Origin of the sequence: Methylobacterium sp. EM32 (assembly GCF_040593685.1) — a bacterium.
Lineage (GTDB): Bacteria > Pseudomonadota > Alphaproteobacteria > Rhizobiales > Beijerinckiaceae > Methylobacterium.
The window spans coordinates 1-56,686 of the sequence record NZ_JBEXZS010000005.1; the positions used below are offsets into that span (position 1 = coordinate 1).

Below are 56,686 nucleotides of genomic sequence, written 5' to 3' on the forward strand. Positions count from 1 at the left end.
CGACCCGCGGGCTCACCCCCGAGGAGTACCGCCGCAAGTGGGGCCTGCCGCACGACTACCCGATGGTCGCGGCCAACTACGCCGCCCAGCGCTCCGAACTCGCCAAGAATAGCGGCCTGGGGCGCCGTCGCAGCGCCTGATAGTCAGCCCGCCATCGTCTCGGGCGAAGGGGCTTCGGTCCGAACAAAGAAAAACCCCCGGATCTCTCGATCCGGGGGTTTTTCTCATGTCAGTAGTGCGTCAGGGCGTTCAGTGCGCCACCACCCCCGAGGCATCATCGTCCGACCGGGCGGGCGAGGCTTTCGGCAGCGGCTCGTCCCAGTCGATCGCCACCGGCATGCGCACCAGCGCCCGCTCCAGAACCTGGTCCATGCGCGAGACAGGGAAAATCTCGAGCCCGTTCTTCACGCTGTCGGGAATCTCCACCAAGTCCTTGGCGTTCTCCTCCGGGATCAGCACGATCTTGATGCCGCCCCGTAGAGCCGCCAGGAGCTTCTCCTTGAGGCCGCCGATCGGCAGCACCCGGCCGCGCAGCGTCACCTCGCCGGTCATGGCGATATCGCGGCGCACCGGGATGCCGGTGATGACCGAGACGATCGCCGTCGCCATGGCGATGCCAGCCGACGGCCCGTCCTTCGGGGTCGCCCCCTCCGGCACGTGGACGTGGATGTCCCGGCGCTCGAACAGCGGCGGCTCGACGCCGAAATCGACGGCCCGCGAGCGGACGTAGGACGCCGCCGCCGAGATCGACTCCTTCATCACGTCGCGCAGGTTGCCGGTGACCGTCATCTTGCCCTTGCCGGGCATCATGACGCCTTCGATCGTGAGCAGCTCGCCCCCGACCTCGGTCCAGGCCAGACCCGTGACCACGCCGACCTGATCGTCGCTCTCGACCTCGCCATAGCGGAACTTCGCCGGGCCGAGGAAGGTGTCGAGGTTCTCGGCCGAGACCGTCACGCTCTTCACTCCCGAGATCAGGATCTCCTTCACCGCCTTGCGGATCAGGTTCGAGATCTCACGCTCCAGGTTCCGCACGCCCGCCTCGCGGGTGTAGCGGCGGATCAGGAGCATCAGGCCGTCATCGGTGATCGACCACTCCTTCGGCTCGAGGCCGTGCTTCTTCAGCGCGCCGGGCATCAGGTGCTTGCGCGCGATCTCGACCTTCTCCTCCTCGGTGTAGCCGGCGATGCGGATCACCTCCATCCGGTCCAGGAGGGCCGGCGGGATGTTGAGGGTGTTGGCCGTCGTCACGAACATCACGTTCGACAGGTCGTAATCGACCTCAAGGTAATGGTCGTTGAAGGTCGCGTTCTGCTCCGGATCCAGCACCTCGAGGAGCGCCGCCGACGGGTCGCCGCGGAAGTCCATGCCCATCTTGTCGATCTCGTCGAGCAGGATGAGCGGGTTCGAGGTCTTGGCCTTGCGCATCGACTGCACGATCTTGCCGGGCATCGAGCCGATATAGGTCCGCCGGTGACCGCGGATCTCGGCCTCGTCGCGCACGCCGCCGAGCGACATGCGGACGAACTCGCGTCCCGTGGCCTTGGCGATCGACTTGCCCAGCGAGGTCTTGCCGACGCCGGGCGGTCCGACGAGGCAGAGGATCGGGCCGGTGAGCTTGTTGGCGCGCTGCTGCACCGCCAGGTACTCGACGATCCGCTCCTTGACCTTGTCGAGGCCGAAGTGGTCGGCATCGAGCATCGCCTGCGCGCCCGGCAGGTCCTTCTTGATCTTCGAGCGCTTGCCCCACGGAATGCCGAGCATCCAGTCGAGGTAGTTGCGCACGACCGTCGCCTCGGCCGACATCGGCGACATCTGGCGCAGCTTCTTCAGCTCGGCCAGCGCCTTGTCCCGCGCCTCCTTGGACAGCTTGGTCTTCTCGATCTTGTCCTCGAGCTCGGCCAGCTCGTCGCGGCCGTCCTCGTCGCCGAGTTCCTTCTGAATGGCCTTCATCTGCTCATTCAGGTAGTACTCGCGCTGGGTCTTCTCCATCTGCCGCTTGACGCGGGTGCGGATGCGCTTCTCGACCTGCAGCACCGAGATCTCGCTCTCCATCAGCGAGAGCACGCGCTCCAGCCTTTGGGCGACGGTCGGGATCTCGAGGATCGCCTGCTTGTCGGAGATCTTGACCGCGAGGTGCGACGCGACCGTGTCGGCGAGCTTCGAGGGCTCGTCGATCTGGATCACCGCCGAGACCACCTCGGGCGAGATCTTCTTGTTGAGCTTGACGTAGTTCTCGAACTCCGAGATCACCGAGCGGGCGAGCGCCTCGGCCTCGATCTTGTCGCCGAGATCGTTCGGCAGCACCTCGGCGTCGGCGGCGTAGTACTCGTCCGAGCGGACGAAATCCTGGATCTTGGCCCGGCCGCCGCCCTCCACCAGCACCTTCACGGTGCCGTCGGGGAGCTTGAGCAGCTGCAGGACGCTCGCCAGGGTGCCGATGGTGTAGATCGCGTCGGTGGCCGGGTCGTCGTCGGTGGCGTTGACCTGGGTTGCGAGCAGGATGTGACGGTCGGTGCGCACCGCCTCCTCGAGGGCCCGGATCGACTTCTCGCGGCCGACGAAGAGCGGCACGATCATGTGCGGGAAGACCACGATGTCGCGCAGCGGCAGGACCGCGTAGGTCCCGCTCGTGCCGGGGACGACGGGCTGGCGCGATTTCGGCTGGGTCATTGACTGACTTCCTTGTGTGGTGACGCCCAGATCCCTCCCCTCATGGAAGGGGAAAGCAGGAGGAACGCTGGGGGCCGACCGGGCCGCGGGGGTCGGAAACGAGAGAGCGGCCGGGTCGCGGCACCGCACCTCGATTCGGTGAGCATGCGGCCGCCGCGTTGACTCTCAGGTGGCTCCTTCGGGCGCCGCTTTCAAGCACCATGCCACCCGGCCGCATCCGGGCCACTCTCACAACAAAGGCCGCCGTTTTCGCGGCGGCCTCCAGGTCACAATCAGGCGCTGGCGCTCGCCGGCGCGTCCTTGCCGCGGTCGCCATGGATGTAGAGCGGCCGCGACTTGCCGTCGACGACCTCCGGCCCGATCACTACCTGTTCGACCGAGTCGAGGCCGGGCAGGTCGTACATCGTCTCGAGCAGGATGCTCTCAAGGATCGAGCGCAGGCCGCGGGCGCCGGTCTTGCGCTCGATCGCCTTGCGGGCGACGAGGCTCAGCGCCTCCTCCTGGAACGTCAGGTCGACGTTCTCCATCTCGAACAGGCGCTGGTACTGCTTGACCAGCGCGTTCTTCGGCTCTTGCAGAATCCGCTTCAGCGCGGTCTCGTCGAGGTCCTCAAGGGTCGCCAGGACCGGGAGACGGCCGACGAATTCGGGGATCAGGCCGAACTTCAGCAGGTCCTCGGGCTCGACGTTCCGGAAGATCTCGCCGGTGCGACGGTCGTCCGGGGCCTGGACGGTGGCGCCGAAGCCGATCGAGGTGCCCTTGCCGCGGGCCGAGATGATCCGCTCCAGCCCCGCGAAGGCGCCGCCGCAGATGAACAGGATGTTGGTCGTGTCGACCTGCAGGAATTCCTGCTGCGGATGCTTGCGCCCGCCCTGCGGCGGCACACTGGCGACCGTACCCTCCATGATCTTCAGGAGGGCCTGCTGCACGCCTTCGCCCGACACGTCGCGGGTGATCGACGGGTTGTCCGACTTGCGCGAGATCTTGTCGATCTCGTCGATGTAGACGATGCCGCGCTGCGCCCGCTCGACGTTGTAATCGGACGCCTGGAGCAGCTTGAGGATGATGTTCTCGACGTCCTCGCCGACGTAACCGGCCTCGGTCAGCGTCGTGGCGTCGGCCATCGTGAACGGCACGTCGAGGATGCGCGCCAGGGTCTGGGCCAGAAGCGTCTTGCCCGACCCGGTCGGGCCGATCAGCAGGATGTTGGACTTCGCCAGCTCGACGTCGTTGTGCTTGGTCGCGTGCGCCAGGCGCTTGTAGTGGTTGTGCACAGCCACCGACAGGACCTTCTTGGCAAAGTCCTGCCCGATGACGTAGTCATCCAGAACCCGCCGAATCTCCTTCGGGGTCGGTACGCCGTCCCGCGACTTCACCAGCGAGGACTTCGACTCCTCACGAATGATGTCCATGCACAGCTCGACGCACTCATCGCAGATGAAGACGGTCGGGCCCGCGATCAGCTTGCGAACCTCGTGCTGGCTCTTGCCGCAGAACGAGCAGTACAGCGTGCTCTTCGAGTCGTTGCCGCCAGCCTTGCTCATATGGGTCTCCAAGTCCCCGATCGGTCCCGCCCCGGGGGCACGACCGCATCGCTTTTAGATAGTGGCGCCCGGCTAAAGAAACAGTCACCGCCCCCCGCGCGCCGAGCGCCCGACGCAGAATCGCGATGCAACCACGCGGCCACCGCCGGATCAATCCCACGGATGCGACAGGCTTCCGCCAAATGGCCGCATCGGGGATCCGCCTTCCGGAGCGGTGACCTCCCGCCGGACGGTTCCGCATGCGGAACCGTCCGGCGGGAGACCCTGTCGTCAGGCCTGCGCCGGGGCCTCGGCCCGCTTCTGGAGCACCTCGTCGATCAGGCCCCACTCCTTGGCCGCGTCGGCGGTCATGAAGTTGTCGCGCTCCAGGCCCTGCTCGATCGCCTCGTACTCACGGCCGGTGTGCTTCACGTAGATCTCGTTGAGGCGACGCTTCAGGGCCTCGATCTCGCGGGCGTGGATGAGGATGTCGGTGGCCTGGCCCTGGAAGCCGCCGGAGGGCTGGTGCACCATGATCCGGGCGTTCGGCAGGGCGAAGCGGTGGCCGGCCTCGCCGGCGGCCAGCAGCAGCGAGCCCATCGAGGCGGCCTGGCCGACGCAGAGCGTGGCGACCGGGCAGCGGATGAACTGCATCGTGTCGTAGATCGACAGGCCGGAGGTGACCACGCCGCCCGGCGAGTTGATGTAGAAGGAGATTTCCTTCTTCGGATTCTCCGCCTCGAGGAACAGCAGCTGCGCCACGATCAGCGACGCGGAATAGTCCTCGACCGGGCCGGTCAGGAAGATGATGCGCTCGCGCAACAGGCGCGAATAAATGTCGAAGGCGCGTTCGCCGCGACTCGACTGCTCGACCACCATCGGGACGAGCGCGCTGTTGTAATAGTCGACCGGATCTCTCATCTCAGTGGCCCTCTGAACGGAACCCGGCCGCCTCGGGGCGGCCGGGGTAGCGGCGGAAACGAACGACCTCGCAGGCCCCGTCCCCGCCGCCCGTTCGGGGCCGGACGAGGATCAGGCCGGGTTGGACTCACCCGCGGGAGCAGCCTCGGCCGTCTCGGCCTTGGGCGATTCGCCCTTGCTGCCGTCCTCGGCGTCGTCCTCGTCGGCGAACAGCGCCTCCTTGGAGACGGGCTCCTCGACCAGTTTGACCTGACCGAGGACGTGGTCAACCACCTTCTCCTCGAACAGCGGGGCACGCAGCTCGGCGAGCGCCTGCGGGGTCTTGCGGTAGAAATCCCAGACCTGCTGCTCCTGGCCGGGGAACTGACGGACGCGGGCGATCAGGGCCTGATTCACCTCGTCGTCCGAGACCTTGATATCGGCGCTCTCGCCGGCCTGCGCAAGCACCAGACCGAGGCGCACGCGGCGCTCGGCGATCCGGCGGTACTCCTCGCGCGCCTTCTCCTCCGTGGTGTCCTCGTCCTCGAAGGTCTTGCCGCGGTTCTTCAGGTCCTGCTCGACCTGGGCCCATACGGCGGCGAATTCCTGGTGGACGAGGCTCGGGGGCAGCTCGAAGGAGTAGCGGCTGTCGAGGGCGTCGAGCAGGCCCTTCTTCAGCTTCTGGCGCGAGGCCGCCTCGTATTCGCGGCCCATGGTGGTGCGCACGGCGTCCTTGAGGGCGTCGAGCGAGTCCATGCCGAAATTCTTGGCGAGCTCGTCGTCGATCGTCAGCTCACCCGGGGACTGGATGGCCTTCACGGTCACGTCGAACTCGGCCTCCTTGCCGGCGAGGTGCGCGGCGCCGTAATTCTCCGGGAAGGTGACCTTGACCAGGCGCTCGTCGCCGACCTTGGCGCCGAGGAGTTGGTCCTCGAAGCCCGGGATGAAGGTGTTCGAGCCGAGGTCGAGGTTGATGTCCTCGCCGGTGCCGCCCTCGAACGGGGTGCCGTCGATCCGGCCGGTGAAGTTGATGGTCAAGCGGTCACCCGACTCGGCGTACTGCCCCTCGGGACGATCCGTGAACGGGCGGTTGGCCGAGGCCATCCGCTCGATCGTCTCGTTGACTTCCTCGTCGGAGGGGGTGACGACCTGCTTGGTCAGGCTCACATCCGAGAGGTCGACGAGGTCGAAGCTCGGCATCACCTCGAGGGCGACCTTGAACGAGAGATCGCCCTTGGCGTCGAGCGCCTTCTCGATCTCGTCCTTGTCCTCGGGCATCTGGACCTGGGGCTCGAGCGCGAGCTTGAGCTTGTTGTCCTCGACGATCTTCTGGTTGGCCTCGGTGACGGCGTTCTGGACGACGTCGGCCATCACGGAGCGGCCATAGACCTTGCGCAGGTGGGCGACCGGCACCTTGCCCGGGCGGAAGCCCTTGATCTGCACCTTGCCCTTGATCCCGTCGAGCTCGGTCGCCAGCCGGCTCTCCAGCTCGGCCGCGGGCAGGACCACCTGGAATTCGCGCTTGAGCCCCTCGGCCTTGGTCTCGGTCACCTGCATCGTCGTCATTCCGCCTTGCACCTTCGAATCCGGCTTGGCCGCGGGCCCGGACGGCGGCTGCCGTGCGACGGGACCGTCAGGACAAGGAGCCGGCCCTGCTGCTTGAACCCAATCCGTCGTGTCGCCTGGCGGAGGTGGTGCGGGCGGAGGGGCTCGAACCCCCACGACTCTCGTCACTGGAACCTAAATCCAGCGCGTCTACCAATTCCGCCACGCCCGCGACGCTCGCGCCCGAGGCCATACGCGCCCGGGCGCGGCTCTATAGCATGGTGTATCGGCCACGCAGCAAGAATTTTAGGCCACGCCTCGCCCCGCGCCGGCAGCCCGGCTACAAGGCGGGTCCGCCCGGGGACCGCTCGTGCCCGAAGCGAAAACGATCGCCGTTCAGCGAGGTGCCATGCCGTCGTCCCTGCCGCCCTCGCGCCGCGCGCTGCTCGCCGGCGCCGCCCTCTCCCTCGCGCCGGCGCTCGCCCGGGCGCAGGGCGGCACGCCTTCCCAGCCGGCGCCGGGAGCGGCGGAGGGCAAGCGCCTGACGGCCCTCCCCGCCAGGGCGCGGATCAAGCCGGAGCCGGCGCCCGAGACCCCGGTCTGGGCCTTCGACGGACAAGCGGCGCCGCCGGTCTTGCGCGTCAAGTTCGGCGAGGCCGTCCGCCTGCGGCTGGAGAACAAGACCGAGCGGCCGCTGTCGCTCCACTGGCACGGGGTGCGCAACCGCAACGCCATGGACGGGGTCGGCGGGGTCACCCAGAGCCCGGTCGCGCCGGGGGCGAGCTTCCTCTACGAGTTCACCCCGCCGGATGCCGGCACCTTCCTGATCCGCCCGCTCGTCGTCGGCGGGTCGAGCGAGCCCGCCGGGCGGGGGCTCGCCGGCCTCCTGGTGGCCGAGGAGGCGAAGGCCCCGGTCGTCGACCGCGACGTGCCGCTGATCCTGCAGGATTGGCGCCTGGAGGCCGACGGGACGCTCGCGCCCTTCGGGCAGGTCGCCTTCGCGGCGAGTTCCGGCCGGCTCGGCAACGCGCTCACCGTCAACGGCAAGCCGGCGCCGGAGGTGATCGAGGCCGCACCCGGCACCCGGTTGCGGCTTCGCCTCGCCAATGCCTGCAACGCCCGGGCGACCCGGATCCGCTTCGACGGCCTCAAGGCCTGGGTGGCGGCGGTGGACGGGCAGCCAACCGACACCTTCGAGCCCCTGCGGGCCACCCTCCCCTTCCAGCCCGGCACCCGCTACGACATCCTCCTCGACGTGCCGGCAGCCTCCGAGCCGGCGGGCGCCGTGGTGGCGCTGATCGGGCCGGGCATGCCCCTCGCCCGCATCGTCGCGAAGGGCGAGCCGGTCGCCGCCCGGCCCGCCGTGGCGCCGATCGGCGAGAACAAGCTGCTGCCGCCGGAGATCAAGCTGCAGAACGCCTTCCGGCGCGACATCGCCATCGCGGGCGGCGCGGTGTTCGACAAGGGAAAGCCCGAGGCGGCCCCCAGCTTCACCGGCGACCCGACACGGATCTGGACGCTGAACGGCGCCGCCGGCCGGGCGGAGAACCCGCCCCTGTTCTCGGTCAAGCGCAACACGGCGGTGGTGCTGGCGATCACCAACACGACCGCCTTTCCGCAATCGCTGCACCTGCACGGCCACGTCTTCCGGCTGCTGCACCCCCTCGACGACGGCTGGGAGCCCTACTGGCTCGACACCTTCCAGCTGCTAGAGGGCCGCACCGCCCGCATCGCGTTCCTGGCCGACAATCCCGGCCGCTGGTTGTTGAGCGCGACGGTTCTGGAGCGGTTCGATACCGGCCTGTGGGGCTGGTTCGAGGTGAGCTGAGAGCCTGCCCGGGCCGGCTCCTCGCCGGCCCGAAACTGCGTCCGGCGGTCGCAGGTCGGCCACCGGATGAACGAAGGCCACGCTCGCGGCGATGTATTCAAGTCCTTGCCGGCACCCGTTTTACCGGCGCTTGCTCCGAGCTTGGCAGCAATTCGATCAAGAGAATGTGTTAACGTGGGCCAATGCATCGGCGGGATGCTTGGAGCATGCTGGCGCACCCGCAGCGCAAAAATGGGCTGCAGCGCATCGATGAGGTTCCCAGCATGGAACATCAGCCGCTTCGCCACATCCGTGACATCGCCGACGTCGAGACGATCCCGGCCCTGCTCGAAGGGCGCCGGGCCCGGCTTGAGCGCTTCGCCGAGATCCTCGAACGCGATCCGGGCCGCAGCTTCATCACCCTGGAGGAGATCGAGTTCGTGCCCCGCAAGCAGCGGGCGGCGATCCGGGCCGACAACTCGCCGCTCGCCTTCGCCTATGCCGACCCGGTCCTGCGGGCGAGCGGGCTTTCCGGCGACACCTTCGGGGAAGCGCGCAGCTTCTTCGAATTGAGCACCGGCGAGGCCCACAACCTGCTCTGCTCGTGCGTGAACGGGCGCACCGTCAAGGCCGGGCCGACCGCCAAGCGCTTGCGCCGCCTCGCCACCCGTCGGCCCGGCCTGTGGCTCGCCTATGGCTGCGCCGCCGGCTTCGTCGCCCTGCCGGGGGCGATGTACCTGTTCGGCTAAAGCGCAGCCACAACGGAAAAAGGCCGCCCTTCGCAGGCGGCCTTTTTCATGCTGCACAACGCAGCCCTCGGGACCAATCGATCCCGCGCAGGATCGTCAGATCCTGCACAAGATCACTTGATCTTGGTCTCCTTGAACTCGACGTGCTTGCGCGCGATCGGGTCGTACTTCTTGAACGACAGCTTGTCGGTCTTCGTCCGCGAGTTCTTCTTCGTGACGTAGAAGTAGCCGGTATCGGCGGTCGAGAGCAGCTTGATCTTGATGGTGACGGCCTTGGCCATGGCGCGACCTCTTCTGGATGATGGGTGTTGCGCCCGGAGGACCGAAACGCAAAACGGCCGGGCAGGCCCGGCCAGAACGCGGCGCCTTCCTGCCCCATCGCCTCCCGGGCGTCAAGCCCGGGCGACCGTGGGCCGCGGTCCAGAGGCTGAGGTCCAAGGGCTGAGGTCAAGGCGCAGCCCGGACCATCCGCCCGCCAACCACCGCAAGATAGGCGACGAACAGCAGCGCCAGCGACCAGGCGAAGCCGTGCGGCGAGGCGAGGTCCATGCCACCGCCGACCAGCGGCGGTCCCAGCACCAGTCCGATATTGTAGAGCACCAGGAAGGCCGCGTTGGCCCCGGCGAGCGCCGCGCCGTCGAAGCGGGCGCCGAGATGCGCGAGCCCAACGGTGTAGAGCGTGCCGGCGATGCCGCCCCAGGCGAACAGGATCGCGGCAAGCAACCAGGGATCCTCGGCCCCGAGCGGCAGGGCGGCGGCCCCGACCGCGCCGAGGAAGGCGGCGGCGAGCAGCACCCGGCGCTTGTCGACCTTGTCGGCGAGGAGGCCCACGGGAATCTGGAACAGCACGTTGCCGAGCGCCGCGAGGCTGACGAGACCCGCCGCCTGCTCCGCGGTGAGGCCGAGCCGTAACCCGTAGATCGGCAGGATGGCGAAGCCCCCGGTCTCGACCGCGCCGTAGACGAGGGCCGCCAGCGTCGCCGAGGGCGCGACCCGCAGATAGCCGAGGAAGCCCCGCCCGCCCTTGTGCGGGATTTCCGGCGAGAGCCCACGGGCCATGACGAGGGGCAAAGCCCCGGCGCAGAACAGGGCCGCGCCGGCGAGATAGGGTGCCCAGCCGGTGGTGCCGAGGACGCGCAGCAGGCCCGGGCCGATGGCGAAGCCGAGGGCCAGCACCGTGGCGTAGACCCCCATCACCAGGCCGCGCCGCGCCGGCGGCGCCGCCTGGTTGATCCAGAATTCGGAGAGGACGAACAGCACGCCGAGCGCCGCCGAGAACACGAAACGCAGCGGGAACCACCAGGCGAAATCATGGATCGCCCGGAAGCCGAGGAGCGCCAGCGCCCCGACCGCGATGGCGCCGAGCAGCAGCGGCATCACGCCGAGGCGCGCCGCCACCCGCGGCACGAAGGGCAGGACGACGATGCTCGCCACCCCGGCGATCGCCGTGTTGACGCCGATCCAGGTGTTGGACAGGCCCATCCGCTCCATCTCGAGCGAGAGCAGCGGGATCGACAGGCTGAGCCCGATGCCGACCACCGCCACGCAGGCGATGGCGGCCGCGATGGCCGCGAGGCGCGCCGCGTCGAACTCGGAAGCGGGGGTGGTGGGGGTCATGATGGGGCCGGCCGTGAGGGCCGGCCCGTATGGAACACGCGGGCTCGGAAGGCCACCCCTGCCGTTACAGCTCTTCGCGCGTATGCTCGCCGTCGACATCGCGAAAGAACGGCACCGGCAGCATCGGGCTGAACCCCGCCGCGAGCCGCGCCTCCAGCTCGTCGAGCACGATTCCGGTGATGCGCGGCAAGTCGAGCTTGCGCGCCGCCGCGAGATCGACCCAGGCGAGCTCGGTCAGTTCCGAATCGGGACCGACGACGCCGGGGGTCTCGGCCACCACCGCCTCGCGGTCGACGGCGAAGAAGCGGGTGTCGAAGCGCTTGGGCCGGGAAGGCGGGGTGATCGCCCGGGCGACGAATTGCAGCAATTCGAGGTCGGGCATCACCCCGGCCTCGCGGAAGGCAGACCAGGCGCCGGGCGGGGCCGTCTCCGGCGGGCCGTAATCGAGGGAGCCGATCATCAGCCCGGTCTCCTCGTAGGTCTCGCGGATCGCCGCCAGCGCCAGCACCCGGCCGAGATGGAACAGCGGCGGGTGGACCCGCTCGGCCAGGGCGGCTTCAGCGCGGTCGTTGAGGGTGCCGGCCACCGGCATCGAGCGGTCGCCGAGCTCGATCCGGCCGCCGGGGAACACGAACAGGCCGGGCATGAACTTGTGGCCGGCATGCCGCCGGCCCATCAGCACCTTCGGCGCGTCGCCGGAGCGGTCGAGGATGATCAGCGTCGCGGCGTTGCGGATCCGCAGCGGCCGCGTCTTCCGCTCAGGAGCCGATGCTCCGTCCGTCGGTCCTGCCATCCCGCGTCTCCGTCTCAACCTCGGCCGGACCGTCCTTGGCCCGAGCCTGGGCGCGGCGTATCGCGGAAAAGCCGTGCATGCCAAGGGCATATTGCAGCCCGACCACCGCCCCCTTGGTCGGCTGGAGCAGCGCGAGCGAGGCGATCAGCGCCAGGCCGGGCCAGAAGGTCATCTGAAACCACAGCGGCACATCGAGGCGCATCTCGGTCTCGAGGATCCCGATGCCGGCGAGATGGCCGACGACGAAGATGACGAGGTAGGGCGGCAGGTCGTCGGCGCGGTGGTGGTGCAGCTCGGTCCCGCAGGCCTCGCAGGTCTCCCGCACCTTGAGGAAACGGCCGAACAGCCGGCCCTCACCGCAATGCGGGCAGCGATTGCGAAAACCCCGCCACATCGCCAGCGCCCAGGAGGGAGCCGTGCCCGAAGGGGCGGCGGGCTCGGCGGCGGGGCCGGCGTGGATCTCGATCATGCGCGTCTCCCGCGGCGCTTGGTCAGGCTGTCCCGGTTCGGCGGGGCGGGCCGGCCCCGGCGCGGGCCGCCGCGGGCCGGGCCGGGGGCAGACACCCGGCCACCGCCGGCGATCGCGAAGCGCAGGGCGCCTGCCACCGGCGCGGCCTCCATCAGCTCCACCTCGACCTTGTCGCCGAGGCGGAAGGTCTGGCGGGTGCGCTCGCCGACGAGGGCGTGGCGGCCCTCCTCGTGGCGAAAATACTCGGCGCCAAGCGTCGATATCGGCACGAATCCGTCGGCGCCGGTCTCGTCGAGCTTGATGAACAACCCCGAGCGGGTCACGCCGGAGACCTGGCCGGAGAAGGTCGCGCCGACCCGGTCGGCGAGATGGTGAGCAATCAGACGGTCGATCGTCTCGCGCTCCGCCGCCATGGCACGGCGCTCGGCGGCCGAGATCTGCTGACCGATCTGAGCCAGGTCCCCGCCCTCCATGTCCGGCGGCAGGCCGTCGGCGCCGAGGCGCAGCGCCCGGATCAGGGCGCGGTGCACGATGAGGTCGGCGTAGCGCCGGATCGGCGAGGTGAAGTGGGCGTAGCGGCGAAGCGCCAGGCCGAAATGCCCGGCATTGTCCGAGGCGTAGACCGCTTGCGCCTGCGAGCGTAGCACCACCTCGTTGAGGAAGAGCTGGTGCTCGCTGCCCTCGACCATGCCGAGGATGCGGTTGAACAGAGCGGGCCGGAGGTTGGCCTCCTTCGGCAGCTTCAGGCCGATCGAGGCCATGACCTCGCCGAGGGCCCGCATCTTCTCCAGAGAGGGCTCGTCGTGGACGCGGTAGATCAGCGGCTGGCTCTTCGCCTCCAGGATCTCGGCCGCCGCGACGTTGGCCTGGATCATGAACTCCTCGATCAGCCGGTGCGCCTCCAGGCGCTCCGGCACGATCACCCGGTCGACCCCGCCCTCGGCGTTGAGGATCACCTTGCGCTCGGGCAGGTCGAGGGCGAGCGGTCCCCGTGCGTCGCGAGCCGCGGCGAGCACCCGGTAGGCATCCCAGAGCGGGCGGAGCACCGGCTCCAGGATCGGGCCCGTCACCTCGTCGGGCCGGCCGTCGATCGCGGCTTGCGCCTGCGCGTAGGCGAGCTTCGCGCTCGAGCGCATCATCACGCGGTGGACGCTGTGGCGCAGCTTGCGGCCCTCCGCCGTCACGGTCATGCGGATTGCGAGCGCCGGCCGGTCCTGGCCGGGGCGCAGGGAGCAGAGGTCGTTCGAGATCCGCTCGGGCAGCATCGGCACCACCCGGTCGGGGAAGTAGACCGAGTTGCCGCGCACCAGCGCCTCGCGGTCGAGGGCGGTGCCGGGCCGGACATAGGCCGCGACATCGGCGATCGCCACCGTGACGACGAACCCGCCCGGATTGGTCGGATCGGGATCCGGCACCGCCATCACGGCGTCGTCGTGGTCCTTGGCATCCGGCGGATCGATGGTGACGAGGGGCAGGTCGCGCCAATCCTCACGACCCTCGAGATCGACCTCGCGGGCAGATTCGGCCTCCGCCAGCACCTCGCGCGGGAAGACGTGCGGGATGCCGTGGGCGTGGATGGCGATCAGGCTGACCGCCTTCTCGGAGCCGAGGCTGCCGAGGCGCTCCTTGACGCGGCCCTGCGTCAGCCCGAACCGGTCCTCGCGGCCGAGGGTCACGGTGACGAGGTCGCCGTCCAGCGCCTCGCCCTCCCCGCCCGGCGGCACCGCGATCTCGCGGCCTTGCGCCTTCTTGTCGACGGGCACGATCCGCCCGCCGCCGGTCGGCAGCGCCCGGAACACGCCGAGCGTCTCGGCCTTGTTGCGGCCGATCACCTTGATGACCCGGCCGAGATAGCGCCCGGGCGTGTCACCGTCGGGCTCGATCTTCAGGAGCGCCCGGTCGCCGGTACCGGGGGCCGGCCCGTCGGCGCGGCGCCCGCGCGGCATCAGCACGGTGATGAGAGGAGCGGGCCCGGCCTCCGGATCCCAGTTCGCCGGCCGCGCGACCAGCTCGCCGTCGCGGTCGCGACGGGTGTCGATGTCGGCGACGACGACCGGCGGCAGGCGTCCGGCCTTGCGCAGGCCGGCGCGGTCTTTCTCGATCGCGCCGTCCTCCTGCATCTCCTTGAGCAGGCGCTTCAGCTCGATCTTGTCCGCGCCCTTGATGCCGAAGGCCTGGGCGATCTCGCGCTTGCCGACCTTCTGGGGCGAGTCCTCGATGAAGGCGAGCACGGCCTCGCGGGTGGGCAGGACGGCGTGCGCCGGCTTCGGAAGGATGCCCTTGGGGTGAGTGCCCTTGGGATGAATGCGCTTGGCCAACAGCTCGACTCGGGGAGGACGTGCAAGACGACCCCGGCCGGCGGCCAGGGACTCTGCTTCATAATATGGGATGCGCCGGGGGACCGAGCAACGCCGGCCGCCGTTCAACCGGTGGACGCCGACTTGCGCACCCGGTCGATGGCGGCGTCGACGTCGAAGCCGGGGCCTGTCAGGTCGTCGAGGGGGAGGGGGCAGGATTGCGGCATCGTGAGCGAGACCTGCGTCTCGTCCGGCCGCAGGTCCGGCGCCTCAGCCTCGCGGACGGCCAGCGTCCAGATCCCGTCGAGCTTGAGGGCGGAGAGGTCCTGGCCCCCGAGGCGTCCGTGCAGGTCCACCGCCTCGCGGCGCCAAGCGGCGGTGCGGGCCTCGTCGGCGATCAGCGCGGACTTGACCAGGGTGGCGAGGAGCGTGCGCAGGGTCACGGCGGGGGAGGTCGGATCGGTCATCGGGGCTTCGGACTGTCTCGCGGCCGTGCCGCAAGCCCGATGCCAAAAAAGGAGGGGGCCGGATCGCTCCGGCCCCCCTGTCTCTTGCTCGCAGCGCGTCCGGCTCAGAGCGAGTAGTAGTTCACGAACTCGATCGGGTGCGGGGTCATCTCGTACCGCATCACCTCGGTCATCTTCAGCTCGATGAACGAGTCGATGAAGTCGTCGTTGAACACGCCGCCGGCCTTGAGGAACTCGCGATCGGCGTCGAGGCTGTTGAGCGCCTCACGGAGCGAGCCGCACACGGTCGGGATCTCCTTGAGCTCCGCCGGGGGCAGGTCGTAGAGATCCTTGTCCATGGCCGGACCGGGATCGATCTTGTTGTTGATGCCGTCGACGCCGGCCATCAGCATGGCGGCGAAGGCGAGGTAGGGATTCGCCATCGGATCGGGGAAGCGGACCTCGACGCGCTTGGCTTTCGGCGAGGTCGTCCACGGAATCCGGCACGAGGCCGAGCGGTTGCGGGCCGAGTAGGCCAACAGCACCGGCGCCTCGTAGCCCGGGACCAGGCGCTTGTAGGAGTTGGTCGACGGGTTGGTGAAGGCGTTGAGCGCCTTGGCGTGCTTGATGATGCCGCCGATGTACCACAGGCACTCTTGGCTGAGGTCGGCGTACTTGTTGCCGGCGAAGACCGGCTTGCCGTCCTTCCAGATCGACTGGTGGACGTGCATGCCCGAGCCGTTGTCGCCGTAGACCGGCTTCGGCATGAAGGTCGCCGTCTTGCCGTAGCTCTGGGCGACGTTGTGGATGCAGTACTTGTAGATCTGCATCTGGTCACCCATCAGGGTGAGCGTGTCGAACTTCATGCCCAGCTCGTGCTGAGCGGACGCGACCTCGTGGTGGTGCTTCTCGACCTTGACGCCCATGGACTGCATGGCGGCGAGCATCTCGCCGCGCATGTCCTGGGCCGAATCCTGCGGCGGGACCGGGAAGTAGCCGCCCTTGATCTGGACGCGGTGGCCGAGGTTGCCGCCCTCGTACTCGGTCTGGCCGTTGATCGGCAGCTCAACCGAATCCAGCTTGAAGCCGGTGTGATACGGGTCGGCGGAGAAGCGCACGTCGTCGAAGACGAAGAACTCGGCCTCGGGGCCGACGAAGATGGTGTCGCCGATGCCGCTCGCCTTGACGAAGGCCTCGGCCTTCTTGGCGATGCCGCGCGGATCGCGGCCGTAGGGCTCGCCGGTGACTGGCTCGAGCACGTCGCAGACGATCGACATGGTCGAGGCCGAGAAGAACGGATCCATGCAGGCCGTCGCCGGGTCCGGCATCAGCAGCATGTCGGACTCGTTGATCGCCTTCCAGCCGGCGATCGACGAACCGTCGAACATCGTGCCCTCGGCGAAGATGTCCTCGTCGACCAGCGACACGTCGAAGGTGACGTGCTGCCACTTGCCCCGCGGATCGGTGAAGCGGAAGTCGACGTACTTGACGTCGTTTTCCTTGATTTCCTTGAGGACGTCCGTCGCGGTCTTAGACATTCTCGTCTGATCCCTTCCTAGAACGGGGTTTTGGCCGCCATGAAGCCGCGGTCCTGGGGGTCAGGCCGCGGTTTTCGTCGCTGCAGAGAAGGCCGTACCGTCAGATCGCGTCCTGGCCGGTCTCGCCGGTGCGGATGCGGATCGCTTCCTCGATCGAGGAGACGAAGATCTTGCCGTCGCCGATGCGGCCGGTCTGGGCCGACTTGCGTATCGCCTCGACGGCGCCGTCCACCAGCGTGTCGGGCAGCACGATCTCCAGCTTCACCTTGGGCAGGAAGTCGACCACGTACTCGGCGCCCCGGTAGAGCTCGGTATGGCCCTTCTGGCGGCCGAAGCCCTTGGCCTCGATCACCGTGATGCCCTGGAGGCCGACTTCCTGCAGCGCCTCCTTCACCTCGTCGAGCTTGAAGGGCTTGATGATCGCTTCGATCTTCTTCATGCCGGGCGGGCCTGGTCTGCAACGGTTCCGGCGGCATTCCTAGCATCGCGCCGCGCTGACCGCCACGGGGGATTTCCCGAGAGCGGACCGGGAATGCCTAATCGATAAGCAATCGCTGCGCGTTTGTTGCGCAATCCGCCGTTCTCAAGCCCGGTGCCGCGGCAAGGCTGCCACGCCCGGGCGCTTCTCGGAGTATGATGCGATGGCCGGGACCGAGCTGCTCACCACCGACGAGATGCGGCGGGCGGATGCCGCAACGATCCATGCCGGAACGCCGGGCCTGACGCTGATGCACCGCGCCGGCGAGGCGGTCGCCGACCGGGCCCGGGCGCTCGCGGGTGACGGCCGGATCCTGGTCCTGTGCGGGCCGGGCAACAACGGCGGCGACGGGTTCGTGGCGGCCAGGCTGCTGGTCGAGGCGGGCCTCGCGGTCGAGGTGGCGCTGCTCGGCGCGTGCGACGCGCTCCAGGGCGATGCGGCGGCCGCTGCGGCCGAGTGGACGGGCCCGGTGACGGAGGCCGCCGCCGCCGAGCCCGCGGGCGTCGCGCTCGTGATCGACGCGCTGTTCGGCGCGGGCCTGTCCCGGCCGCTCGACGGCGACGCCGCGGCACTCGTCGAGCGGGTCAACGCGGCCGGCGTCCCGGTGCTCGCCGTCGACGTGCCGTCGGGCCTCGACGGCGATACGGGGACTGCGCGCGGTCCCGTCGTGGCGGCGACCGAGACCGTCACCTTCGTGCGGCGCAAACCCGGCCACCTGCTGCTGCCCGGTCGGCGCCTGTGCGGCCCGGTGACGGTCGCGGAGATCGGCGTCCCGGACGCCATCGTGGCGGAGATCGCGCCGCAGGCCCACGTCAACGGTCCCGGCCTCTGGGGCGCCGCCGTCCCGCGCCTCGCCGAGGACAGCCACAAATACACCCGCGGCCACGCGGTGGTGCTGTCGGGCCCCGCGCACCGCACCGGCGCGGCGCGGCTCGCCGCCCGCGGCGCGTTGCGCATCGGCGCCGGCCTCGTCACCGTGCTGTCGCCGACGCCGGCTTTGCCCGAGAACGCCGCCCAGCTCACCGCGATCATGCTCCGCCCCTGCGACGGGGCCGACGACCTCGACGACGCCCTCACCGACGAGCGCCTGAACGCGATCGTCGCCGGGCCCGGCCTCGGCACCGGCGCCCCGACCCGCGACCTCGTGCGGGTCGCCGCGGAGGCCGGCCGCGGCCTCGTCCTCGACGCCGACGCCCTGACGAGCTTTTCCGGCAAGGCGGACGAGCTCGCGGAGATGATCGCGGCGGGCGGGGCACAGGCGGTCGCGACCCCGCACGAGGGCGAGTTCGCACGCCTGTTCCGGGGCGTGACGGCGGTGCCGACCGAGGGCTCGAAGCTCGCTCGGGCGCGCGCCGCCGCGGCCCATCTCGACGCGGTCGTGGTGCTGAAGGGCCCCGACACGGTGATCGCCGCACCGGACGGCCGCGCCGCCATCAACCCCAATGGCACGCCCTGGCTCGGCACCGCCGGCAGCGGCGACGTGCTGTGCGGCTTCATCGGTGGATTGCTGGCCCAGGGGATGGCGCCCTTCGAGGCCGCCGCCGCCGCGGTCTGGCTCCACGCCGCGGCCGCGCGCCGACACGGGCCGGGGCTGATCGCGGAGGATCTGCCGGAGATGATGCCGGGAGTGCTGGGGGAGATGCTGGCGGGGTGAGGAGCCGCCCCCGGTTGCCCAACCCCGATGTCATCCCGGGGCTCGCCAACGGCGAGAACCCGGGATCCATAACCGCTGATGCCTGAGGATGAAGCGGTTTGCGTCCCGCCTGAGCCTGTATCGTTGGCGGTTATGGATCCCGGGTTCCGCTGCGCGGCCCCGGGATGACCAGGAGGGTGTCTGAGCCGTAAACGATCACGCGGAAAGCGTCCGCCCCCCTCCCCCTCACGCCGCGACGGCGGCGACCACCCGGTTCCGGCCGGACTGCTTGGCTTGGTAGAGGGCGAGGTCGGCGCGCTTGAGCATCTGGGCCGGATCGGCATCCTCGGGCTGGCGGGCGGCGACGCCGATCGAGACCGTGACGGCGATGGCGCTGGTGCCGCGCTGGACCTGGAACGGCGCCGCCTCGATCCGCTCGCGGATGCGCTCGGCGACCTGGCGGGCGGCGTCGAGCCCGGTATCGGGCACCACCACGACGATCTCCTCGCCGCCGAAGCGCGCCACGACGTCGATGCCGCGGGTCTGGGCCCGGATGCGGGTGGCGAATTCCCTCAGGACCTCGTCGCCGGCATCGTGGCCGAAGCGGTCGTTGATCGACTTGAAGCGGTCGATGTCGAGAATCAGCAGCGCCACCGGCCGGTCGCGCAAGGACGGCTCGGAGAACAGGCCGCCGAGATAGCTGTCGAGGTAACGCCGGTTGTGCAGGCCGGTGAGCCCGTCGGTCACCGCGAGGTCCATCGAGACCTGGACCGATTCGCGCAGCGAATCCGAGAAGCGCCGGCGCTTCACCTGGGTGCGGACCCGGGCGACGAGCTCGTTGCGGTCGATCGGGCGGACGAGGTAATCGTGCACGCCGAGATCGAGGCCGCGCATGATCCGCGCCCGGTCATGCGCGTCGGCCATCATCACCACCGGCACGGTGCGGGTGCGGTCGAGGGAGCGGAGCTGGCTGCACAGGCGCAGGCCGTCATGGTCCTGGAGGTCGAGGCTCACCAGCACCACGTCGTAATCGCCCGTCTTGACCCGATCCAGGGCCTCCTGCGGCGAGGCCACGGTCTCGACGCAATGGTACTGGCCGAGCGCCGCCGCCAGCCGCTCGGCGGAGGAACGACGGTCCTCGACGATCAGCACGTTGGCGTTGTGCCCGGTCTCCGCGGCGGCGGCCGCCAGCGGGTCGCCGACCCGCGACGCCATGGCGCGGCTGCGCAATTCGTCGGTCACCGCCTTCAGGCGCACCAGGCTGCGCACCCGGGCCATCAGGGCGGTGTCGTCGATCGGCTTGGTGAGAAAATCGTCGGCCCCGGCGTCGAGCCCGCGCAGGCGGTCGCTCGGCTGGTCGAGGGCGGTCACCATCACCACCGGCAGATGCGCGGTCGTCGGCGTCGACTTGATCCGCCGGCAGACCTCGAACCCGTCCATGCCCGGCATCATCACGTCGAGCAGGACGATGTCGCACAGGCCCTTCTCGCACACCGCGAGAGCGTCGGGCCCGTTCATCGCCGAAACGACGTCGAAATACTCGACGGTCAATTTCGTTTCGAGCAATTTAATATTCGGGAAGAGGTCGTCGACGATGAGAACGCGTGCCGACATGGAAGGCCAGGCCCCTCTCAGCTCTGCTCAGCTCTGGCGCTCGTCGCCGACATAGGTGCGGACCGTCGCGAGGAACTTCGCGACCGAGATGGGCTTGGACAGGTAGGCCTCGCAGCCCCCCTCGCGGATGCGCTCCTCGTCACCCTTCATGGCGAAGGCCGTGATGGCGATCACCGGGATGCTCTTGAGCTCATCGTCCTCCTTGAGCCATTTAGTGACCTCAAGGCCCGACACCTCGGGGAGCTGAATGTCCATCAGGATCAGGTCAGGCCGATGCCGGCGCGCCAGCTCGATCGCCTCGATCCCGTTGGCCGTCTTGAGGGTCGCGTAGCCGTGAGCCTCCAACAAGTCGTTGAAAAGCTTCATATTCAGCTCGTTGTCCTCGACGATGAGCACCGTCTTCGTCATGGCTCACTGTCTCCGGCGCTCCCGCGGGCCGCGTCACACCCCGGCTGCGACCGGATCCGCAACACTGTTAAGCGGCACATGTTGATGAAACGCAAATTCGAAGGATTTGCCAGGGGGTCCGATCCCCGTGGCGGAGTGCTGAGTGAATCCGCCGCGGAGGCCCTGGGCGCCCGCGTCTTCGCCTACGTCACCGGCGAGCCCGGGCGATTGCTCCGGTTCATGGAGAGCTCCGGTCTCTCGCCGGATGCGCTGCGGCAGGCGGCCGACAGTCCCGATCTCGTCGCCGGCCTCCTCGATCACGTGGTGGCCGACGAGGAACTGCTCCTCGCCTGCGCCGCCGCCCTGGAGGTGCCGCCGGAGCGGATCACCCAGGCCTGGCGCCGCCTCGGCCCACCCGAGGACACGGGCGAGTTCGGGGCGTGAGCGCGGGCGCGCTCTGTCGCGATTGCGGGGCGAGCCCGCCGGGCGACGCCCCGCGCTGCCGGGCCTGCGGCTCGCCGCGCCTGCTCGTCCATCCGGAGCGCGACGCGCTCGCCATCGCGCATGTCGATTGCGACGCGTTCTACGCCGCGGTCGAGAAGCGCGACGACCCCTCCCTGCGCGACCGGCCGCTGATCATCGGCGGGGGCCGGCGCGGGGTGGTCTCGACCGCCTGCTACATCGCCCGCATCCGCGGCGTCCACTCGGCGATGCCGATGTTCCGCGCCCTCGAAGCCTGCCCGGACGCGGTGGTGCTGCGGCCCGACATGGAAAAGTACGCCCGGGTCGGCCGGCAGGTGCGGGCGATGATGCAGGCGCTCACGCCGCTCGTCGAGCCGGTCTCGATCGACGAGGCCTTCCTTGACCTGTCGGGCACCGAGCGGCTGCACGGCGCCCCGCCCGCCGTGACGCTGGCACGCTTCGCCCGCCGAGTGGAGGCGGAGATCGGCATCACCGTCTCGGTCGGACTCGCGCCCAACAAGTTTTTGGCCAAGATCGCTTCGGACCTCGAGAAGCCGCGCGGCTTCTCGATCATCGGCCGGGCGGAGGCGCAAGCCTTCCTGGCGCCGCGGCCGGTGCGGATCCTGCCCGGGATCGGCCAGGCCGCGGCCGAGCGCCTCGCGGCGCTCGGCATCCACCGCATCGGCGAGATCGGTAAAATCGCGCCGGAGCGGCTGCATGCGAGCCTCGGACGCGACGCCGCCCGCCTCCTGGCGCTCGCCCGCGGCGAGGACCGGCGCGTGGTGCAGCCGCGACGGGAGGCGAAGAGCATCTCGGGCGAGACCACCTTCGCGGAGGATCTGCGCGCCTTCGAGGCCCTGCGGCCGGTGCTCTGGCGGCTGTGCGAGACGGTGGCGCGGCGCCTGAAGCGCGCGGAACTCGCCGCCGGCAGCGTGACCCTGAAGCTGAAGGACCGGGATTTCCGCCTGCGCACCCGCACCCGCTCGGGGCTGGCCCCGACGCAGGTCGCCGAGCGGCTGTTCCGCCCGGCCGAGGCGCTGCTGCGCGACTCCTGCGACGGCACCGCCTACCGGCTGATCGGAATCGGGGCCGGCGACCTGTGCGACGCGGCCCATGCCGACAGGGGCGACCTCGCCGACGTCTCGGCCGTGCGCGAGGCGAGCCGGGCGGCGGCGATCGACGCCCTGCGCGAGCGCTTCGGCGCGGCCGCCGTGCAGCGCGGGCTCGGCTTCGCGCCGCCCGCGGGCGATCCCCGCGGCAAGGAGCGTGGGGGCAAGGAGCCGCCGGAGCGGGAGCCGCGCTGACCGCACCCGATCGGACCGGCGTCCTACTTGCAGTCCTTGCTCTCCGGCATGAGGTCGACCCGCGACAGCTCGCCCTTGAGCGAGAACTCGCCGTAATCGAGGCGCAGCGCGCCGCTGACGCCGTTCTCGTAGAGGTCGAAGGCGAGGACGTAGACCGGGGTCCGCTCCCCCTCCCCCGGCGAGAAGTAGCTCAGCGTCACCGGCCAGTGCGGCATCGACGCCATCGCGCCGTCGCGCAACGGCGCCTCGACAGGTGCAGCGGCAGGCTTGGGCGCGGCAGGCTTGGGTGCATCGGGCGTGCCAGAATCGGGCTTCGCATCGGGCTTGGCCGCGACGCGTTGCGGGCCGATCACCGCTAGGGTGTCGTAGACCTTGCGGCCGTCATCCGACCCGTCGAACACCTTGACGGCGACGGTGGTTTGTCCGGCCCGGGCAGCCTCGATCAGCCGCTTCATGTGGGCTGCGGGAAACAGCACCTCGCCCGGCACCGCCATCTCGCCGCGCTTGGGCTGCTTGAGGGTGATGTCGAGGCCCTTGTCGCCGCGCTCGGCATTGCCGTCGACCGGGGCGGCCGCCTTGCCGTTGAGGTCGGATTGAGTGCGGAAGCGGAAGCTGCGCCCGTCGCCGGTCTCGAAGGTGGTGTTCCGCAGGTCGGAGGTGCGGGTGCCGCTCTCCGAACTCTCCAGCACCGTCACCTGCCGGTACTGCAACGCGAAGCCCTTGCAGGCATCGCCGGTGAAATCGAACACGATCCGGCCGCGGGCGCTCTCGACCGCGCGGGTGCCGGAACTGCCGGACAAGGACAGGTCGTAGACGGCGCGATGGGGCGCGAGGTGCACGGCCTCCGCCGCCACTACGGGCGACGAGAGCGCGAGCAGGACGCACGCGAGGAGTGATCGCATGAGGTCTCCCGGGGCGGCCGTCGGCGCTGGCGTCGGCCCTGTTGGTCCTCTCAAGATAGGCCCCACCCCGGCCCCCGGCAACGTTCCGGGCGCCGGCGATCGCCGGCCGGCCGGCCCGGTGCGTGGCAGTGCGGCCACGCTTGCCGAACAGGGGGCGTGGCGCTGCGGCCACGCTTGCCGAACAGGGGGGCGTGGCAGCGCGGCCACGCTTGCCGAAGACCGGCGGGACAACCCCCGGCTGTCGGGGACCGTTACGGCAGCGCAACCTGCGATCATGCGGCGACCCAGTATCACGGACCCTCCGGGGCGATCCGACAACCCTTTGACAAAAAACGATGATTTCCGGGCGCGATCCGGCACGGCCGCGCCGCGCGCGGCACCGGCAGCGCGACCCGGCCGGGTCCGGACCGCCGGCCGGCCGCGGGGAAAAACCGACTCGGCGGGGGGCGGACTCTTGCGCGGGTGTTAGCCCGTCCTGTAGGTTCACCCCCGTCGCCACCGCTCCAGGCGTGGCGGCGATCACCAGCAGGATCGGACGGAGTCACCGCGCGGCCGAACGGCGTGCCGCTCGCGGCTGCGTGCCGATTCCATGGGTGATGTCGGGGGATTGGAGGCGGCGATGATGGATGCGGGTCCGAGCTGGACGAAGGAACGCGTCGAGCTTCTCAAGCGGCTGTGGAGCGACGGCCGCAGCGCCAGCCAGATCGCCGCCGAGATCGGTGGCGTCTCCCGCAACGCCGTCATCGGCAAGGTCCACCGCCTCGGCTTGGCCGGGCGCATCCTGAAGGGCAACGGCACCGCGCCGACCGGTGGCCGCCGTCCGCGGGGCGAGGGCGAATCCGCGGCTGCGACCGGCGAGACCCCGTCGGTGCTGGCCCCTGCGCCGCCGGCGCTCGCGCTGTATCAGGCCGCATCCCCCACCGACACCACCGCGCTGCCGGAGAGCGTCCGCGTCACCATCATGGAGCTGCGGGAATTCATGTGCCGCTGGCCCATGGGCGACCCGTCGACGCCCGATTTCCGCTTCTGCGGCGACCGCGCCATCACCGGCCTGCCCTACTGCACCCATCACAGCCGCATCGCCTACCAGCCTGCCGCCGAGCGCAAGCGCGACCGCAAGGTCGTCGGGTTCCGCTAAAGGCCCGTATCCGGATGAACGATCCCGGAGGCGGCGTCGCGCCGCTTCCGCGCCGATCCCTTCCGACAGTTCGACGATATCGCTCGAATCCTAACGAATCCTGTCCGGCGGCAATCTGCGGGAAGTCGGGATTTGGCGGAAGCAGGCTTTTCTGGGTTTCTCGACGCCCTGACATCCACCGCGTCATTCCGGGCTCCGCTGCGCGGCCCCGGAATGACGCGGAGGGCGGAGTAACCGACAGCCGAACTCTTCTGCCCGCCGTGAGGACCCAGCCTCACGGCTCCGGCGCGAACATCTCGTCGAACGAGTAGCCGGAGCCGCGCACGGTGCGGATCGGATCAGCGTCGCGGGCGCGGTTGATCGCCTTGCGCAGGCGGCCGATATGCACGTCGACCGTGCGCTCGTCGATGTAGACGTCGTGGCCCCAGACGCCGTCGAGGAGTTGCTCGCGGGAGAAGACCCGGCCGGGGCTCTGCATCAGGAACTCGAGCAGCTTGAACTCGGTCGGGCCGAGATGCAGCTCGCGGCCGTCGCGGCGGACGCGGTGGCTGACCCGGTCGAGCTCGATGTCGCCGGCGACCAGCAGGTCGGCGACGTGGGCGGGCTTGGAGCGGCGCAGCAGCGCGCGGACCCGCGCCAGCAGCTCCGGCACCGAGAACGGCTTGACGATGTAATCGTCGGCGCCGGTGGCGAGCCCCCGCACCCGGTCGCCCTCCTCGCCCCGGGCGGTGAGCATGATCACCGGCAGCCGCTCGGTTTCGCGGCGGGCGCGGATGCGCCGGCAGAGCTCGATGCCGGAGAGGCCGGGCATCATCCAGTCGAGGAGGACGAGGTCGGGGACCTGCTCGCGCAGGCGGATATCCGCCTCGTCGCCCCGGGCGACGGCGTCGACCTCGAAGCCCTCGGCCTCGAGGTTGTAGCGCAGGAGGAGGGTCAGCGCCTCCTCGTCCTCGACGATCAGGATGCGGGTACTCATGCGGGGCACTTCGGGTGAGGTCCGGCGGCGGAGGCCCGCCGGGCGTCACGCCCGGCGAGCCTGCGAGCCATCAGGCCTCCGGCTGGGGATCGAGGGTGGCGAAGCTCGAACGGTCGTTCTTGGGACGATCGGTCGGCAGCGTCTCCCCGGTGGCGAGGTAGTGGATGGTCTCGGCGATGTTGGTGGTGTGGTCGCCGATGCGCTCGACGTTCTTGGCGCAGAACAGGAGGTGCGTGCAGAACGTGATGTTGCGCGGATCCTCCATCATGTAGGTCAGGAGCTCGCGGAACAGCGAGGTGTAGAGCGCGTCGATGCCGCCGTCCCGGGCCCAGACGTCGAGGGCGACGACGGTGTCCTGGGTGGCGTAGGCGTCGAGCACGTCCTTGAGCTGGCCCTGGACCAGCTCGTTCATGTGCTCAACGCCGACGACGATCTTCTGCAGCTGGACCTGGTCGGCGATGGCGACGACGCGCTTGGCGACGTTTTTGGCCAGGTCGCCGATGCGCTCGAGGTCGCCCGAGACGCGGATCGCCGAGATCGTCTCGCGCAGGTCGACCGCCATCGGCTGGCGCTTGGCGATGAGGAGGATGGCCTTCTCCTCGATCTCACGCTGCAGCCCGTCGAGGCGCTGGTCGACGGCGATGACGCTCTGGGCGAGGGCGGTGTCGCGGCGCAGGAGCGCCTGGCCGGAATCGGCGACCATCTTCTCGGCGATGCCGCCCATCTCGGCGATGCTGCGCCGCAGGTTCTGCAGCTCCTGGTCGTAGGAGGTGACGATGTGGTTCGACATGAGGGCTGACTCCCCGCGATGAGGTGGAGTGTGTGACGCGCCGGCCCGGCAGGTCCCGGGCCGGCGGGATGAGTCCGGGAGCCTCAGCCGAACCGGCCGGTGATGTAGTCCTGGGTCTGGCGCTTCGACGGGTTCATGAACAGCCGGTTGGTCGGCCCGAACTCGATCAGCTCGCCGAGATACATGAAGGCGGTGAACTGCGAGATGCGCGCCGCCTGCTGCATGTTGTGGGTGACGATGGCGATGGTGAATTCGCCGCGCAGCTGCTCGATCAGCTCCTCGATGCGGCCGGTCGAGATCGGATCGAGGGCCGAGGTCGGCTCGTCGAACAGGATCACCTCCGGGCGCTGCGCCACGGTGCGGGCGATGCACAGGCGCTGCTGCTGGCCGCCGGACAGGCCCATGCCGGACTGCTTGAGCTTGTCCTTCACCTCGTCCCACAGCGCGCCCTTGCGTAGGGCCTCCTCGACGCGGACGTCGAGGTCGGCCTTGCCGAGGCGCTCGTAGAGCCGGATGCCGAACGCGATGTTGTCGTAGATCGACATCGGGAACGGGGTCGGCTTCTGGAACACCATGCCGACCCGGGCGCGCAGCTCGTTGAGGTCGATCGACGGGTCCAGGATGTTGCGGCCGTCGAGCAGGATCTGCCCCTCGGCGCGCTGCTCGGGATAGAGGCTGTAGATCCGGTTGAAGGTGCGCAGCAGGGTGGACTTGCCGCAGCCCGACGGCCCGATCAGCGCCGTGACCTGGCGGTCGAGGAAGTTGAGGTTGATGTTCTTCAACCCCTTGAAGTCGCCGTAGTAGAAGTTGAGGTCCTTGACGGCGAGGCGGACCTGGGCGGACTCGTCGGCCGTGCTCTGGCCCACGACCGGCACGGCGGTGGCGGTGGCGCTCATCGGGTTGTCTCCAAGCAGGGTGTACGGTCAGCGCCCCTTCGGGCCGCTCAGGACGAGGCGGGCCACGATCGACAGGCCCAGGATGGTGACGGTGATGAGGAGCGCGCCGGCCCAGGCCATCTGGCGCCAGTTCTCGTAGGGCGAGAGGGCGAACTGGTAGATCATCACCGGCAGGTTCGCGACGCCGCCCATCAGGTTCGGGCTGAACCAGGAATTGTTGTTGAGCGCGGTGAAGAGCAGCGGCGCGGTCTCGCCGGCGATGCGGGCCAGCGCCAGCAGGACGCCGGTGACGATGCCCGACTGCGCCGCCCGCCAGGTGACGCTGCGAATGACGATCGAGGTCGGTGCGCCCAGGGCGACGCCGGCCTCGCGCAGGGTGCCGGGCACCAGGCGCAGCATGTCCTCGGTGGTGCGCACGATCACCGGCGTGGCGATGATGGCGAGCGCCACGCCGCCGGCCCAGCCCGAATAGCCGCCCATCGGCCGCACCATCAGGGTGTAGACGAACAGGCCGATCAGGATCGAGGGCGCCGAGAGCAGGATGTCGTTGAGGAAGCGGATCAGGTCGGCGAGCTTCGAGGTGCGGCCGTACTCGGCGAGGTAGGTGCCGGCGAGCACGCCGATCGGGGTGGCGACCACGATGCCGAGCGCCGTCATGACGAGGCTGCCGAGGATCGCGTTGGCGATGCCGCCGCCCTCGGAGCCGGGGCCCGGGGTCACTTGCGTGAGCAGGGTCGGCGTGAAGCCGCGCACGCCCTCGATGATGAGCATCAGCAGGATCGAGCCGAGCACCATCGCGCCGAGCGCCGTCGCGACGGTGCAGGACACGATCAGGAGCTTGTCGGCGGAGCGCCGGCTGGCGCGGACCCGGCCCCATTCCTGGGGAGCGGGCCGGGCGGGGGCGGAGCCCTGGACCGCGGCGGGGGAGGCGTTCATCGGAAGGAAGCGTCCTTGGGCAGGGGTCGGGGGATCAGGCCACCTTCGCGCGGCGCACCAGCAGCCGGGCGATGATGAGCACGATGAAGGTCACGACGAACAGGATGCAGCCGAGCGCCATCAGCGAGCTGAGCTGCAGGCCGTCGGCCTCGTTGAACTCGTTGGCGATGCGCGAGGCGATGGTCGAGCCCGGATCGAAGATCGAGGCCGAGAGGCGGTTGGCGTTGCCGATCACGAAGGTGACCGCCATCGTCTCGCCGAGCGCGCGGCCGAGGCCCAGCATGATCGCCCCGATGATCGAGACCGAGGCCTGCGGGATCAGCACGTGGCGCACGACCTCCCAGGTGGTGCAGCCGATGCCGTAGGCGCTCTCGCGCAGGACGGTCGGGATCTGGTCGAGCATGTCGCGGGTGATCGAGGCCACGAACGGCACGATCATGATCGCCAGGATGATGCCGGCGGTGAGCACGCCGACGCCGGACGGCACCTGGGCGTAGAACAGGGTGCCGACGATCGGCATCCCCTCGACTAGGTTCGAGACCGGGATCTGCACGAAGCGCGCGAAGAGCGGCGCGAAGACGAACAGGCCCCACATGCCGTAGATGATGCTCGGCACGGCGGCGAGCAGCTCGATCGTCATCGAGACCGGGCGGCGAGCCCAGCCGGGGCAGAGCTGGGTCAGGTAGATCGCTATGCCGAGCGAGATCGGCACGCCGATGACGAGGGCGAGCAGCGCCGACACGAGGGTGCCGATGATGGCGACGAGCGCGCCGTACTCCTCGCGCCCGACGTTCCAGGCGCTGGAGACGAGGAAGTTGGGGCCGAAGGCCTGGAAGGCGGGCCAGCCGCCATAGGCGATCGAGGCGAGGATGCCGGCAAGGACGAGCAGCACCAGCAGCGCCGACGCGAAGGCGGCGCCGCGGAAGATGCGGTCGCCCACGGGGCTTGGGGGGCGGCGGGCGACTTCACGCCTCGCCGCCACAGCAACGTTCTCAGACAACGCGACCATCCGGGTTTCCCTTGGAGTGAGCGGCCTCTAGCGCGCTCGGCGGATCGACGCGAGTCGGACGCGGCCCGGCGGCCGGCCAGCGGCGGGATCTCAGCATCGCTCAATCGCCGCGCGGGCCCGGGATCGGGCCGGCGGAGTGAAGAGGGCGGGTCAACCCGCCCTCCCGGGTGTCAGGCCTTGAGCCAGACACTTGGAGCACTTCACGATCGCGCTGCCATCGTGAAGCTCTCCAAGAGTTTGTTTTGCCGCATTTTCTTCGACGAACCGGTATCCACTTCGCCGGAAAATGCTCTTAGTTGCTGAGGACCGGCTTGCCGTCCTTGACGATCGTCTTCCACTCGTCCTCGACCTGGCCGACGACCTTGTCGGGCAGCGGCACGTAGTCGAGGTCGGAGGCCAGCTTGTCGCCGCTCTTGTAGGCCCAGCGGAAGAACTTCAGCACCTCGGCGGTGCGGGCCGCGTCGGCCGGGTTCTTGTGGACTAGGATGAAGGTCGCGGCGGTGATCGGCCACGCCTTGGCGCCGGGCTGGTTGGTCAGCGAGATGCCGAAGCCGGGAGCGGCCTTCCAGTCGGCATTGGCGGCGGCGGCCTGGAAGGCCTCGTCGCCCGGCATCGGGAACTGGCCGTCCTTGTTCTGGATCAGCGCGACCGGCAGGTTGTTCTGCTTGGCGTAGGCGTACTCGACGTAGCCGATGGCGTTCGGGACCTGCTTGACGACGGCCGTGACGCCCTCGTTGCCCTTGCCGCCCTGGCCGGTCGGCCAGCTGACCGTGGTCGAGGCGCCGAGCTCGGACTTCCAGGCCGGCGACACGTCCGACAGGTAGGTGGTGAAGATGTTGGTGGTGCCGGACGCGTCCGACCGGTAGACCGCGGTGATCGGCGCGTCGGGGAGCTTCACGCCCTCGTTGAGCTTGGCGATCTTCGGGTCCGACCACTTCTTGATCTTGCCCTGGTAGATCTCGGCCAGGACCTCGCCGGTGAGCTTGACCTCGCCGGTCTTTACGCCCTGGATGTTCACCACCGGGACGACGCCGCCCATCACGGTCGGGAACTGGACCAGCCCGTCCTTGTCGAGGGCCGCGCCCTTCAGCGGCGCGTCGGTGGCGCCGAAATCGACGGTCTTGGCCTGGATCTGCTTGATGCCGCCGCCCGAGCCGATCGACTGGTAGTTCAGTCCGTTGCCGGTCTCCTTGCGGTAGGCCTCGGCCCACTTGGAATAGACCGGGAACGGGAAGGTGGCGCCGGCGCCGGTGATGTCGAGGGCGAGCGCCGAGGTGGCGATCTGGGCGGTCGCGAGCCCGATGGCGAGCGCGTAGGAGAAGGGCTTCACTGGTATCTCTCCGTGTTCGGATCGGTCCGGCACGATGCGGGCGCGCTGTCGCTGGCCCGCACCCTGCGCGTCGACGGCCGGTGAGGCCGCGACCGGCTTCCCTGGTGCGCCGGATCGTGTCCCGATCGTTGCCGGGGCGTCCGCCGCAGCGCGAGGGATAAGCCCGGTGCGACGCCGGCCCTATGACGGTTGCATGACGTTGAGATGACAGACGCGGGCCGGATGCGACGGTCCGGCCCTCTCATGCGTTGGGAGGGCAACGCATGCGGCCCCTTGCGGGCCGCCACCCCAACCGACAGGACGAGCCGTCGTGCACAACCTCCATACGACGACAGAGCGAAACCGGAGCCAGGGCAGCCGCGAGGCCGGTCGTTCCGACGACCCAAAGCACGACAATCCGAGATCCGACGATCCCAGGCGCCGGGAGCTGATGGCCCTCCACGCCGAGCGGGCGGAGCTGGAGCAGCGCCTCGCCCGGGCCGAGCAGGAACGCCTCTACCTCACCGACCCGGCCGCCGCGGCCGCGGCGCAAGGCGAGGAAGCCGCGCTGCTGGCCGAACTCGACCGCCTGATGACCCGCATTCGCGCGGCCGAGTACCGGAGCCAGCCCGGCGCCCGCACCTGGTAGCGGCGGGGTAAAGCGAAACGACGGAGCAGGGCGTCCGAACGCAGGAATTTGAGCAGGGAACCTAGGCAGTACGAGACCGTTGCCCCTCGCGACCCGGGCCACCGGCCTGGGCGCCGCGCGGCCGTGCGGCCGTGCGAGGGACGGAGCGACGGCGATGCGGTGCGGCGAGGTGCGGATCGAGGGCGCGGTGGGGCACTGGATGCGCCGCTGCTGAGCCCCTCCCCCACCCGCGGCGATGCGCGCGGATCGACAGGCGCGCGGCGCGCCCCACTTCCCTTCCAGGAAGCCCCGGCGGGGTATTGTCGCGAGCGGCCCGTCAGAGTGCCGCCGCCCCGCCCTCCCCGCTTCAGAACGTGAGAGTCGCATGGCGTCCACCGACAACCCCATCCTCAGCACCGAAGCCAAGCCCGGCCTGCCCCCGACCGTCCAGCGCCATCTCGGCCACCAGCTGCGCGCCGCCTACGCGCCCCTCGAGACCGCCGCGACCCCGGAGATCTTCCTCGCGCTGATCGAGCGGCTGGAGGCGGCGCTGGCCGCGCAAGGCCGCGCCGTCGAGCCGGAATTCCGCGAGGGGATGCTGGCTGCCCTGTCGTCCCTGCGCGCCTTCGCGCTCTCGCTCACCAACAACGCGGCGCGGGCCGACGACCTCGTCCAGGACACGATCCTGCGCGCCTGGCAGAACCAGCACCGCTTCCAGCCCGGCACCAACCTCAACGCCTGGCTGTTCACCATCCTGCGCAACGCCTTCTACTCCGAGCAGCGCAAGCGGATGCGCGAGGTGCAGGACGAGGACGGCTCCTACGCCGCGCGCCTGTTCACCGCCCCCGACCAGGGTCACCGCCTCGACGTGCAGGACCTGCGCGCCGGCCTCGCCAAGCTGCCGCCGGACCAGCGCGAGGCGCTGATCCTGGTCGGCGCCGAGGGCCTGTCCTACGAGGAGGTGGCGGGCATCTGCGGCGTCGCGATCGGCACGATCAAGAGCCGGGTCAACCGCGCCCGCAACCGTCTGGCCGAGCTCCTCGGCTATAGCGACGACGACCTCTCCGGCGACCGGATGATGCAATCGGCCATGGGCGAAGGCGTCTGAGCCGTCGCACCTTTCGCTCGTCGATGACGGCGCCCGCGGCTGATCCCGCGGGCGCTTCCCGTTTCAGTGCCGGTTGTGCATCAGCCAGCCGAAGATGTAGCCGATCCCGCCCGCCAGCAGCAGGGCCGCGAGGTGATGGTCGCCGATCTGGCGGGCCACCGCCCGGTCGGCGCGGTGGTACGTGTGGCGCCCGGTCTCGCGGGCCTGGTCGAGCGAGTCCGGCGCGGCGTCGGCGAGGCCGCGCACCGCCTCCCTCACCCCGTCCTTGGCCTGGCCGTAGATATTGCGGGCCGTTCCCGACGCCTGGTCCGCGACGCCCTGCGCCCGGGTGCCGGCATCGCCGGTCCACTCGCCGACGCGCTGCTGCACCTTGCCGCCGAGCTCCTGGCCGGCACCGATGATTCGGTCGGAATCCATCGCGTCTCTCCGTCGTGACGGGCGGTCCGCGCACGGCCGCCGCTCCCTCCTCAACGCGCCGCGAGCCGAAACGGTCGCGCGATCCCGCCCCCCGGCGTTCGGAGTTGACTGGCGGAGAGTATTGGGACGAGGCACCGGGAGGTCGAATCACCTCGCCAGCGGCGCCGAGTCATGAAATTGTTAACTCAGCGCTTTTCCGCAGTTGCGCGAGTCCGGGGCGAATTGTTAATTGGCCTTAACCTTTGGTGAGGCATCCTGTGAACTTCCCCCCGATTCCGACCGCGGCCGGTGGCGCCCGGACGCGCGCCCTCGTCCGCACGCTGGCGCTCGGCACGCTGCTCGGCCTCGGGGGCGTCGGGGCCGGCACCACCCTGGTTCATGCCGCGGACGATGCCGGCGTGCTCGATTTCCTGCTCGGCGACGTGCCGCGCAGCCTCGGCCTGCCGTCGCGGGCGCCGCGGGCGGAAGCCTCCCTGAAGGATCGGCGCGTGCGCTGGACGAGCCGGCCGGCCAACGCCGCCGTCGAGCGGCCGCGCTGGAGCGATCCGGCGCCGCGCCGGCAGGCCGCCGAGCCGAAACCCGTCTCCGTCCGCCAGACCCGCGAGCCGGCCCCCGCCGCGAGCCGCTACGACGGCGTCGGCAGCCATGCCCGCACCGTCTGCGTGCGCACCTGCGACGGCTACATGTTCCCGCTGGCGAATCTCCAGAAGGGCGACGCGGTGCCGGCGCAGGAACAGGCCTGCGCGGCCGCCTGCCCGGGGGCGGAGACCGTCCTCTACACGGTGCGGGCCGGCGAGGAGCTCGACCAGGCGGTGAACCGGGCCGGCAAGCCCTATCGCAGCCTCGCCGCTGCCTTCTCCTACCGGAACCGGCTGGTGCCGAGCTGCTCGTGCAACCCGGGCACCGGCGGCTACGCCCGGCTGCTCCTGCGCGACGCGACTTTGCGGCCCGGCGACGCGGTGGCGGGCGGAGTGGGAGCCCAGGTCTTCGCCGGCCGCGGCGGGACGGGCGAGGCCCGCTTCGTCGACTTCCGCCGGGCCGCTATGCTCTCCCAAGCTGAGCGGCGCGAGCTCGACCGCACCCTCGACGTGAGCCGCCTGGAGCGGGTGCGGGCGGAGTTCCGCCGCTCGCTCGCCGCCGAGAAGGGCGGCGGGTTCGGCCGCCTGCGCTACGCCGCCGGTGTCACGGGCTTCGCCGATGTCGTCAGCGACGCCAGCGCCGCCCCGATCCGGATCGTCGCGCCCTCGCCGTACCGCTGAGCCGCCCTGCGGGATTCTGTTGCGGGCCGGAGACAGGGACGCTCTTCCGGGGACCAACGTCCTCGCGGCGCTTGCGATTCACAGGAGCCCGTGACGAAAGTCAATGCGCCGAGGCCCCCACCCGGCTCCCTCCCGCATCGTCGTTCGCCAAGTCCTCCGCCATGTCGCCCGCGCTTGAGAATCGTCTGTTGCCCTACCGCGAAGTCGCGGCCGTCTTCGTGAGTTCAGGCCTGTTCTTCGCAGGCTTGCTGGCTTGGGCGTGGATGGCCACATGACAGGCGGGGGCTAGAGCATTGTCCGACGAAGTGGGCACCGGCTCGTCGTAGAAAATGCGGCAAAGTCAAAAACTTGGAGAGCTTCGCGATTGCAGTGCAATCGTGAAGGGCTCTAAGCCCCTCGACAGGGGGGAGCGCGGCCGCTAACCCGAACGCGTCGTCAACGCCGCGGGAGGCCGTCCGGTGAGCGAATCCGAGGCGCCCGACGCGGCGCCGCCCTTCCTGCGCGAGGCCCCCGCGAGCGGCCGGGTCGAGGCGGTGTCGCCGCTGATCCGGCGGCTGGTCTGCCCGAATGCCGGGCCCTTCACCCAGAGCGGCACCTGCACCTATCTCGTCGGGCACGGCCGCGTGGCGGTGATCGATCCCGGCCCGGACCATCCGGAGCACCGGGCGGCGCTGCTAGCCGCCCTCGACGGCGAAACGGTCGAGGCGATCCTCGTCACCCACACCCACCGCGACCACTCGCCCGGCGCCCGCCCGCTCGCCGCGGCGACCGGCGCGCCCATCGTCGGCTGCGGCCCGCACCGGCCGGCCCGCACGGTGCGCGGGGCCGAGCAGGGCCGGCTCGATGCGGCGGGCGATGCCGACCACCGGCCGGACCGCGAACTCGCCGAGGGTGACGCCGTCTCCGGCCCGGGCTGGACCCTGACGGCGCTCGCCACGCCCGGCCACACCATGAACCACCTCGCCTTCTCGCTCTCCGAGGAGGATGCCCTGTTCTCGGGCGACCACGTCATGGCCTGGTCGACCAGCATCGTGGCACCGCCCGACGGGTCGATGGGCGCCTACATGGCCTCCCTCGACAAGCTGCGCGGCCGGTCCGAGAGCGTGTACTGGCCCGGCCATGGCGGCCCGGTACGCGATCCCCAGCGCTTCGTGCGCGGTCTCCTCAGCCACCGCCGCGCCCGCGAGACCGGGATCCTGGAGCGGCTGGCGGCCGGCGAGCGCACCATCCCGGGCCTCGTCGCCGCGCTCTATTCCGGCCTCGATCCGAAGCTGCGCCCGGCCGCGGCGCTCTCCGTCTTCGCCCATCTGGAGGATCTGGTGGAGCGCGGGCGGGTGGCGACGGACGGGCTGCCGGCGTTGGATGCGGAGTATCGGCCGGGGTGAGGGCCCGATGATCGGGCACGGGTTTCCCCCTTCCCCCCGACGGAACTCGGGCCTGCCCGAGTTCCGCATCCACCTGCCCAAGTCGGGCATGCCCGACTTGGGGGTCGGGGGAGGGTGTCCGACAGAGCCGGGCGGGAGAGGGGAACCACGCTTCCGGAAGAGCCTGAACCGTTTTGTGAAGCGCCACCTGGATCGGCGTCGCGCTGCCCCTCTCCCGACCCCTGCTGACGCAGGGGCCACCCTCCCCCGCAGAGGGGGGAGGGTTGGTCGCGCGTCTCAACGACGCGAGCGAGACTCCGAAAACCGTCCGCCTACTTCACCGCCAGCGCCAGATTCCCGATCTCATCCAGGTACGCCCGGATGTGATCCGCGTTCTGACCGAAATCGCGGTCGCCGAAGCGGGTAGCGGCGCGCACGTCGATGCGGGTGCCGTCGGCGCGCGGGTGGAGCCGCACCGTGACATCGTAGGGCAGGCCGAGCAGGCGCGAGCGCACCACCGCCTCGATGCGGCCGTTCCCGGCGCGGCCGCCGGGCTTGTAGGATTCCACCACCTGCCACTTGCGGTTCTGCGCCGCTTTCATGGCGAGGGCGAAGGCCTCGTCGGGGCCGAGATCGAGGGTCAGCGGGGCGATCTGCGGATAGGCCTCGCGCTGTAGCGCCCGGGCGGCCGGGTTGGAATCGCGCGGCAATCGTCCGCCCCGCGCCTCCCAGGCGGCGCGGGAGCGCGAGAAGGCCGGCGGGTTCTCGATGTCGGTCGAGACGTCGGTGAGCGGCGGCAGCATCGCGCTGCGGGCTGCCATGTAGGCCGGATAGGCCAGGACCAGGGCCGCGAGCAGCAAGCCGCCGACCGCGACGCCGAGGCCCCGCGCGCCCTCGCGCCAGATTCGCACGAAGGCCGCGATAGCGAGCAGCACCGCCAGGGCCGCGAGCCCGACCCCGGAGCCCAGGGCCGCGAGCGCCGCCGCGGTCTCGGCCCGGGGATCGCGCACGAGCAGCAGCGCGAGGCCGACCACCGCCAGCGAGAGCCAGGCGAGGCGCAGGGCCCAGGGCGCCGCCCGGGTGACGGGTTCCTCGACGATCAGGCGGCGCATGAAACGGAAGTGCTCGGCTGCATGATCCGGCGGGCGTGCGGGTCGCGCCGGGACGGGCGACCGTGAAGCCCCGGTGTACCGCCCCGCGCCCGCCGACGCTAGCCGACGCTAGCCGACGCTACCTGGGCCCTCCGGGGTCACACCGGCGAATCGGCGCCGTGTCGGATGCAGGCCTCCCGCGCGATGCGCGCCGTTTCCCAAAGGCCGCGACTTGTTCTAGACGGCGTGACGTTGTTCGACACCGACCCCAAGGCTCGCTCATGTCCGCCGCCGCCCTTCGCCCCGTCCCGCGCCCCGGTGTCCTCGAGATCGAGGCCTATGTCCCGGGCAAGAGCGCGGCGCCGGCCGGCGTGAAGCTGCATAAGCTGTCCTCGAACGAGACCCCGATGGGCCCGAGCCCGGCGGCGATCGCCGCGGCGCAGGACAGTGCGGCGCATCTGGAACTCTATCCGGACGGTGCCGCGACCAAGCTGCGCCAGGCCATCGCGCAGAAATACGGCCTCGATCCTGAGCGCATCGTCTGCGGCGCCGGCTCGGATGAGCTGCTGTCGCTCCTGACCTACGCCTATATGGGCCCGGGCGACGAGGGACTGTACTCGCAATACGGCTTCCTCGTGTACCGCATCGCCATCCTGGCGGCGGGCGGCACGCCGGTGGTGGCGCCGGAGCGCGACCACACCACCGACGTCGACGCGCTGCTCGCGGCGGTGACGGACAAGACCCGCATCGTCTACCTCGCCAATCCCAACAACCCGACCGGCACCTACCTGCCCTTCGACGAGGTGCGGCGCCTCCACGCCGGCCTGCCCAAGACCACCTTGCTCGTCCTCGACGCCGCCTATGCCGAGTATGTCCGCCGCAACGACTACACCGCCGGGCTCGAGTTGGTGGCCGAGTCCGAGAACGTCGTGATGACCCGCACCTTCTCGAAGGTGTACGGGCTGGCCGCGCTCCGCATCGGCTGGATGGTGGGGCCGGCAGCGATCGTCGACGCGGTCAACCGCATCCGCGGCCCGTTCAACCTCGGCTCCGCGGCGATCGCCGCCGGCGCCGCCGCGATGGCGGACGACGCCCACATCGCCAAGGCGGTGGCCCACAACGACGCGTGGCTGCCGAAGGTCACGAAGGCGCTCGAAGGGCTCGGCCTCAGCGTGACGCCGAGCGTCGGCAACTTCGTGCTGATCCACTTCCCTGAAGCAGCCGGCCGCTCGGCGGCCGATGCCGACGCCTACCTCACCGCCCGCGGGCTGATCCTGCGCCGGGTCGGCGCCTACGGCCTGCCGAACGCCCTGCGCATGACCATCGGCACCGCCGAGGCCAACGAGGCCGTGATCGCGGCGCTGACCGAGTTCGTGAAGGGCGCGGCGCGTGGCTGATGCTCCGTTCCGGCGCCTCGCCCTCGTCGGCCTCGGGCTGATCGGCTCCTCGATCGCCCGCGGCGCCCGGGCGTCGGGGCTCGCGGGCGAGATCGTCGCAGTCGACCGCGATGCGGGCGTGATCGAGCGGGTGCGCGTCCTCGGGCTCGCCGACGAGGCCGCGACCGACCTCGCCTCCGGCGTGGCCGGGGCCGACCTCGTGATCCTGTGCGTGCCGGTCGGCGCCATCGGGGCGGTGGCCGCCGAGATCGCGGGATCGCTCGCGCCCGGCGCGATCCTGTCCGACGTCGGCTCGGTCAAGGCCGCGGTGGTGGCGGCGGCCGAGCCGCATCTGCCGCCGGGCGTCAGCTTCGTGCCCGCCCATCCGGTCGCCGGCACCGAGCATTCGGGGCCGGATGCGGGCTTCGCCAGCCTTTTTCACGGCCGCTGGTGCATCCTGACCCCGCCGGAGGGCACCGACCCGGCGGCGGTCGCGCGGGTGCGGACGTTCTGGGAGGGCCTCGGCTCGGTCGTCGAGACGATGAGCCCGGCCCACCACGACCTCGTGCTGGCGATCACCAGCCACGTGCCGCACCTCATCGCCTACAACATCGTCGGCACAGCCGCCGACCTCGAGACCGTGACCCAGTCCGAGGTGATCAAGTTCTCGGCCGGCGGGTTTCGCGATTTCACCCGCATCGCCGCCTCCGACCCGACGATGTGGCGCGACATCTTCCTCACCAACAAGGAGGCGGTGCTGGAGATGCTGGGCCGCTTCAACGAGGACCTGGCGGCGCTCGCCCGCGCCATCCGCTGGGACGACGGCGAGGCCCTGCACGCCCTGTTCACCCGCACCCGGACGATCCGCCGCGGCATCGTCGCGATGGGCCAGGAAACCGCCGAGCCGGATTTCGGCCGCCGCGCCGGCGGGCCCAAAGCCGCCGAGTGACGACGGCGGAACCGTTCCGCCGTTCGAGCTTTGCCATAAGCGTTGCCGTTTCGTCGTCTTCGTCCGATACTCCCGGTTGAGGCGGCTTGGCGAAACTCGTGGTGTGATGATCGTGCGCAATCGATCGACCTGGATGCGCGGCCTCGCGGTGGCCCTGATCGGGGCGCAAGCGGCCGCTTGCGCGTCGCTGCCGCGGGCGCCCTACACGGCCGCCGAGGCCGCCGCCGCCACGGTGCCGGGGCAGGCCCCCGACGTGCGCTTCTGGGCCGACGGCCCGGCCCGCAGCTTCGCGGCGGTCGCCGACCAGGTGAAATCCTCGCGGGAGCCGTTCAGCTACCTCGCCCTCTCGGGCGGTGGCGGCGACGGGGCCTACGGCGCCGGCGTGCTCAACGGCTGGAGCGAGACCGGCCGGCGGCCGAACTTCACCATGGTGTCGGGCGTCTCGACCGGCGCCCTGATCGCGCCCTTCGCGTTTCTGGGGCCGGCCTATGACGGCTACCTGCGCGAGATCTACACCAGCGGCGAGGCCGCGACCCTGGTACGCTCGCCCAACCCGCTCAACGTGCTGATCGGCGACGGGCTGTTCGGCGACGCGCGCCTGCGCGACCTCGTCGGGCGCTACGTCACGCCGGACCTGCTGGCGGCGGTGGCCGAGGAGCACCGCAAGGGCCGGCGCCTCCTCGTCGTCACCACCAACCTCGATTCGCAGCGCGCCGTGATCTGGGACATGGGTGCCATCGCGGCGAGCGGCCAGCCCAACGCGAGCGACCTGTTCCGCGACGTGCTCACCGCCTCGGCCAGCGTGCCGGCGGTCTTCCCGCCGATGCTGATCGACGCCCAAGCCGGCAACCGCGCCTTCCAGGAGATGCATGTCGACGGCTCGGTGGTGACCCCGGTCTTCACCCTGCCCGAGGCCTTCCTGACCCAGGACGGGCGCATCGCCGCGAGCCGCGGCAAGCCCAACATCTACGTCGTCATCAACGGCCGCATCGAGCCGAGCTTCGACGTGGTGCAGAACGGCACCCTGCCGATCGCGGTGCGCTCGCTCTCGACCGTCGGGCGCTCTCGCGCCCGGGCGACGCTGGCCAGCACCTACGCCTTTGCCCGCCGCAACGGGATGGGCTTCAACCTGACCTATATCGACCGGCGCATCCCCGAGGTCCCGGCCTCGCAGGGATTCGACACCGCCTATATGCGCCGCCTCTACGACGACGGCTACGAGAAGGGCCGCGCCAACACGGTCTGGCAATCGGGCCTGCCGCGCGAGGGCGAGCCGGCGGTGCCGGCGGTGCCGACGCTGGCCCTGCGATAGGAGACGCGCCGTGGCGGAGGAACTGGACGGCAAGGTCGCGGCGGTCACCGGCGCGGCCTCAGGCATCGGGCTCGCCAGCGCCGAGGCGATGCTGGCGGCAGGCGCCCGGGTGGTGCTGGTCGACCGCGACGAGGCGGCGCTGACGAAGCTGTGCGCGACGCACGGCGAGGCGGCGATTCCGCTGCCCCTCGACCTCCTCGATCCGGCGGCCTGCGCGGACCTACTGCCGCGGATCCTGGCGGCGGCCGGCCGCCTCGACATCCTGCACGCCAATGCCGGGACTTACGTCGGCGGCGACCTCGTCGAGGCCGAGTCGGCGGCGATCGACCGGATGCTCACCCTCAACGTCAACGTCGTGATGAAGAACGTCCACGACGTGCTGCCGCACATGATCGAGCGGGGCGCGGGCGACATCATCGTGACGAGCTCGCTCGCGGCGCATTACCCGACGCCGTGGGAGCCGGTCTACGCCTCGTCGAAATGGGCGATCAACTGCTTCGTCCAGACGGTGCGGCGGCAGGTGTTCAAGCACGGCATCCGCGTCGGCGCGATCTCGCCGGGTCCCGTCGTCACGGCCCTGCTCGCCGACTGGCCGGCGGAGAAGCTGGCGGAGGCCCGCGCCTCCGGCAGCCTGCTCGAGCCCGCGGAGGTGGCGAACGTCGTGATGTTCATGCTGACGCGCCCGCGCGGCATGACGATCCGCGACGTGGTGATGCTGCCGACGAATTTCGATCTGTAGGGTGTCGGTCAGGCGGTCTTCCGAAGGCGCACGCCGGTATCATACCCTTCACGTCATCCCGGGGCCGCGAAAGCGGAACCCGGGATCCATAAACGCTGACAGTTGAGAATGAAGCGGAGGACGTCCCGCTTCATCCGGCATCGTCAGCGGCTATGAATCCCGCGGTCTCGACTTTGTCGAGCCCCGGGATGACGCGGAGTGTGTCAGGATTGTCGAGCGACCGACTAGCCCGCCTTGCCTAGAACGCGGAGCAGACCCCCTCCTCCGCTTCCCCGTACCAGGTGAAGTGCTTCTTGATCGGCTCGATCACGTCCCAGGTGCCGGAAAAGCCCTTCGGCGTGACGAAGGCGTCGCCGGCCCGGTAGGTGCGCGAGCCGCCCTCGGCATCGGTGACGATCACCACGCCTTCGAGGATCTGGATGAACTCGTCGCGGTCGAAGTCGATGCGGAACTTGCCGACCCGGCAGGTCCAGATGCCGGCCGCGAACCGGCCGTCGGCGCTGCGGTAGAGGTAGGTCGCGGTCTGGGCCGGGTTGCCCGACAGGATCGTCGAGAAGGCCGGCAGGTAGGTGTCGGCCGGGGGCTGCAAAGCCGGAAAGTCGACCGTCCGCTGCAGCGGCCCGTCGAGGAGCGCCGGCGGCTCGCGGCGCAGGAACGGCACCATCCGCAGCACCGGCATGACGCCCATATAGGCCAGCACCGGTCCGGCCGAGGTGATGAGCTGCTTGATGAGTGCCATGACGTCCTCTCGAGGCGATGGTCGCCGCCCGCCGCAACCCGTTCGCTGATCGCGATATACAAACCCGTCGCCGTTAACGGAGGGCTGCGGCGATGGCTCGAATGTGCGGGGATGTGTCGGCCCCCGGCAGGAAAGGTTAAGGGAACCTCGCCGCCGCTGTCGATCATCCAATAGGTGGCGGGACGGTGCGCCGTCGTCGGTCAAAAGCCTGCGAGATACGGGGATGATCATCGCCTTCTGTTGGCGATTTGCGATGGAGACGCTTACATCGTCCAGCAGAGTGAGGGTGAAGATGGGTGCGGTCTCGTCACGGTTGCGGCGCCTCGGCCGGGGACTGGCACTGGCGGTCCTGCTGTGCGGCGCCGCGGCGTCCCACCCGTCCTTCGCCGGCTCCCTCGCCTGGCCTGCCGGACGCGGCCTCGTTGACCAGACCGGGGCGGCGGTGGACGAGGCCCGCTTCGCCGGGCGGCTGCGCCTGGTCTATTTCGGCTACACCCGCTGCCCCGACCTCTGCCCGACCGCCCTGATGACGGTGACGCAGGCCCTCGACGAATTGCCGCCGGCCCTCCTCGCCCGGCTGGCGCCGGTGCTGATCGCGGCCGATCCGGAGCGCGACGGCCCGGGCGTGCTGGCGTCCTACCTCGACACGTTCCACCCCGCCATCGTGGCGGTGACCGGTCCGGTCGCGGTGATCGACGGCCTCGCGGCGGCCTACGCCGCGCCGATCCGGCGCCACGACGGCGTCGTCGATCACCCGCTCGAGTTCTTCCTCGTCGGCCCGACGGGGGCGCCGGTCGGCCGGATCCCGGTCACGGTCACGCCGGACGCGCTCGCCGGGATCCTGCGGCGCGCTCTCTCGCGGTGAACCAATCGGTGCGATCGCGCTGCATCGCACGGCTTTTCTTCGCACCGCACCAAGCACAGGCAACATCAGGAACCCGTGATTCGGCACGAAGCGGGTTGACGCAATCGCCGGCTCGGCTACTCATATAGAAAATCATAAGAACAAAGAACGATTCCACCGGGAGGAACGATGGATCGCGGAGAACGGCGCGCGCAGAGGTCCGAGTCCGGACTCGACCGGCGCAGCGTGGTGATGGGGGCCGTGGCCTGCTGCGCGGCGGCGGGCACCGCCTGGGCGGGACCCGAGGATCTGCTGCCGCAAAAGGGCGACCGGCTGGTGATCGGCGACGGCGCCAAGGCCGGCCAACCCGTGACGCTCGACGGCCTGCCCGTCGGCGGCGACCTCATCGAGGCGGTGGCGGTCGACGCCCAAGGCAACAAGCGCGAGGGCTCGCGCTTCGCCAAGATCATCCTGGTGCGGGTCGCGCCCGACCAGGTCGCCGAGGACCAGCGCGCCCACGCGGTCGACGGCGTGCTCGCGCTCTCGGCCATCTGCACCCACCAGGGCTGCACCATCTCGGGCTGGAACCACGAATCGAAGCGCCTGAGCTGCTTCTGCCACCATTCCGAGTTCCTGCCCGCCGAGGGCGGCCGGGTGGCCAAGGGGCCGGCGCGCAAGCGCCTGCCGGTGCTGCCGCTGGCCAGGGGCGAGGGCGGCACGCTGATGGTGGCCGGCGGCTTCACGTCCAAGCCCGGGCCGGGCCCCGCCTGAGCAGGACGGGGCGGCGTTCGCGCGCCGTCCCGCGTCAATACGGCAGCGCTGCCGCGCGGTCGTCGAGGATGCGAGGCGGCGCCGCTGCGCCGCCTGGCGAGAGGGGACCGAGATCCACGCAACAATGACGCGGATCCGGACAAAAAACACATCAGGGTTTTCGGGAAACGCCGGGCCGGCCCTCGCGCCGGCTCCTTGGTTGAGGAGAGCAGCATGTCACGTCTCGTTCGCGCCAGGGGCTGGCTCGCCGCGGTCGCGCCCTGTGCGGTGGCCCTCGCGCTGTCCGCCGCTCCGGTCCAGGCCGGCTCCGCCGACAGCAAGCAGGCCGCCGAGGGCAAGGTCGATTACAAGCCGGTCACCGACCAGCGCCTCGCCAATCCCGAGCCCGAGAACTGGCTGCAATACCGCGGCAACTACCAGAGCTGGGGCTACTCCCCCCTCGACCAGATCACCGCGAAGAACGTCACCAAGCTCGTCGCGGCCTGGAGCCTGTCGACCGGCGTGAGCGAGGGCCACCAGGCCCCGCCGATCGTCAACAACGGCGTGATGTTCGTCACGACGCCGCAGGCCCAGGTGATGGCGATCAACGCCCGCACCGGCGAGATCCTGTGGCGCTACCAGAAGGAGCTGCCGCCGGAGCTGTCGCAGCTCCACCCGACCAATCGCGGCGTCGGGCTCTACGGCGACAACGTCTACATGACCACCACCGATTCCTGCGTGGTCGCGCTCGGCGCGGCCACCGGCAAGGTGAAGTGGGAGAAGTGCGTCGCCCCCTGGCAGGACGGCTACTACATGACGCTCTCGCCGCTGGTGGCGAAGGGCAAGGTCGTGGTCGGCGTCTCCGGCGGCGAGTACGGCGTGCGCGGCTTCATCACGGCGCTCGACGCCGAGACCGGCAACGAGGCCTGGAAGACCTACACGGTGGCCGGCCCCGGCGACCCGGCGGCCGATACCTGGAAGGGCGACGCCTGGAAGACCGGCGGCGGCTCGGTCTGGATCCAGGGCAGCTACGATCCGGCGGCCAACCTCGCCTATTTCGGCACCGGCAACGGCGGCCCGTGGACGCCGGATTCCCGGCCGGGCGACAACCTCTACACCTCGTCGGTCGTCGCCCTCGATCTCGACAGCGGCAAGATCAAGGGCCACCACCAGTACCACTGGAACGACGCCTGGGACTGGGACGAGGTCTCGGCGCCGGTGCTGATCGACATCGAGCGCGACGGCAAGAAGATCCCCGCCGCGATCCATGCCGGCCGCAACGGCTATCTCTGGACCCTGGAGCGCAGCAAGGACGGGCCCTTGAGCTTCGTCGACGGCAAGCCGTTCGTGTACCAGAACGTCTTCTCGTCCCTCGATCCGAAGACCGGCCGGCCCTCCTACGACCAGTCGAAGATCCCCGGCATCAACCGCCGCGCCGCCTTCTGCCCCGGCCTGTGGGGCGGCAAGGACTGGCCGCCGGAGGCCTACAACCCGAAGACCGGTTTGTTCTACATCCCCTCCAACGACAACCTGTGCTCGGAGCTGGCCGGGGCCCAGGCCGGCACGCGCAAGCCGGGTGAGCTCTATATCGGCATCCCGATCGACGAGGTGCTGAACTCCCTGCGCCTGCGCGACGGCGTCGACAAGTCGAAGCCCTTCGCCATCGGGGCGATCCAGGCCTGGGATCCGAAGACCGGCAAGAAGGCCTGGCAGCACGACTTCCAGGATTCGGCGAATTGGGGGCCGTTGCTGACCACCGGCAGCGGGCTGATCTTCGCCGGCGGCACCAGCGACCGGAAGTTCCGGGCGCTCGACGGCACCACCGGCAAGGTGCTGTGGGAGACGCGGCTCAATTCCGGCGTCACCGGCGTGCCGTCGAGCTACATGATCGACGGGATCCAGTACGTCGCGGTCCAGGCCGGCTGGGGCGTCGATGCCGAGCGCATGCTCACCGGCATCAACGCGCTCATCCCCGAGGAGCGCCGGGTCAGCGTCCTGCCCCAGGGCGGCGTGATCTGGGTGTTCCGGGTCATGGGCGAGGAGGCGGCGGCCAAGTGATCCGCCAAGTGATCCGCCATGTGATCCGCCAAGTGATCGGCAGCCGTTCGATGATGAAGCCGGGGCTGCGTCTCGCCGCCCTGGCGCTCGCCGGCCTCCTCGCGGGGCCGGCGGGCGCGCAGAGCCCGCAACCGGGCCCGCAGGAGGGAACGGCGGCCGCCAGCGCCGCCCCCCTCCCCTCGCAGCCCGACGCCCTCGTCGCCTACGTGACGAAGGCCATTCGCGACCACGACGTCGCCGCCTTCGAGCGGCTGGTGAACTGGACCGGCACCCGGGCGCAGAGGAAGCGCCTGACGCTCTACCAGATCCGCTCCGGCTTCGGCCGGCCAATCAAGGCGGCCTCCCTGGAGCCGATGCCGGAGGACGGCCTCGCCGAGGCGACCGCCCGTGGCACCCTCAAGGCCAACATGCCGATCACCGACCGGCTGCGGGTGGTGTTCGACGAGCCGCCGGTCGAGGGCGACGCCGCCCCCACCAGCGTGTTCCTGATCGGCCGCGAGGGCGCCACCTACCGCATCGCCCTGCTGGTCCCGACCGGCCCGCCCAAGGGCAAATAGGCGAAACGCGAACAGGCGAAGGGCAGACAGGATGTCGGTCCGCGCTTGACCGCGGGCCCCGGGTGGCGCAAGCGTTTGGAATTATAATTCCACTGCCCGGAGGATTCGGCCATGGACTTCACGCTCTCCCCGCGCATCGAGGAGTTCCGCGCCCGCATCGCGGCCTTCGTCGAGAGCGAGATCCTGCCCGTCGAGGCCGACCGCACCACCTGGGACGAGCATGAGAATATCGGGCCGGAGGCTCTTGGTGCCTTGCGCGCCAAGGCCAAGGCCGCCGGGCTGTGGTGCCTGCAGCTCAAGCCCGAGACGGGCGGCCAGGGCCTCGACAAGGTCGGGATGGCGGCCTGCTACACCGAGATGAACCGCTCGATCTTCGGGCCCGTCGTGTTCAACTCCGCCGCCCCCGACGACGGCAACATGATGGTGCTGGAGGCTTTGGGCACGCCGGAGCAGAAGGCGCGCTGGCTGGAGCCGATCGTGTCGGGCGCGGTCCGCTCGGCCTTCGCGATGACCGAGCCGCATCCCGGCGGCGGCTCCGACCCGTCGATGATCCAGACCCGCGCCGAGCGCCAGCCCGATGGCTCCTGGCGGATCTCGGGCCGCAAGTGGTACATCACCGGCGCCGAGGACGCGGCCCACTTCATCCTGATCGCCCGCACCTCGGACGATCCGCGCTACGGGCTCACCGCCTTCCTGTTCCACCGCGACCAGCCGGGCTGGGAGATCGTCCGCCGCATCCCGATCATGGGACCGGAGGAGCATGGCGGCCATTGCGAGCTCGCCTTCGACGGCCTCACGATCAAGCCCGAGGACGTGCTCGGCGGCGAGGGCAAGGGCCTGAAGGTGACGCAGGTCCGCCTCGGGCCAGCCCGGCTCACCCACTGCATGCGCTGGCTCGGCCTCGCCGGCCGCTGCGTCGAGATCGCGCGGGACTACGCGGTGAAGCGCGAGGGGTTCGGCGTCCGGCTCGCCGACCGCGAGAGCGTGCAGCTGATGCTCGGCGGCCTCGCCATGGACATCGAGATCGGCCGTCTCCTGGTGATGCGCGCCGCCTGGGAGCTCGACCAGGGCCGCTTCGCCCGGAAAGAAGTCTCGATGGCGAAGGTCCACGTCGCCAACACCCTGCACAGGGCGGCGGATATCGGCATCCAGATCAACGGCGCCCGCGGCTATTCCAAGGACACGGTGCTGGAGTGGATCTACCGCTACGCCCGCCAGGCCCGCCTGGTCGACGGCGCCGACGAGGTCCACCGCATGGTGCTGAACCGCCACCTCGAATCGGAGGGACGCGGCTTCTTCGCCTGGCCGACTGCCTAAGGCGTGAGCGCCAGGCCCCAGACAGCCAGAACCAGATCGGCGGAGACCTGCAAGGCTCTCCGTCCCGAGACCTCGCTCGAGTCGCCCATGCCCGCCCTCCACCCCGACGTCCAGGCCCTGCTGGCGATGCTGCGCGCCGCCAACGCGCAGCCCCTCGAAGCACTGCCGCCCGAGGCGGCACGCCGCGGCTACCTCGCCGGGCGCCGGGCCCTGCAGCCGCCGCCGGATCCGGTCGCCGAGATCCGCGACCTCGCCGCCCCCTCCCCGGCCGGACCGGTGCCGCTGCGGCTCTATCGCGGCGAGGGCACGATGCCCGGCACGCCCCTGCCCTGCCTCCTCTACCTGCATGGCGGCGGCTGGGTGCTCGGCAACATCGAGTCGCACGACTGGGTCTGCCGGCGGCTCGCCAACCTGACGCAGGCCTGCGTGATCGCAGTCGATTATCGGCTGGCCCCCGAGCATCCGTTCCCGGCCGCGGTCGAGGATGCGGCGGCAGCTCTGGCCTTCGCGGCCGAGCGGGCGGAAGGATTGGGCATCGATCCGGACCGCCTCGCGGTCGGCGGCGACAGCGCCGGCGGCAATCTCGCGGCGGTGCTCGCCCTGATGGGTCGCGACGGCACCCTGCCGCGGACGGCGATGCAGGTGCTGCTCTACCCGTCCGTCGATCTCGGCCTGACCAGCGAGGGATTCGAGCGCATCACGGAGGGCCAGCCCCTGACCACAGGCACGATGCGCTACTTCGTCGACCACTACGCGCCCGACCCGTGCGACCGCACCGATTGGCGTGCCTCGCCGGCCCGCGCCGCGAGCCTCGCCGGCACGGCGCCCGCCCTGGTGCTGACCTGCGGCCACGACCCGCTCTGCGAGGAGGGCCGCCTCTACGCCCACCGCCTCGAGCGCGAGGGCGTGCCGGTCACGGCCCTGCATCTCTCCGATCAGACCCACGGCATCCTGACGATGAGCCGCGCGGTGCGCACCGCGGCGACGGTGCTCGCCTTCGTGGCCGAGGCCCTGCGGGAGCGCTGGACCTTAAGCGGACCGGAGGGTGGGCGCGGCGGACTGTAGCGTCCGCCGGCTCACTGCGCCTTGTAGCGCTTCACAGCCGCGCTCACCGCCGCCGGCGCCTTCGCCGGTGCCGTCTTCTCCGGCGCGCCCTTGACCACCTCCGGCGCCGGCGGAGCGGCCTTGGTCTCGGCCTTGGGAGGAGCGGCCTCGGTGCGGAGTGCGGGCCTCGCGTCGAGGGCAGGCTTGGTCTCGACAGCGGTCTTGGCTTCGGCGGCGGGCTCGACCGCTGAAGCATCTTTCGGCGCTTCGGCTTTCGGCGGCTGAGCCGCGGCGGCGCGGGCGTCGGACTTCGTGTCGGGCGTCGACCTCGGGGCGGCAGGCTTCTCGGCGGGAGCAGGGACTGCCAGCGGCTTGGCGGCGGGCGGCTTGGCGGCGGGCGCCTCGCCCGGGGCCGCAGGCAGCCTGGCGTCATGCACGTCGTGCGCGGCCTTGCCCTCGGGCTTCCCCGGCCCCGGGGCGTCCTGGTCGCCGGCCCGGTGCGGACCACGGGGGCCGGCCGCGGGCGCGCCGTGGCCGTGCGGTCCCGCGGGACGCGCCGGGCCGGCGTGCGGGTGCTCTGCATTGTCGCGGCCCGCCGTGCCGTGTTCCGCCTTGCGCTTCGGGTCGCTTTGCTCCGCCTTGCCCCGCTCCGCGAGGCCGGGGCCTGCCACCGCGGTCTCGCCCGGCCCCTGCGGCCGGGGCGTCACGTCGGCATTCGCCGTCGGCGCGACGGCCGGCTTCGGTGCGAGGGCGGGGATGCGGGGCGCGGGCAGCGCGACGGAATCCGTCCGCACCCCATCGGTGGCGGTTCTCGCCGCCGGCGCCACGGCCGCCGGATCGGCGGCGTAGCTGCGGACCGCCCGCTGCACGTCGCCGGACAGGGTGCGCCCGGTCTGCCCCGCCGCGTCGGCGATCTCGCCGGACACAGCCCGTTGCAGCAGGTCCCGCACCGCCTGCCCGGGCTTGAACGGGAGGACGCGAGGCGCGGCCGCATCGAGCCCGTCCAGCATGGCCGCCACCGCCTTGCCGGCAGCCTTCGCGGCCGTCCGCCCGCTGGCATCGACCGTGGCGGCCTGAACGAACCGGTCGGGCCCGTCGCGACCTCGCGATCCCCCGCCGACGCGGCGCTCGACGACGCGATCCCCAGTATCTGGCGGGCGAGTTCGAAGCGCGACAGAAGTTCAGGCCTGGTCTGTCCCTTCGCGGTCATGCCCTGCGGGCGCTTGGTCGAGATCTGGACTGCGCTGCCGATCGCCGAGACTTGCATCGTGCTCTCCTGTGCTGAAGGCGAGCATCGGCCCCGAGGCGTTTCGGATACCAGGCCAGGATCCATAAAATTCGATGCAATCTGAATTTTCCGAAAGCACATATCTGAATTTGTTGATGCGATCTGAGTCTTGGATGGTATAGATAGATATATCGAGCGGCCTAATCCAATGCATCTGCACAAGACTGATTTATATTTCCACGCCTAGATCTAGCTCTCATCATGCGATCATCGACAGTCTTCGCCGTATGCCGGCGGGTCCGTGGTCGTTGTCGCTGCAGAAATAGAGAGAAACGAAGCGTTGCGAGGCAGCAGGTCACCCCCACGTCCGCGCTTTCGCACGAGGCCGCGAATGCCCGGATCGGTGAGATATGATTCCTATTCCGGATTCCCGCGGGCTGCCGGGCACGGCGGGAATGACGGCCGCGCCGGTCTGCCGCCGGCATGATCCGTCATGCTGCGACGGCCGCACCGATCCATCGTCCGCGTCGCAGGCCTGGGACAGGGTCGATCCGGGACGCGATCGAGCAACCCGCACGAAAAGCCGTCGCCGGGGACCGATTTTGTCGCCCGGCTCACCCTGCGCTTCGTGCGTCGGACCGGCACTCGGGCGATCCGACTCACGGCGGAAAAGCGGTGCACCGCCTCGATCTCTTGCTCAGCCTCTCGCGAAAACGCTCCGGCGAGTTGCGGGCGACGCGGGCTGGCAGGCGGAAAGCCGCGGCTTTCCGCATCCCGGCCGGGCTACCACGACAGACCTAGGCCGCTCCGTGCAGCAGGCTCAGGCCCCGTCGCGGGCCGCCCGCTTGGGCGTGCCGGCGGACTTCCGGCGCGGTTTGGCAGGTCTCTCGGTCGGGCCTTCGGCGGCGACATCGTCCGCGGGCTCCGGCGCCGGCTCGGGCGGGCGCACCGTCTCGGGCCCCCTCGCCTCGCGGGTGATCATCTCCACCATGCTCTGCGGCAGGCGGACGAAATGGCCGGTGCCGTGCCCGGACCGGTCGAGGATCTCGGCGAAGACGGGCTTGTGCGGCTCGTGCCCGGCCTCGCCTAGCGCGCAGGGGCGGCGCGGCAGGACGCTCAGCTTCGCGGCGAGTTCCTTCGGCACCAGTGCGTTCACGCCTCACCCTCCCGTCTGCCGGACAGGGCGGAGATGTAGAACCCTTAGGGTTAACGATCGGCTGCCACGGCGGCGGGTGCGTCGGTCATGGCGACGCCGGGCCCGTCGCCGACCGGCGCGAGGTAGGTCCGCACCCCAGCCTCGATCACGACGAAACCGGTTGACCGCGCCCCGCCGATTCCCTAGATCGTTGACCCACAGGAGACGTGGCCGAGCGGCTGAAGGCACTCGTTTGCTAAATGAGCAAGCCCCGAAAGGGGCTTCGAGGGTTCGAATCCCTCCGTCTCCGCCACCCTGCCTTTAAGTCTCTGACTTGGCTGGGTTTTTTTGGAACACTGGCTAACTGAAATGACTGGTTAGCCAGTCAGTGTTCATGATTTCGTCTCAAGGCGCCCCATAGCTCGAGCTGCTAAGCCACGTCGGCCTGCCGCGCGGGTGTACCGCTCGACCTCCTCGAGAGATTGATGACCTGTGACCGCCATGATCTCGTGTGCGGTGCACCCCGCCTCGGCTAGGCGTCTGGCAGCCGCCTTTCGCAGACCATGTGGCGAGCAGCCGTCGGATAGCCCTGCCTTGTGAACACACTCGCGAAACCAATTGGTGAAGCCAGGTGGTGTGAACGGCTTGCCTTGCGCGGTGACCAGGAAGGCAAGGTGCTGCGTGGGCGTCGCATTCAAAACGCGATGCAGCTCCGGATGTATCGGTATCCCAACCTCCATACCCGTTTTCTGCTGCCGGATCGTCAGAACGCCATCACTGATGTGCTGAGGACCCATTCGGACTACGTCCGAGCGGCGCTGTGCCGTGTAGAGCAGCAGGGAGAAGGCCAGCCGAGCACGCGTGCCAATTGGAAATTGCGCCTCGAACTGCGCAATGTCGGTTTCTGACCAAGTATAGAAGCCATCTGTCTTGGTCGAAATCTTCTTGACGCCAAGACTAGGGTCATCCTCTCTCAGGCCCTCCTCGATCGCCAGCTGCATGAGTCCGCGAATACGGTCGAGCAGGTTGTTCGCCGCTGAGGGCGTCTCTTGCATCGACCTGATGATGTGTCGGACGTGCTCGCGTTTAAGTGTCGCGATGCGTTTGTCACCGTGCGCCTTGCGGAAGCGTTCGAGGATGCCACGATATGTGACCTGAGTTGATGCAGCCAGCGTCCTGAACGCCGGTGTGGTGTAGTACAGCGCGATCAGCGCTGAGATGCTGCCAGGCGCTGACCGTTCGGCTCCGACAGCCTTGCCGGCTGCTGTCGGCTTACCCTCAAGGGCGGCTTGGTAGGCCTCCATGAAGGCTTGCGAGCCCGGTAGGCCAGGCAGTTGCGTCCGAGGCTGGTTGCCGCGCCTAAAGTAGTGGCGCGGCTTCCCATGTCTGTCCGTGTAAGAGTGCACGTATCGGAGCTTGATTCGACTCACTGAAAGACCCCATCCCACTCGTTCTCATTTTCGTGCTGAGAGCAGAGGTGGTCAAACCCGGCATCCAGCTGACGGACGCACCAGCGTACACAGCCATCGACGCGTACCGGCTTCGGCATAATGCCTTGTTTCACCCATTTGAGAAATGTCGACTCGCTGACATCGAAGTAGATGGCAGCATGCTCGGCATTCAGCGCACGACGCCTTAGCTCAGCAGGGCGAGAGGCGGCGAGCGGGAACCTATGGCTAGATTCTGATTTTGGTCGTACGACGTGGTCCAGCGAAGATTGTTCGCTGGGCGGCGACGACTTGAGATTGCTGACTGTACTTTGCAGACGTAGGTCGCCACGCTTCTCGCGGCTTCCACGCGCGGTTGCCTGATGGCTTGACCCGCTCGGCATTTTATTAATCCAGGTACCCCCGACCACAATGTTGATCGAAGGGAGAAAGGGAGCCGATCAAAACTGGCCCACCAAGCATGCGTGTCCGAACCATGGAGGCACAAACGGACTGCAGCTCCTCATGGTTGGCACAAACCAACCCAACCGGCAACCCCAAAAAGACCAGCTTGCGCTGTGCCTCGAGCCTGAGACCGAACGCGCCTTGCTTCGCGGTGCACGCCCGCAGGTAGCTGATGAACCAGTCCTCGGCCACAGCGCCCCTTACGCTGTTACGAACCGAACGACGTTGGATGACCGGTTCGTGCATCTCTGCCGTCTCTGGCCTCAACCCCGTGGCAGTGATGATGATGCTCTGACCTAGTGGTGAAGCTCTGCACTCAACCGCTCACTCGGCTTCGCTGTGGTGTGGACGCGGGCAGTTCGTGCGTTCCGGCCGTCTCTGGACGCAACCTCTGACGTGAAGGTCTCGGACAGGGAGGAGCCTGCGGCAGCTCACGTGGGGGTCGCCCCCCCCTGGGTCAGGTGGGTGCTCTGGCGATGCGGCTGCGAGGAGTCTGACGTGTCCCACCGGGTCCGCGGGGCTCACGGTTGGGTCCAGAACGGAGGTTGCTGGGAAGGGTTGGGACCGTGCAGGGAAATTACGTTTCCCAGCACCCCCTAAGTGATTGGATTTCATATGCTTTTTAGAGATCTGTCAGGTACACCAGCAAAAAGTCTGATCTGATCCACGTGTGAAACAGATATTATTTTTGGCCGACGCCCCCTGGTCGGGAAGGGGGTTGGGCACAGAAAAATAAAAACTCACACACATAGAGGACGGAGGAGCAAAATTGCTGGTGTACCTGACAAAACTCTGAGAACCCCTGCAGTTTCAGTCACTTACCCCCTGCTTGGAATTTTTATTTCCAAGCACAGGCCAAGCGCTTCCAAGCAGGGGCCAAGGGCGCCCGGAAGTCACGAACGCCCGGACGCCACAGTTTCGTTACCCTTCCTCACTTTCGCCATCCACGTCTTAATGCTGCCTTACTGTATTGACGCTTCGTCAAATTTACCGACTCCGCGGCGGGCGCGAAACCTCGGGTGGTTCGGGTGGTACGTCTTCATGAAGCCATCGAGCAGGAGCACGTAGGTCAACATGGGACCAGTGATAGAATTCCCTTCCATCGAGCACGCGGCCGAGTCCTACCTCCGCCCCGTCGAGCCGACGCCCGATGCACCGGCCGAAGTCACCCGCGTAGCGTTCCGCGTCTTTCCGGAAGGGGATGTGATTGCGCTGTTCCCTGACATCGTCGAAGGCACGGGGACGATTTCGAGTTTTCAGCATGTGGGGCAGCATGGGGCCGCGTCCCGCGGCCTCGTCAAGGAACTGCGCCCCGCCACGGCCGAGGAGTCGGCAGACTTGCGCCGGGAACTGGAGTCGGCACCCTATCACTACCGCTTCGCCGATTTTGATCCTCCGGCGCCAGCCGGCGCGCCCGCGGCCATGGAGGCCGATCCGTTCGCGAGTCTCGCCCCGGGCGAGACTGCCGGTTGGCTGATGACCGTTCCGCGCACGCCCGTGGCCATTCTCCTGGAAGGGAGCATAGAGCGGCCCACCTACTTCGTGCGGCTCCTTACGCCTGGCCACGGCCGCGACGCTGGCGAAACGGCTTGGTACCGTAAGGGCTTCTCCGTGGTCCGGGCCCGGCCGGCACAAAAACCGCGCGCGGACGGACTCGAGCCGGCCGGCCCGGCCTATCACCCGACGATGGTGGAGGCCTTGCGGCTGTACCAGAATGAGGTAAAGGCGCGCCTGTACCCGACACCTGAAGCAGAGGCTGACAGGGACTATGCGAGCGCCAGGGACCTCTTAGCCTCCGAGGGCAGCGCGGTCGACCCTGTCACGCTGGTGCGAAACTTCACACGGGAGGCTTGCGCCGCGCAACTGGCGCGGGCGCGTAAGATCCGGGCCGCCCTGCGCGCCGGCCGTGAGGCTTGGCAGGGGGCCGCGGCCTGGAAGGGGGAAAACGCCCCCCACGACCTAGCGGACGCGCAACGGATCCTGTGCATGTATCGGGAGGAGAGGAGCGCGTTCGTGGCCGCAGCGGCCCGCGCGGCCGCTGGCGCCCCGCCTGTGGCCACGGAAGCGGCATTGGAGGCCGGACAGGTCGCCGATACCGGCTGAGGCGCCGGCGGGGCTGGAGCCGGCTACCGCAAGAGCACCAACGACTTTCGTCAGGGGTGGGGGCGTCATTCCTATGCTGACACCCGCTCCGTCGTAGGGACAGCTAGCCAGCCCTCCGTTCGGGCAATCGACGCCACTCGCCCATTCTGAAAGGCGCCCCGCTCCAAGCGAAGGCCTGACAGGGAACCGAATAGAGTGAGCAGTCGTAATCTCTTGAGATTTTTAGCGGGATATTATGATGAACTTGGACCCGGTTAGATGCATCAAATTTTCACAGAGATGAAATTTCGATGTGTAAATATTGCAAATCATTGCCGTTGGCTGGAACGCAAATGATTTCTCCTCCTGACAAGATGCTTCACTAACCAAGAGATTGCGCGGCTTTTGGGGACTCTCTGAACCTATCTCTAGCCAAAATTGTATTCTGGACACAACCCAATACCCAGGAGTCATGTTGGACACGTCATCCGCTAACAAGCGCGCTTACCTCTCCCCTGCACGATACGAGATCTAGTATCGGCAATGCAGAGAGGCGCATGTAGCCCGTCGGGTGTGAGGTTGAGTACAGACCTCGGGAATCTACTTATGACGCTATACCGGCAAGTGTCTCGGATAAGGGCCCCTGGGTGTACTCCCCGTCATGGGTCCCTCGACTTTCTTTATGGGTGAATTACAGCGATTGCCTGCGCGACCTACTGCACTCCCCACCTGGCGAGCGCGGCCTCGGCGTCAGCTGAATCCCCTTGAATGCGGTAGATAGTGCCACGGCTCAGACCAGTATCCCTGGCGATGGCAGAGACACCTACGCCCTGAGCGAGCTGGGCGCGCACAATGTCGAGCTGAGCGCGGCTGTAGGACGGTTTCCGGCCTCGATAGGCGTCATCCCGAGCTTTGGCATGGGCGATGCCGGCTCGCTGTGCTTCCTTGGTCGCTTCGACCTGCGCCTGTGCCGTAGCGCTCATGAATGCGATGAGTGCATCCCTCACGGCCTGTTGCATCGGGTCCTTGGTAGCGCCGTCGAACGTCAGCCCGTTGATGACCGTGCGGACGATCACGCCGCAGCGCATCAGCTCCCGGATGGTGTCGGTCACGTCTTGGTAGTCGCGGCCGAGCCGGTCGACCCACCGGACCACGAGCACGTCACCGCGCCGGAGCATGTCGAACAGGCGCCGGCCCTGCGGCCGATCGGCAAGCCGGGTGCTGACGCCGCTCACGCCCTCGTCCGCGACCACGGCGTCGATCGCGAAGCCCGCGGACTCAGCCTGGGTGCGCTGGTGAGCGACGGTCTGCTCCGTGGTGCTCACACGGGCGTAGAGAATGACCTGGGACATGCGGCGAAAGCGTCCGTTGAAGTGACGTCCGCATAAAGACTTGTCCGTTAATCTAAATCAACCCTAGTGGACAGGATCTCGGACTGCCGCGGCTGTGTCCGCATGGGTATACCCATGCGGACATGCCACAGACGCATGACCGGTCAAGATGGATCTGTGACGTCCACCAACGACGCGGTCCGATTTTGGATGCCGCTCATGTGGACCTGAGCTAGAGCCGGTCCGATGAAGCAGGACCTAACGGACTGATCAAGGCGGTGCGTCTGATGCATGGATAGGTGTCGAGCGCGCTGCAAACGCACTCGCTGCCCGTTTGGTCGCCGTCCTTGGCCTAACCGATTGTCCTCATTCCGAATTTGCTCAGCGGACACGTTCGAGGATCAATACAGATAGATACAGCTCCTATATTGCTTCCGTATCAGCCTATTTATAGACTACTCGAGGCGCAATATTAGAAGCGCATTGATACAGCGCCAGTAAAGCGGCGTGGAGATCCGGGATAAACGCGAAATACGTTCAGCGAGCTCTCGTAGTAAGTGGTGTCAAACACGTTCTCGATATTCAGGGAGAAGCGGATGTTCTCCCAGCGGTAGTAGGCGAGCGCGTCCACCGCGATGTACGCGGGCAGCGTGAAGCCGGTGCCGGCGGCGTCGCCCGCCCGTGCACCGACAGCGCGCACACCGCCGCCGATCCCGAACCCCTTCCACTCCCCGCCTTGCGCCTCGTAAACCGCGAGCAGGCTGCCGCTGTGGCGCGGCACGTTGACCAGCGGAGCGCCGACCGGCAGCACGTTGTCCTTCGTCACCACGGCGTCGGCGAAGACGTAGCCGGCCAGGATCTTCAGCTCCGGCGAGAGCTGGCCAGCGGCGGTAAACTCGAAGCCCTGGCTGCGCACACCGCCCGCCGCGATCGAGAAGCCGCTATTGTTGGGGTCGGGCGTGAGCACGTTCTGCCGCTCGACCCGGAAGGCGGCTGCCGTCAGTCCGAGCGCCCCGCCGAACAGGTCGAGCTTCGCGCCAATTTCGTAGCCGAGTCCGGTCTCGGGCTCGACCGGCTTGCCGGGCGACACGGCGGCTGCGTCCGGGCCGATGTTCGGCCGGAAGCTGGTGCCGACGTTGGTGTAGAGCGCAAGCTCCGGCAGCGGCTGGTAGACTAGGCCGGCCCGTGGCGAGGCCGCCGCTCGGATCTGGTCGGCTTGGCTGCGCGGGATGCGCTCCCTGAATGAGTCCTCGAAGAAGTCGAACCGCACGCCGA

The 56,686-nt window shown here is 69.3% G+C and carries 51 protein-coding genes and 2 tRNA genes (1 of these 53 cut by a window edge); 23 read left to right on the forward strand and 30 right to left on the reverse strand.

Translation table 11 applies throughout. The annotated features are described in order from the left end of the window. The coding region (locus tag ABZT49_RS00990; RefSeq protein WP_355282010.1) for a MucR family transcriptional regulator at positions 1-140 on the forward strand (140 nt) is incomplete at its 5' end. A 109-nt stretch (positions 141-249) separates the two neighbouring features. On the opposite strand, the gene lon is transcribed toward ABZT49_RS00990, so the two are convergent. The 5 genes from lon to ABZT49_RS01015 all read right to left on the reverse strand — a co-directional run bounded on the left by lon (position 250) and on the right by ABZT49_RS01015 (position 6,873). After that, on the reverse strand, positions 250-2,673 hold the full coding sequence (lon, locus tag ABZT49_RS00995; RefSeq protein WP_355281848.1) for an endopeptidase La: 2,424 nt from the start codon (positions 2,671-2,673) through the stop codon (positions 250-252). Between the two features lie 272 nt (positions 2,674-2,945). Then, entirely contained in the window at positions 2,946-4,217 is a 1,272-nt protein-coding gene (gene clpX, locus ABZT49_RS01000; protein ID WP_048445376.1) for an ATP-dependent Clp protease ATP-binding subunit ClpX, read from the reverse strand. A 270-nt stretch (positions 4,218-4,487) separates the two neighbouring features. Beyond that, the gene (locus ABZT49_RS01005; protein ID WP_048427128.1) at positions 4,488-5,117 is read right to left on the reverse strand and encodes an ATP-dependent Clp protease proteolytic subunit; all 630 of its coding nucleotides are present in this window, start codon (positions 5,115-5,117) and stop codon (positions 4,488-4,490) included. A 111-nt stretch (positions 5,118-5,228) separates the two neighbouring features. Beyond that, on the reverse strand, positions 5,229-6,653 hold the full coding sequence (gene tig, locus ABZT49_RS01010; RefSeq protein ID WP_355282013.1) for a trigger factor: 1,425 nt from the start codon (positions 6,651-6,653) through the stop codon (positions 5,229-5,231). A gap of 135 nt (positions 6,654-6,788) precedes the next feature. Further along, positions 6,789-6,873: transfer RNA gene (locus ABZT49_RS01015), tRNA-Leu, on the reverse strand. Between the two features lie 177 nt (positions 6,874-7,050). Between ABZT49_RS01015 and ABZT49_RS01020 the strand changes: the two genes are divergently transcribed. Continuing rightward, complete coding sequence (locus ABZT49_RS01020; RefSeq protein WP_355281853.1) at positions 7,051-8,469, forward strand: multicopper oxidase family protein; 1,419 nt, start codon at positions 7,051-7,053, stop codon at positions 8,467-8,469. A 263-nt stretch (positions 8,470-8,732) separates the two neighbouring features. Further along, positions 8,733-9,197, forward strand: a complete 465-nt coding sequence (locus ABZT49_RS01025; protein ID WP_355281856.1) for a hypothetical protein — start codon at positions 8,733-8,735, stop codon at positions 9,195-9,197. A gap of 113 nt (positions 9,198-9,310) precedes the next feature. On the opposite strand, the gene rpmG is transcribed toward ABZT49_RS01025, so the two are convergent. From rpmG to ABZT49_RS01065, 8 genes are all read right to left on the reverse strand, one after another. Then, complete coding sequence (gene rpmG / locus ABZT49_RS01030) at positions 9,311-9,478, reverse strand: 50S ribosomal protein L33 (protein WP_048427126.1); 168 nt, start codon at positions 9,476-9,478, stop codon at positions 9,311-9,313. A gap of 166 nt (positions 9,479-9,644) precedes the next feature. Next, positions 9,645-10,814: an MFS transporter gene (locus ABZT49_RS01035; protein ID WP_355281861.1), complete on the reverse strand. Its 1,170-nt coding sequence runs from the start codon at positions 10,812-10,814 to the stop codon at positions 9,645-9,647. Between the two features lie 64 nt (positions 10,815-10,878). After that, complete coding sequence (locus tag ABZT49_RS01040; protein WP_355281864.1) at positions 10,879-11,607, reverse strand: NUDIX hydrolase; 729 nt, start codon at positions 11,605-11,607, stop codon at positions 10,879-10,881. Then, complete coding sequence (locus ABZT49_RS01045; protein ID WP_355281866.1) at positions 11,573-12,076, reverse strand: DUF983 domain-containing protein; 504 nt, start codon at positions 12,074-12,076, stop codon at positions 11,573-11,575. The genes ABZT49_RS01040 and ABZT49_RS01045 overlap by 35 nt, the downstream gene beginning before the upstream one ends. Beyond that, complete coding sequence (gene rnr, locus ABZT49_RS01050) at positions 12,073-14,394, reverse strand: ribonuclease R (RefSeq protein WP_407943418.1); 2,322 nt, start codon at positions 14,392-14,394, stop codon at positions 12,073-12,075. Before rnr ends, ABZT49_RS01045 begins: the two co-directional genes overlap by 4 nt. Positions 14,395-14,498: 104 nt before the next feature. Continuing rightward, positions 14,499-14,840, reverse strand: coding sequence for a hypothetical protein (locus ABZT49_RS01055; RefSeq protein ID WP_355281869.1), 342 nt, complete (start codon positions 14,838-14,840; stop codon positions 14,499-14,501). A gap of 104 nt (positions 14,841-14,944) precedes the next feature. Continuing rightward, on the reverse strand, positions 14,945-16,357 hold the full coding sequence (glnA, locus tag ABZT49_RS01060) for a type I glutamate--ammonia ligase (RefSeq protein ID WP_093570408.1): 1,413 nt from the start codon (positions 16,355-16,357) through the stop codon (positions 14,945-14,947). Positions 16,358-16,457: 100 nt separating this feature from the next. Next, on the reverse strand, positions 16,458-16,796 hold the full coding sequence (locus ABZT49_RS01065; protein WP_060845473.1) for a P-II family nitrogen regulator: 339 nt from the start codon (positions 16,794-16,796) through the stop codon (positions 16,458-16,460). A gap of 202 nt (positions 16,797-16,998) precedes the next feature. On the opposite strand from ABZT49_RS01065, the gene ABZT49_RS01070 reads away from it, so the two are divergent. Next, entirely contained in the window at positions 16,999-18,489 is a 1,491-nt protein-coding gene (locus ABZT49_RS01070) for an NAD(P)H-hydrate dehydratase (protein ID WP_355281873.1), read from the forward strand. 225 nt (positions 18,490-18,714) lie between these two features. On the opposite strand, the gene ABZT49_RS01075 is transcribed toward ABZT49_RS01070, so the two are convergent. Next, a complete protein-coding gene (locus ABZT49_RS01075; protein ID WP_355281876.1) occupies positions 18,715-20,082 on the reverse strand; it encodes a PleD family two-component system response regulator in 1,368 nt (455 codons plus the stop codon). A 27-nt stretch (positions 20,083-20,109) separates the two neighbouring features. Then, positions 20,110-20,490, reverse strand: a complete 381-nt coding sequence (locus tag ABZT49_RS01080; protein WP_093570411.1) for a response regulator — start codon at positions 20,488-20,490, stop codon at positions 20,110-20,112. A gap of 135 nt (positions 20,491-20,625) precedes the next feature. Between ABZT49_RS01080 and ABZT49_RS01085 the strand changes: the two genes are divergently transcribed. Both ABZT49_RS01085 and ABZT49_RS01090 read left to right on the forward strand, forming a co-directional pair. Beyond that, complete coding sequence (locus ABZT49_RS01085) at positions 20,626-20,913, forward strand: DUF3572 family protein (RefSeq protein ID WP_355281879.1); 288 nt, start codon at positions 20,626-20,628, stop codon at positions 20,911-20,913. After that, positions 20,910-22,235: a DNA polymerase IV gene (locus ABZT49_RS01090; RefSeq protein WP_355281881.1), complete on the forward strand. Its 1,326-nt coding sequence runs from the start codon at positions 20,910-20,912 to the stop codon at positions 22,233-22,235. Before ABZT49_RS01085 ends, ABZT49_RS01090 begins: the two co-directional genes overlap by 4 nt. 23 nt (positions 22,236-22,258) lie before the next feature. Here the strand turns inward: ABZT49_RS01090 and ABZT49_RS01095 are convergent, their stop codons facing one another. Further along, a complete protein-coding gene (locus tag ABZT49_RS01095; protein WP_355281884.1) occupies positions 22,259-23,137 on the reverse strand; it encodes a cell envelope integrity EipB family protein in 879 nt (292 codons plus the stop codon). A gap of 619 nt (positions 23,138-23,756) precedes the next feature. On the opposite strand from ABZT49_RS01095, the gene ABZT49_RS01100 reads away from it, so the two are divergent. Next, entirely contained in the window at positions 23,757-24,275 is a 519-nt protein-coding gene (locus ABZT49_RS01100) for a GcrA family cell cycle regulator (protein ID WP_355281887.1), read from the forward strand. 274 nt (positions 24,276-24,549) lie between these two features. On the opposite strand, the gene phoB is transcribed toward ABZT49_RS01100, so the two are convergent. The 6 genes from phoB to pstS all read right to left on the reverse strand — a co-directional run bounded on the left by phoB (position 24,550) and on the right by pstS (position 30,212). Continuing rightward, on the reverse strand, positions 24,550-25,251 hold the full coding sequence (phoB, locus tag ABZT49_RS01105) for a phosphate regulon transcriptional regulator PhoB (protein WP_355281890.1): 702 nt from the start codon (positions 25,249-25,251) through the stop codon (positions 24,550-24,552). 70 nt (positions 25,252-25,321) lie between these two features. Beyond that, a complete protein-coding gene (phoU, locus tag ABZT49_RS01110) occupies positions 25,322-26,041 on the reverse strand; it encodes a phosphate signaling complex protein PhoU (protein WP_109970294.1) in 720 nt (239 codons plus the stop codon). A gap of 83 nt (positions 26,042-26,124) precedes the next feature. Then, positions 26,125-26,937, reverse strand: a complete 813-nt coding sequence (gene pstB / locus ABZT49_RS01115) for a phosphate ABC transporter ATP-binding protein PstB (RefSeq protein ID WP_355281894.1) — start codon at positions 26,935-26,937, stop codon at positions 26,125-26,127. A 27-nt stretch (positions 26,938-26,964) separates the two neighbouring features. Continuing rightward, positions 26,965-27,873, reverse strand: coding sequence for a phosphate ABC transporter permease PstA (gene pstA, locus ABZT49_RS01120; protein ID WP_355281896.1), 909 nt, complete (start codon positions 27,871-27,873; stop codon positions 26,965-26,967). A gap of 34 nt (positions 27,874-27,907) precedes the next feature. Then, positions 27,908-28,882, reverse strand: coding sequence for a phosphate ABC transporter permease subunit PstC (gene pstC / locus ABZT49_RS01125; protein ID WP_355281899.1), 975 nt, complete (start codon positions 28,880-28,882; stop codon positions 27,908-27,910). Positions 28,883-29,174: 292 nt separating this feature from the next. After that, positions 29,175-30,212 (reverse strand): phosphate ABC transporter substrate-binding protein PstS, encoded by a 1,038-nt coding sequence (pstS, locus tag ABZT49_RS01130; protein ID WP_355281901.1) that lies wholly within the window; start codon positions 30,210-30,212, stop codon positions 29,175-29,177. A gap of 430 nt (positions 30,213-30,642) precedes the next feature. Here pstS and ABZT49_RS01135 point away from each other — a divergent pair, with 430 nt between their 5' ends. Together ABZT49_RS01135 and ABZT49_RS01140 are read left to right on the forward strand one after the other, a co-directional pair. Further along, a complete protein-coding gene (locus tag ABZT49_RS01135; protein ID WP_109974970.1) occupies positions 30,643-30,840 on the forward strand; it encodes a hypothetical protein in 198 nt (65 codons plus the stop codon). Between the two features lie 364 nt (positions 30,841-31,204). After that, positions 31,205-31,927: a sigma-70 family RNA polymerase sigma factor gene (locus ABZT49_RS01140; protein ID WP_355281903.1), complete on the forward strand. Its 723-nt coding sequence runs from the start codon at positions 31,205-31,207 to the stop codon at positions 31,925-31,927. Between the two features lie 63 nt (positions 31,928-31,990). Here ABZT49_RS01140 and ABZT49_RS01145 read toward each other — a convergent pair whose 3' ends face one another. Further along, positions 31,991-32,344 (reverse strand): CsbD family protein, encoded by a 354-nt coding sequence (locus ABZT49_RS01145; protein ID WP_355281906.1) that lies wholly within the window; start codon positions 32,342-32,344, stop codon positions 31,991-31,993. Positions 32,345-32,601: 257 nt separating this feature from the next. On the opposite strand from ABZT49_RS01145, the gene ABZT49_RS01150 reads away from it, so the two are divergent. Together ABZT49_RS01150 and ABZT49_RS01155 are read left to right on the forward strand one after the other, a co-directional pair. Then, the gene (locus tag ABZT49_RS01150; protein ID WP_355281908.1) at positions 32,602-33,603 is read left to right on the forward strand and encodes a DUF2865 domain-containing protein; all 1,002 of its coding nucleotides are present in this window, start codon (positions 32,602-32,604) and stop codon (positions 33,601-33,603) included. Positions 33,604-34,061: 458 nt separating this feature from the next. After that, positions 34,062-34,988 carry an MBL fold metallo-hydrolase gene (locus tag ABZT49_RS01155; RefSeq protein WP_355281911.1) on the forward strand — a complete coding sequence of 309 codons (927 nt, stop codon included), beginning with the start codon at positions 34,062-34,064 and terminating at the stop codon, positions 34,986-34,988. Between the two features lie 311 nt (positions 34,989-35,299). Here ABZT49_RS01155 and ABZT49_RS01160 read toward each other — a convergent pair whose 3' ends face one another. Then, positions 35,300-36,079, reverse strand: coding sequence for a DUF1499 domain-containing protein (locus tag ABZT49_RS01160; RefSeq protein ID WP_355281913.1), 780 nt, complete (start codon positions 36,077-36,079; stop codon positions 35,300-35,302). A gap of 260 nt (positions 36,080-36,339) precedes the next feature. On the opposite strand from ABZT49_RS01160, the gene hisC reads away from it, so the two are divergent. From hisC to ABZT49_RS01180, 4 genes are all read left to right on the forward strand, one after another. Further along, positions 36,340-37,455, forward strand: a complete 1,116-nt coding sequence (hisC, locus tag ABZT49_RS01165) for a histidinol-phosphate transaminase (RefSeq protein ID WP_355281916.1) — start codon at positions 36,340-36,342, stop codon at positions 37,453-37,455. After that, entirely contained in the window at positions 37,448-38,383 is a 936-nt protein-coding gene (locus ABZT49_RS01170) for a prephenate/arogenate dehydrogenase family protein (protein WP_355281918.1), read from the forward strand. The genes hisC and ABZT49_RS01170 overlap by 8 nt, the downstream gene beginning before the upstream one ends. A gap of 106 nt (positions 38,384-38,489) precedes the next feature. After that, positions 38,490-39,695, forward strand: a complete 1,206-nt coding sequence (locus ABZT49_RS01175) for a patatin-like phospholipase family protein (protein WP_355281921.1) — start codon at positions 38,490-38,492, stop codon at positions 39,693-39,695. A 10-nt stretch (positions 39,696-39,705) separates the two neighbouring features. Next, positions 39,706-40,434, forward strand: coding sequence for an SDR family oxidoreductase (locus ABZT49_RS01180; RefSeq protein WP_355281923.1), 729 nt, complete (start codon positions 39,706-39,708; stop codon positions 40,432-40,434). A 238-nt stretch (positions 40,435-40,672) separates the two neighbouring features. On the opposite strand, the gene ABZT49_RS01185 is transcribed toward ABZT49_RS01180, so the two are convergent. Then, on the reverse strand, positions 40,673-41,173 hold the full coding sequence (locus tag ABZT49_RS01185; RefSeq protein ID WP_355281926.1) for a cupin domain-containing protein: 501 nt from the start codon (positions 41,171-41,173) through the stop codon (positions 40,673-40,675). Positions 41,174-41,465: 292 nt separating this feature from the next. Here ABZT49_RS01185 and ABZT49_RS01190 point away from each other — a divergent pair, with 292 nt between their 5' ends. The 6 genes from ABZT49_RS01190 (at position 41,466) to ABZT49_RS01215 (ending at position 47,764) form a co-directional block, all read left to right on the forward strand. Further along, the gene (locus ABZT49_RS01190; RefSeq protein WP_355282019.1) at positions 41,466-42,038 is read left to right on the forward strand and encodes an SCO family protein; all 573 of its coding nucleotides are present in this window, start codon (positions 41,466-41,468) and stop codon (positions 42,036-42,038) included. 168 nt (positions 42,039-42,206) lie between these two features. Then, positions 42,207-42,788 (forward strand): Rieske (2Fe-2S) protein, encoded by a 582-nt coding sequence (locus ABZT49_RS01195; protein ID WP_355281929.1) that lies wholly within the window; start codon positions 42,207-42,209, stop codon positions 42,786-42,788. Positions 42,789-43,001: 213 nt separating this feature from the next. Beyond that, positions 43,002-44,825, forward strand: coding sequence for a PQQ-dependent dehydrogenase, methanol/ethanol family (locus ABZT49_RS01200; RefSeq protein ID WP_355281932.1), 1,824 nt, complete (start codon positions 43,002-43,004; stop codon positions 44,823-44,825). Then, a complete protein-coding gene (locus ABZT49_RS01205) occupies positions 44,822-45,382 on the forward strand; it encodes a hypothetical protein (protein ID WP_355281935.1) in 561 nt (186 codons plus the stop codon). The genes ABZT49_RS01200 and ABZT49_RS01205 overlap by 4 nt, the downstream gene beginning before the upstream one ends. A gap of 111 nt (positions 45,383-45,493) precedes the next feature. Next, positions 45,494-46,699: an acyl-CoA dehydrogenase family protein gene (locus ABZT49_RS01210; protein WP_355281937.1), complete on the forward strand. Its 1,206-nt coding sequence runs from the start codon at positions 45,494-45,496 to the stop codon at positions 46,697-46,699. A gap of 87 nt (positions 46,700-46,786) precedes the next feature. Then, positions 46,787-47,764 (forward strand): alpha/beta hydrolase, encoded by a 978-nt coding sequence (locus ABZT49_RS01215; protein WP_355281940.1) that lies wholly within the window; start codon positions 46,787-46,789, stop codon positions 47,762-47,764. A gap of 11 nt (positions 47,765-47,775) precedes the next feature. Here the strand turns inward: ABZT49_RS01215 and ABZT49_RS01220 are convergent, their stop codons facing one another. Both ABZT49_RS01220 and ABZT49_RS01225 read right to left on the reverse strand, forming a co-directional pair. After that, positions 47,776-48,753, reverse strand: a complete 978-nt coding sequence (locus tag ABZT49_RS01220) for a hypothetical protein (RefSeq protein ID WP_355281943.1) — start codon at positions 48,751-48,753, stop codon at positions 47,776-47,778. A gap of 1,038 nt (positions 48,754-49,791) precedes the next feature. Then, positions 49,792-50,127, reverse strand: a complete 336-nt coding sequence (locus ABZT49_RS01225) for a hypothetical protein (protein ID WP_355281945.1) — start codon at positions 50,125-50,127, stop codon at positions 49,792-49,794. Positions 50,128-50,327: 200 nt separating this feature from the next. On the opposite strand from ABZT49_RS01225, the gene ABZT49_RS01230 reads away from it, so the two are divergent. Next, positions 50,328-50,419: transfer RNA gene (locus tag ABZT49_RS01230), tRNA-Ser, on the forward strand. A gap of 79 nt (positions 50,420-50,498) precedes the next feature. On the opposite strand, the gene ABZT49_RS01235 is transcribed toward ABZT49_RS01230, so the two are convergent. After that, complete coding sequence (locus ABZT49_RS01235) at positions 50,499-51,410, reverse strand: tyrosine-type recombinase/integrase (protein ID WP_355281947.1); 912 nt, start codon at positions 51,408-51,410, stop codon at positions 50,499-50,501. A 1,662-nt stretch (positions 51,411-53,072) separates the two neighbouring features. Here ABZT49_RS01235 and ABZT49_RS01240 point away from each other — a divergent pair. Next, a complete protein-coding gene (locus tag ABZT49_RS01240; RefSeq protein ID WP_355281949.1) occupies positions 53,073-54,101 on the forward strand; it encodes a hypothetical protein in 1,029 nt (342 codons plus the stop codon). Positions 54,102-54,793: 692 nt separating this feature from the next. Here ABZT49_RS01240 and ABZT49_RS01245 read toward each other — a convergent pair. Continuing rightward, positions 54,794-55,432, reverse strand: coding sequence for a recombinase family protein (locus ABZT49_RS01245; protein WP_355281952.1), 639 nt, complete (start codon positions 55,430-55,432; stop codon positions 54,794-54,796). A 451-nt stretch (positions 55,433-55,883) separates the two neighbouring features. After that, positions 55,884-56,686: the 3' end of a TonB-dependent siderophore receptor gene (locus tag ABZT49_RS01250; RefSeq protein WP_355281955.1), read on the reverse strand. It continues 1,366 nt past the right edge of the window; 803 of the gene's 2,169 nt are visible here — the last part of the coding sequence; its start codon lies beyond the right edge, outside the window; the stop codon is at positions 55,884-55,886.

Bases quoted from the DNA above. Each gene is read 5' to 3' on its own strand.
- ABZT49_RS01055 (WP_355281869.1), bottom strand. From the start codon at position 14,840: ATGACCGATCCGACCTCCCCCGCCGTGACCCTGCGCACGCTCCTCGCC.
- ABZT49_RS01035 (WP_355281861.1), bottom strand. From the start codon at position 10,814: ATGACCCCCACCACCCCCGCTTCCGAGTTCGACGCGGCGCGCCTCGCG.
- ABZT49_RS01215 (WP_355281940.1), top strand. From the start codon at position 46,787: ATGCCCGCCCTCCACCCCGACGTCCAGGCCCTGCTGGCGATGCTGCGC.
- ABZT49_RS01100 (WP_355281887.1), top strand. From the start codon at position 23,757: ATGATGGATGCGGGTCCGAGCTGGACGAAGGAACGCGTCGAGCTTCTC.
- phoB (WP_355281890.1), bottom strand. From the start codon at position 25,251: ATGAGTACCCGCATCCTGATCGTCGAGGACGAGGAGGCGCTGACCCTC.
- pstA (WP_355281896.1), bottom strand. From the start codon at position 27,873: ATGAACGCCTCCCCCGCCGCGGTCCAGGGCTCCGCCCCCGCCCGGCCC.
- ABZT49_RS01235 (WP_355281947.1), bottom strand. From the start codon at position 51,410: ATGGAGGCCTACCAAGCCGCCCTTGAGGGTAAGCCGACAGCAGCCGGC.
- ABZT49_RS01245 (WP_355281952.1), bottom strand. From the start codon at position 55,432: ATGTCCCAGGTCATTCTCTACGCCCGTGTGAGCACCACGGAGCAGACC.
- ABZT49_RS01040 (WP_355281864.1), bottom strand. From the start codon at position 11,607: ATGGCAGGACCGACGGACGGAGCATCGGCTCCTGAGCGGAAGACGCGG.
- hisC (WP_355281916.1), top strand. From the start codon at position 36,340: ATGTCCGCCGCCGCCCTTCGCCCCGTCCCGCGCCCCGGTGTCCTCGAG.
- clpX (WP_048445376.1), bottom strand. From the start codon at position 4,217: ATGAGCAAGGCTGGCGGCAACGACTCGAAGAGCACGCTGTACTGCTCG.
- ABZT49_RS01240 (WP_355281949.1), top strand. From the start codon at position 53,073: ATGGGACCAGTGATAGAATTCCCTTCCATCGAGCACGCGGCCGAGTCC.
- ABZT49_RS01190 (WP_355282019.1), top strand. From the start codon at position 41,466: ATGGGTGCGGTCTCGTCACGGTTGCGGCGCCTCGGCCGGGGACTGGCA.
- tig (WP_355282013.1), bottom strand. From the start codon at position 6,653: ATGCAGGTGACCGAGACCAAGGCCGAGGGGCTCAAGCGCGAATTCCAG.
- ABZT49_RS01025 (WP_355281856.1), top strand. From the start codon at position 8,733: ATGGAACATCAGCCGCTTCGCCACATCCGTGACATCGCCGACGTCGAG.
- ABZT49_RS01145 (WP_355281906.1), bottom strand. From the start codon at position 32,344: ATGGATTCCGACCGAATCATCGGTGCCGGCCAGGAGCTCGGCGGCAAG.
- ABZT49_RS01095 (WP_355281884.1), bottom strand. From the start codon at position 23,137: ATGCGATCACTCCTCGCGTGCGTCCTGCTCGCGCTCTCGTCGCCCGTA.
- ABZT49_RS01185 (WP_355281926.1), bottom strand. From the start codon at position 41,173: ATGGCACTCATCAAGCAGCTCATCACCTCGGCCGGACCGGTGCTGGCC.
- ABZT49_RS01195 (WP_355281929.1), top strand. From the start codon at position 42,207: ATGGATCGCGGAGAACGGCGCGCGCAGAGGTCCGAGTCCGGACTCGAC.
- ABZT49_RS01140 (WP_355281903.1), top strand. From the start codon at position 31,205: ATGGCGTCCACCGACAACCCCATCCTCAGCACCGAAGCCAAGCCCGGC.
- lon (WP_355281848.1), bottom strand. From the start codon at position 2,673: ATGACCCAGCCGAAATCGCGCCAGCCCGTCGTCCCCGGCACGAGCGGG.
- ABZT49_RS01070 (WP_355281873.1), top strand. From the start codon at position 16,999: ATGGCCGGGACCGAGCTGCTCACCACCGACGAGATGCGGCGGGCGGAT.
- ABZT49_RS01075 (WP_355281876.1), bottom strand. From the start codon at position 20,082: ATGTCGGCACGCGTTCTCATCGTCGACGACCTCTTCCCGAATATTAAA.
- pstB (WP_355281894.1), bottom strand. From the start codon at position 26,937: ATGAGCGCCACCGCCACCGCCGTGCCGGTCGTGGGCCAGAGCACGGCC.
- ABZT49_RS01065 (WP_060845473.1), bottom strand. From the start codon at position 16,796: ATGAAGAAGATCGAAGCGATCATCAAGCCCTTCAAGCTCGACGAGGTG.
- ABZT49_RS01005 (WP_048427128.1), bottom strand. From the start codon at position 5,117: ATGAGAGATCCGGTCGACTATTACAACAGCGCGCTCGTCCCGATGGTG.
- pstC (WP_355281899.1), bottom strand. From the start codon at position 28,882: ATGGTCGCGTTGTCTGAGAACGTTGCTGTGGCGGCGAGGCGTGAAGTC.
- phoU (WP_109970294.1), bottom strand. From the start codon at position 26,041: ATGTCGAACCACATCGTCACCTCCTACGACCAGGAGCTGCAGAACCTG.
- ABZT49_RS01020 (WP_355281853.1), top strand. From the start codon at position 7,051: ATGCCGTCGTCCCTGCCGCCCTCGCGCCGCGCGCTGCTCGCCGGCGCC.
- ABZT49_RS01175 (WP_355281921.1), top strand. From the start codon at position 38,490: ATGATCGTGCGCAATCGATCGACCTGGATGCGCGGCCTCGCGGTGGCC.
- rpmG (WP_048427126.1), bottom strand. From the start codon at position 9,478: ATGGCCAAGGCCGTCACCATCAAGATCAAGCTGCTCTCGACCGCCGAT.
- ABZT49_RS01045 (WP_355281866.1), bottom strand. From the start codon at position 12,076: ATGATCGAGATCCACGCCGGCCCCGCCGCCGAGCCCGCCGCCCCTTCG.
- ABZT49_RS01135 (WP_109974970.1), top strand. From the start codon at position 30,643: ATGGCCCTCCACGCCGAGCGGGCGGAGCTGGAGCAGCGCCTCGCCCGG.
- ABZT49_RS01220 (WP_355281943.1), bottom strand. From the start codon at position 48,753: ATGCTGGACGGGCTCGATGCGGCCGCGCCTCGCGTCCTCCCGTTCAAG.
- ABZT49_RS01160 (WP_355281913.1), bottom strand. From the start codon at position 36,079: ATGCGCCGCCTGATCGTCGAGGAACCCGTCACCCGGGCGGCGCCCTGG.
- ABZT49_RS01210 (WP_355281937.1), top strand. From the start codon at position 45,494: ATGGACTTCACGCTCTCCCCGCGCATCGAGGAGTTCCGCGCCCGCATC.
- ABZT49_RS01200 (WP_355281932.1), top strand. From the start codon at position 43,002: ATGTCACGTCTCGTTCGCGCCAGGGGCTGGCTCGCCGCGGTCGCGCCC.
- glnA (WP_093570408.1), bottom strand. From the start codon at position 16,357: ATGTCTAAGACCGCGACGGACGTCCTCAAGGAAATCAAGGAAAACGAC.
- ABZT49_RS01080 (WP_093570411.1), bottom strand. From the start codon at position 20,490: ATGACGAAGACGGTGCTCATCGTCGAGGACAACGAGCTGAATATGAAG.